The organism is Nonomuraea roseola (genome assembly GCF_039535395.1).
GTDB lineage: Bacteria > Actinomycetota > Actinomycetes > Streptosporangiales > Streptosporangiaceae > Nonomuraea > Nonomuraea roseola.
The window spans coordinates 895,525-951,416 of record NZ_BAAAXC010000014.1; the positions used below are offsets into that span (position 1 = coordinate 895,525).

General features: G+C 70.9%; 53 protein-coding genes, 4 tRNA genes, 2 pseudogenes and 1 riboswitch (2 of these 60 only partly in view). Of the genes and pseudogenes, 30 read left to right on the forward strand and 29 right to left on the reverse strand.

The annotated features are described in order from the left end of the window. Together ABFX55_RS22600 and ABFX55_RS22605 are read right to left on the reverse strand one after the other, a co-directional pair. Positions 1-319, reverse strand: the 5' end (the start) of a protein-coding gene (locus tag ABFX55_RS22600) for an alpha/beta fold hydrolase (protein WP_346123986.1). 1,940 nt of this gene lie to the left of the window's left edge; only the first 319 of its 2,259 coding nucleotides appear in the window; its start codon is at positions 317-319; its stop codon lies off the left edge, out of view. 365 nt (positions 320-684) lie between these two features. Continuing rightward, positions 685-1,434 (reverse strand): annotated as a pseudogene (locus tag ABFX55_RS22605) (ABC transporter ATP-binding protein); the annotation flags it as partial. Between the two features lie 372 nt (positions 1,435-1,806). Between ABFX55_RS22605 and ABFX55_RS49905 the strand changes: the two are divergent. Next, a pseudogene (locus ABFX55_RS49905) lies at positions 1,807-2,139 on the forward strand (helix-turn-helix transcriptional regulator); the annotation flags it as partial. A 24-nt stretch (positions 2,140-2,163) separates the two neighbouring features. Here the strand turns inward: ABFX55_RS49905 and ABFX55_RS22615 are convergent. The 8 genes from ABFX55_RS22615 to ABFX55_RS22650 form a co-directional block, all read right to left on the reverse strand. Beyond that, positions 2,164-2,682, reverse strand: coding sequence for a GNAT family N-acetyltransferase (locus ABFX55_RS22615; RefSeq protein ID WP_346123991.1), 519 nt, complete (start codon positions 2,680-2,682; stop codon positions 2,164-2,166). 68 nt (positions 2,683-2,750) lie between these two features. Beyond that, positions 2,751-3,140, reverse strand: a complete 390-nt coding sequence (gene rbsD / locus ABFX55_RS22620) for a D-ribose pyranase (RefSeq protein WP_346123992.1) — start codon at positions 3,138-3,140, stop codon at positions 2,751-2,753. After that, the gene (locus tag ABFX55_RS22625; protein WP_346123993.1) at positions 3,137-4,126 is read right to left on the reverse strand and encodes a ribokinase; all 990 of its coding nucleotides are present in this window, start codon (positions 4,124-4,126) and stop codon (positions 3,137-3,139) included. The genes rbsD and ABFX55_RS22625 overlap by 4 nt, the downstream gene beginning before the upstream one ends. 2 nt (positions 4,127-4,128) lie before the next feature. Continuing rightward, a complete protein-coding gene (locus ABFX55_RS22630) occupies positions 4,129-5,073 on the reverse strand; it encodes a substrate-binding domain-containing protein (protein WP_346123995.1) in 945 nt (314 codons plus the stop codon). A gap of 15 nt (positions 5,074-5,088) precedes the next feature. Continuing rightward, entirely contained in the window at positions 5,089-6,030 is a 942-nt protein-coding gene (locus tag ABFX55_RS22635) for an ABC transporter permease (RefSeq protein ID WP_312895448.1), read from the reverse strand. Next, entirely contained in the window at positions 6,020-7,522 is a 1,503-nt protein-coding gene (locus tag ABFX55_RS22640) for a sugar ABC transporter ATP-binding protein (RefSeq protein WP_346123997.1), read from the reverse strand. Before ABFX55_RS22640 ends, ABFX55_RS22635 begins: the two co-directional genes overlap by 11 nt. A gap of 1 nt (position 7,523) precedes the next feature. After that, positions 7,524-8,522 (reverse strand): LacI family DNA-binding transcriptional regulator, encoded by a 999-nt coding sequence (locus ABFX55_RS22645; RefSeq protein ID WP_183645668.1) that lies wholly within the window; start codon positions 8,520-8,522, stop codon positions 7,524-7,526. A gap of 96 nt (positions 8,523-8,618) precedes the next feature. Further along, positions 8,619-9,908 carry an MFS transporter gene (locus tag ABFX55_RS22650; RefSeq protein ID WP_346123999.1) on the reverse strand — a complete coding sequence of 430 codons (1,290 nt, stop codon included), beginning with the start codon at positions 9,906-9,908 and terminating at the stop codon, positions 8,619-8,621. A 273-nt stretch (positions 9,909-10,181) separates the two neighbouring features. Here ABFX55_RS22650 and ABFX55_RS22655 point away from each other — a divergent pair, with 273 nt between their 5' ends. From ABFX55_RS22655 to ABFX55_RS22665, 3 genes are all read left to right on the forward strand, one after another. Next, a complete protein-coding gene (locus ABFX55_RS22655) occupies positions 10,182-10,889 on the forward strand; it encodes a sirohydrochlorin chelatase (protein WP_312895449.1) in 708 nt (235 codons plus the stop codon). A gap of 42 nt (positions 10,890-10,931) precedes the next feature. Continuing rightward, complete coding sequence (locus ABFX55_RS22660) at positions 10,932-11,480, forward strand: GNAT family N-acetyltransferase (RefSeq protein WP_346124001.1); 549 nt, start codon at positions 10,932-10,934, stop codon at positions 11,478-11,480. A gap of 173 nt (positions 11,481-11,653) precedes the next feature. After that, complete coding sequence (locus ABFX55_RS22665; protein WP_346124002.1) at positions 11,654-13,207, forward strand: alpha/beta fold hydrolase; 1,554 nt, start codon at positions 11,654-11,656, stop codon at positions 13,205-13,207. 183 nt (positions 13,208-13,390) lie between these two features. On the opposite strand, the gene ABFX55_RS22670 is transcribed toward ABFX55_RS22665, so the two are convergent. Continuing rightward, complete coding sequence (locus ABFX55_RS22670; protein WP_346124004.1) at positions 13,391-13,921, reverse strand: DEAD/DEAH box helicase family protein; 531 nt, start codon at positions 13,919-13,921, stop codon at positions 13,391-13,393. A 107-nt stretch (positions 13,922-14,028) separates the two neighbouring features. Here ABFX55_RS22670 and ABFX55_RS22675 point away from each other — a divergent pair, with 107 nt between their 5' ends. After that, a complete protein-coding gene (locus tag ABFX55_RS22675; RefSeq protein WP_346124005.1) occupies positions 14,029-14,478 on the forward strand; it encodes a hypothetical protein in 450 nt (149 codons plus the stop codon). A gap of 108 nt (positions 14,479-14,586) precedes the next feature. Here the strand turns inward: ABFX55_RS22675 and ABFX55_RS22680 are convergent, their stop codons facing one another. After that, positions 14,587-15,774, reverse strand: coding sequence for an MFS transporter (locus ABFX55_RS22680; protein ID WP_346124007.1), 1,188 nt, complete (start codon positions 15,772-15,774; stop codon positions 14,587-14,589). Positions 15,775-15,965: 191 nt separating this feature from the next. Between ABFX55_RS22680 and ABFX55_RS22685 the strand changes: the two genes are divergently transcribed. After that, positions 15,966-16,370, forward strand: a complete 405-nt coding sequence (locus tag ABFX55_RS22685; protein WP_346124009.1) for a nitroreductase family deazaflavin-dependent oxidoreductase — start codon at positions 15,966-15,968, stop codon at positions 16,368-16,370. Here ABFX55_RS22685 and ABFX55_RS22690 read toward each other — a convergent pair. Both ABFX55_RS22690 and ABFX55_RS22695 read right to left on the reverse strand, forming a co-directional pair. Next, positions 16,363-16,944, reverse strand: a complete 582-nt coding sequence (locus ABFX55_RS22690) for a GNAT family N-acetyltransferase (protein WP_346124011.1) — start codon at positions 16,942-16,944, stop codon at positions 16,363-16,365. The genes ABFX55_RS22685 and ABFX55_RS22690 overlap by 8 nt on opposite strands. Position 16,945: 1 nt before the next feature. Then, positions 16,946-18,439 carry an Nramp family divalent metal transporter gene (locus ABFX55_RS22695; protein ID WP_346124013.1) on the reverse strand — a complete coding sequence of 498 codons (1,494 nt, stop codon included), beginning with the start codon at positions 18,437-18,439 and terminating at the stop codon, positions 16,946-16,948. 85 nt (positions 18,440-18,524) lie between these two features. On the opposite strand from ABFX55_RS22695, the gene ABFX55_RS22700 reads away from it, so the two are divergent. Next, positions 18,525-18,887, forward strand: a complete 363-nt coding sequence (locus ABFX55_RS22700) for a PH domain-containing protein (protein WP_346124015.1) — start codon at positions 18,525-18,527, stop codon at positions 18,885-18,887. A 7-nt stretch (positions 18,888-18,894) separates the two neighbouring features. Here ABFX55_RS22700 and pgeF read toward each other — a convergent pair whose 3' ends face one another. The 3 genes from pgeF to glgA all read right to left on the reverse strand — a co-directional run bounded on the left by pgeF (position 18,895) and on the right by glgA (position 21,205). Beyond that, positions 18,895-19,602: a peptidoglycan editing factor PgeF gene (gene pgeF, locus ABFX55_RS22705; RefSeq protein ID WP_346124017.1), complete on the reverse strand. Its 708-nt coding sequence runs from the start codon at positions 19,600-19,602 to the stop codon at positions 18,895-18,897. 53 nt (positions 19,603-19,655) lie between these two features. Then, the gene (locus tag ABFX55_RS22710; protein WP_346124019.1) at positions 19,656-19,970 is read right to left on the reverse strand and encodes a CU044_2847 family protein; all 315 of its coding nucleotides are present in this window, start codon (positions 19,968-19,970) and stop codon (positions 19,656-19,658) included. A 68-nt stretch (positions 19,971-20,038) separates the two neighbouring features. Then, complete coding sequence (glgA, locus tag ABFX55_RS22715; RefSeq protein WP_346124021.1) at positions 20,039-21,205, reverse strand: glycogen synthase; 1,167 nt, start codon at positions 21,203-21,205, stop codon at positions 20,039-20,041. 73 nt (positions 21,206-21,278) lie between these two features. On the opposite strand from glgA, the gene glgC reads away from it, so the two are divergent. The 5 genes from glgC (at position 21,279) to ABFX55_RS22740 (ending at position 28,143) form a co-directional block, all read left to right on the forward strand. Then, entirely contained in the window at positions 21,279-22,514 is a 1,236-nt protein-coding gene (gene glgC / locus ABFX55_RS22720) for a glucose-1-phosphate adenylyltransferase (protein WP_183645681.1), read from the forward strand. A 266-nt stretch (positions 22,515-22,780) separates the two neighbouring features. Continuing rightward, positions 22,781-24,163, forward strand: coding sequence for a lipopolysaccharide biosynthesis protein (locus tag ABFX55_RS22725; RefSeq protein WP_346124023.1), 1,383 nt, complete (start codon positions 22,781-22,783; stop codon positions 24,161-24,163). 11 nt (positions 24,164-24,174) lie between these two features. Beyond that, positions 24,175-25,287, forward strand: a complete 1,113-nt coding sequence (locus tag ABFX55_RS22730; RefSeq protein WP_346124024.1) for a GNAT family N-acetyltransferase — start codon at positions 24,175-24,177, stop codon at positions 25,285-25,287. Next, on the forward strand, positions 25,287-26,447 hold the full coding sequence (locus ABFX55_RS22735; protein WP_346124026.1) for a DegT/DnrJ/EryC1/StrS family aminotransferase: 1,161 nt from the start codon (positions 25,287-25,289) through the stop codon (positions 26,445-26,447). The genes ABFX55_RS22730 and ABFX55_RS22735 overlap by 1 nt, the downstream gene beginning before the upstream one ends. A 172-nt stretch (positions 26,448-26,619) precedes the next feature. Further along, positions 26,620-28,143, forward strand: coding sequence for a hypothetical protein (locus ABFX55_RS22740; RefSeq protein ID WP_346124028.1), 1,524 nt, complete (start codon positions 26,620-26,622; stop codon positions 28,141-28,143). Here ABFX55_RS22740 and ABFX55_RS22745 read toward each other — a convergent pair. The 5 genes from ABFX55_RS22745 to ABFX55_RS22765 all read right to left on the reverse strand — a co-directional run bounded on the left by ABFX55_RS22745 (position 28,072) and on the right by ABFX55_RS22765 (position 34,218). After that, complete coding sequence (locus tag ABFX55_RS22745; RefSeq protein WP_183645686.1) at positions 28,072-29,184, reverse strand: mechanosensitive ion channel family protein; 1,113 nt, start codon at positions 29,182-29,184, stop codon at positions 28,072-28,074. The two genes, ABFX55_RS22740 and ABFX55_RS22745, sit on opposite strands and share 72 nt — an antisense overlap. A gap of 13 nt (positions 29,185-29,197) precedes the next feature. After that, on the reverse strand, positions 29,198-30,193 hold the full coding sequence (locus tag ABFX55_RS22750; protein WP_346124029.1) for a ribonucleotide-diphosphate reductase subunit beta: 996 nt from the start codon (positions 30,191-30,193) through the stop codon (positions 29,198-29,200). Continuing rightward, positions 30,193-32,361 carry a ribonucleoside-diphosphate reductase subunit alpha gene (locus ABFX55_RS22755; RefSeq protein WP_346124031.1) on the reverse strand — a complete coding sequence of 723 codons (2,169 nt, stop codon included), beginning with the start codon at positions 32,359-32,361 and terminating at the stop codon, positions 30,193-30,195. Before ABFX55_RS22755 ends, ABFX55_RS22750 begins: the two co-directional genes overlap by 1 nt. 87 nt (positions 32,362-32,448) lie before the next feature. Beyond that, a riboswitch (cobalamin riboswitch) is annotated at positions 32,449-32,629 on the reverse strand. 4 nt (positions 32,630-32,633) lie between these two features. Continuing rightward, positions 32,634-33,542: a tripartite tricarboxylate transporter substrate-binding protein gene (locus tag ABFX55_RS22760; RefSeq protein ID WP_346124033.1), complete on the reverse strand. Its 909-nt coding sequence runs from the start codon at positions 33,540-33,542 to the stop codon at positions 32,634-32,636. A gap of 91 nt (positions 33,543-33,633) precedes the next feature. Beyond that, on the reverse strand, positions 33,634-34,218 hold the full coding sequence (locus ABFX55_RS22765) for an ArsR/SmtB family transcription factor (RefSeq protein ID WP_346124035.1): 585 nt from the start codon (positions 34,216-34,218) through the stop codon (positions 33,634-33,636). Between the two features lie 79 nt (positions 34,219-34,297). On the opposite strand from ABFX55_RS22765, the gene ABFX55_RS22770 reads away from it, so the two are divergent. Continuing rightward, positions 34,298-35,704: an alpha/beta hydrolase family protein gene (locus ABFX55_RS22770; protein ID WP_346124037.1), complete on the forward strand. Its 1,407-nt coding sequence runs from the start codon at positions 34,298-34,300 to the stop codon at positions 35,702-35,704. A gap of 20 nt (positions 35,705-35,724) precedes the next feature. Here the strand turns inward: ABFX55_RS22770 and glmS are convergent, their stop codons facing one another. Next, on the reverse strand, positions 35,725-37,545 hold the full coding sequence (gene glmS / locus ABFX55_RS22775) for a glutamine--fructose-6-phosphate transaminase (isomerizing) (RefSeq protein ID WP_183645692.1): 1,821 nt from the start codon (positions 37,543-37,545) through the stop codon (positions 35,725-35,727). Positions 37,546-37,563: 18 nt separating this feature from the next. Beyond that, positions 37,564-37,839: a hypothetical protein gene (locus ABFX55_RS22780; protein ID WP_183645693.1), complete on the reverse strand. Its 276-nt coding sequence runs from the start codon at positions 37,837-37,839 to the stop codon at positions 37,564-37,566. Between the two features lie 216 nt (positions 37,840-38,055). On the opposite strand from ABFX55_RS22780, the gene ABFX55_RS22785 reads away from it, so the two are divergent. The 7 genes from ABFX55_RS22785 to ABFX55_RS22815 all read left to right on the forward strand — a co-directional run bounded on the left by ABFX55_RS22785 (position 38,056) and on the right by ABFX55_RS22815 (position 41,740). Continuing rightward, positions 38,056-39,870, forward strand: a complete 1,815-nt coding sequence (locus ABFX55_RS22785) for an N-acetylmuramoyl-L-alanine amidase (RefSeq protein ID WP_346124039.1) — start codon at positions 38,056-38,058, stop codon at positions 39,868-39,870. 83 nt (positions 39,871-39,953) lie between these two features. After that, positions 39,954-40,025, forward strand: a tRNA-Gly gene (locus ABFX55_RS22790). 15 nt (positions 40,026-40,040) lie between these two features. Then, positions 40,041-40,111 (forward strand) — tRNA-Cys (locus ABFX55_RS22795). A gap of 51 nt (positions 40,112-40,162) precedes the next feature. Next, a tRNA-Gly gene (locus ABFX55_RS22800) sits at positions 40,163-40,234 on the forward strand. Between the two features lie 22 nt (positions 40,235-40,256). Next, a tRNA-Val gene (locus ABFX55_RS22805) sits at positions 40,257-40,331 on the forward strand. 220 nt (positions 40,332-40,551) lie between these two features. After that, the gene (locus ABFX55_RS22810) at positions 40,552-41,175 is read left to right on the forward strand and encodes a restriction endonuclease (RefSeq protein ID WP_346124041.1); all 624 of its coding nucleotides are present in this window, start codon (positions 40,552-40,554) and stop codon (positions 41,173-41,175) included. Positions 41,176-41,260: 85 nt separating this feature from the next. Then, entirely contained in the window at positions 41,261-41,740 is a 480-nt protein-coding gene (locus tag ABFX55_RS22815; protein ID WP_346124043.1) for an NAD(P)-dependent oxidoreductase, read from the forward strand. Here the strand turns inward: ABFX55_RS22815 and ABFX55_RS22820 are convergent. Further along, positions 41,734-42,351: a TetR/AcrR family transcriptional regulator gene (locus ABFX55_RS22820; RefSeq protein ID WP_346124045.1), complete on the reverse strand. Its 618-nt coding sequence runs from the start codon at positions 42,349-42,351 to the stop codon at positions 41,734-41,736. The two genes, ABFX55_RS22815 and ABFX55_RS22820, sit on opposite strands and share 7 nt — an antisense overlap. A gap of 72 nt (positions 42,352-42,423) precedes the next feature. Here ABFX55_RS22820 and ABFX55_RS22825 point away from each other — a divergent pair, with 72 nt between their 5' ends. Next, on the forward strand, positions 42,424-43,401 hold the full coding sequence (locus ABFX55_RS22825; protein ID WP_346124047.1) for an SDR family NAD(P)-dependent oxidoreductase: 978 nt from the start codon (positions 42,424-42,426) through the stop codon (positions 43,399-43,401). Positions 43,402-43,411: 10 nt separating this feature from the next. Here the strand turns inward: ABFX55_RS22825 and ABFX55_RS22830 are convergent, their stop codons facing one another. Further along, the gene (locus ABFX55_RS22830; RefSeq protein ID WP_346124049.1) at positions 43,412-44,461 is read right to left on the reverse strand and encodes a Gfo/Idh/MocA family protein; all 1,050 of its coding nucleotides are present in this window, start codon (positions 44,459-44,461) and stop codon (positions 43,412-43,414) included. Between the two features lie 46 nt (positions 44,462-44,507). Here ABFX55_RS22830 and ABFX55_RS22835 point away from each other — a divergent pair, with 46 nt between their 5' ends. The 5 genes from ABFX55_RS22835 (at position 44,508) to ABFX55_RS22855 (ending at position 51,715) form a co-directional block, all read left to right on the forward strand. After that, entirely contained in the window at positions 44,508-45,320 is an 813-nt protein-coding gene (locus ABFX55_RS22835) for a glycoside hydrolase family protein (RefSeq protein ID WP_346124051.1), read from the forward strand. Positions 45,321-45,439: 119 nt separating this feature from the next. After that, on the forward strand, positions 45,440-49,666 hold the full coding sequence (locus ABFX55_RS22840; protein ID WP_346124053.1) for a rhamnogalacturonan lyase family protein: 4,227 nt from the start codon (positions 45,440-45,442) through the stop codon (positions 49,664-49,666). Between the two features lie 206 nt (positions 49,667-49,872). Continuing rightward, positions 49,873-50,262: an STAS domain-containing protein gene (locus ABFX55_RS22845; protein WP_346124055.1), complete on the forward strand. Its 390-nt coding sequence runs from the start codon at positions 49,873-49,875 to the stop codon at positions 50,260-50,262. Positions 50,263-50,365: 103 nt separating this feature from the next. After that, entirely contained in the window at positions 50,366-50,677 is a 312-nt protein-coding gene (locus tag ABFX55_RS22850) for a UBP-type zinc finger domain-containing protein (protein ID WP_346124056.1), read from the forward strand. A 78-nt stretch (positions 50,678-50,755) separates the two neighbouring features. Beyond that, positions 50,756-51,715, forward strand: a complete 960-nt coding sequence (locus tag ABFX55_RS22855) for a LysR family transcriptional regulator (RefSeq protein ID WP_346124058.1) — start codon at positions 50,756-50,758, stop codon at positions 51,713-51,715. A 322-nt stretch (positions 51,716-52,037) separates the two neighbouring features. On the opposite strand, the gene ABFX55_RS22860 is transcribed toward ABFX55_RS22855, so the two are convergent. Both ABFX55_RS22860 and ABFX55_RS22865 read right to left on the reverse strand, forming a co-directional pair. Then, complete coding sequence (locus tag ABFX55_RS22860) at positions 52,038-52,670, reverse strand: methyltransferase domain-containing protein (protein ID WP_346124060.1); 633 nt, start codon at positions 52,668-52,670, stop codon at positions 52,038-52,040. Positions 52,671-52,816: 146 nt separating this feature from the next. Further along, positions 52,817-53,008, reverse strand: coding sequence for a hypothetical protein (locus ABFX55_RS22865; protein WP_346124061.1), 192 nt, complete (start codon positions 53,006-53,008; stop codon positions 52,817-52,819). A 260-nt stretch (positions 53,009-53,268) separates the two neighbouring features. Between ABFX55_RS22865 and ABFX55_RS22870 the strand changes: the two genes are divergently transcribed. From ABFX55_RS22870 to ABFX55_RS22885, 4 genes are read left to right on the forward strand one after another with little or no spacing between them, the layout of a single operon-like run. Further along, complete coding sequence (locus ABFX55_RS22870; protein ID WP_346124063.1) at positions 53,269-53,766, forward strand: copper chaperone PCu(A)C; 498 nt, start codon at positions 53,269-53,271, stop codon at positions 53,764-53,766. Positions 53,767-53,774: 8 nt separating this feature from the next. Continuing rightward, positions 53,775-54,257, forward strand: coding sequence for a metallophosphoesterase family protein (locus ABFX55_RS22875; protein ID WP_183645705.1), 483 nt, complete (start codon positions 53,775-53,777; stop codon positions 54,255-54,257). A 30-nt stretch (positions 54,258-54,287) separates the two neighbouring features. After that, positions 54,288-54,917, forward strand: coding sequence for a deoxyribonuclease V (nfi, locus tag ABFX55_RS22880; RefSeq protein WP_346124065.1), 630 nt, complete (start codon positions 54,288-54,290; stop codon positions 54,915-54,917). A 41-nt stretch (positions 54,918-54,958) separates the two neighbouring features. Beyond that, on the forward strand, positions 54,959-55,399 hold the full coding sequence (locus ABFX55_RS22885) for a group II truncated hemoglobin (RefSeq protein WP_346124066.1): 441 nt from the start codon (positions 54,959-54,961) through the stop codon (positions 55,397-55,399). Positions 55,400-55,413: 14 nt separating this feature from the next. On the opposite strand, the gene ABFX55_RS22890 is transcribed toward ABFX55_RS22885, so the two are convergent. Further along, positions 55,414-55,892, reverse strand: partial view of a gamma-glutamyltransferase gene (locus ABFX55_RS22890; RefSeq protein WP_346124068.1) — the 3' end only. The gene runs 985 nt beyond the window's last position; the window shows 479 of its 1,464 coding nt (coding positions 986-1,464); its start codon lies beyond the right edge, outside the window; the stop codon is at positions 55,414-55,416.

Consider the following 55,892-nt stretch of genomic DNA (forward strand, 5'->3'; position numbering starts at 1 on the left):
TCTTGGCGAACAGGAACAACTGCCGCCGCGGCACCGCCACCAGGCTCGTGCGGATCATCCCTGTGGCGTACTCGGAGGTGATAGCGAGCGCGCCCAGCGTGCCGAACACGAAGTAGGCGACGGGCAGCCCGGTGCCCAGCCCGTTGCCGTTGCTGGTGAAGCGCAGCCGCTCCTCGATCGTCTGGTGGTCGAACCCCCGGCCCATCAGGTACGCCACCCCGGCGCAGGCGAGTACGGCGAGGAGGGAGACGGCCAGGAGGTAGGCGTTCGAACGCAGTGAGCGGAGCTTTCGCCACTCGGAGGCCATCACGTCCATCATCGGGCCACCTCCGTGACGGCGGCGGCGGGGCGGGCGCCGTACTCGACGCTGTCCTCGGTGAGCTCCATGAACGCCTCCTCCAGGGAGGCGCTGCGCGGCGTCAGCTCCCGCAGCGCGATCCCTGCCCGCAGCGCCAGCTCGCCGATCCCCGCGGCGTCCATGCCCCGCACGGACAGTCCTCGCTCGGACAGGCCTTTTATGGACAGGCCTTGCACGGACAGCTCGTGCTCGGGCAGGCCTTGCACCGACGGGTCGCCGCCCGTGGCCGTCTCGGGCGTCGGCGAGCCCGTGCCGGGCGTGCCGGGGGTGCCAGGTGTGCCGGGGGTGCCAGGCGTGCCGGGGGTGCCGGGGGTCGGCGGGGCCGCCTGCTCGGCGGTCGCGGCGGCAACGGTCGCGCCGTGCGCGCGCAGGATCTGCGCCAGCCGTTCTGGGTGCGCCGCGCGCACCAGCACGTCGCGCTGGAAGCGTGCGGCGAGCGCGTCCATGGTCGTGTCGGCGATCAGCCGGCCGCGTCCGATGACGACGACGTGGTCGGCGGTGATCGCCAGCTCGTTCATCAGATGGCTGGAGAGCAGGACGGTGCGGCCTTCGGCCGCGAGTGAGCGCAGCAGCTCGCGGATCCAGCGGATGCCCTCAGGGTCCAGCCCGTTCAGCGGCTCGTCGAACATCAGCACCGCCGGGTCGCCGAGCAGCGCCGCCGCGATGCCCAGCCGCTGCTTCATGCCGAGGGAGAACCCCCCGATCCGCCGGTCCGCGACGTCCGTCAAGCCGACCTGGCCGAGCACGGCGGCCACCCGCCGGAGGTCGATGCCGTTGCTGCGTGCCAGGCAGCCGAGATGGGCGCGGGCCGTGCGGCCGCCGTGCACCGCCCCGGCATCCAGCAGCGCCCCCATCGTGAGCATGGGCCGCCGCAGCGCCGCGTAGGCCCGCCCGTCCACCAGCGCCTCACCTGCGGCAGGGACCTCCAGCCCGAGTACGATCCGCATGGTCGTGGACTTGCCTGCGCCGTTCGGCCCCAGGAATCCGGTCACCAGCCCCGGTTTCACCGTAAAGGTCAGGTCGTCCACGGCGAGCGTGCGGCCGTACCGCATGGTCAGGCCCCTGACTTCGATCACGTCTCCCCCTCGTTGGCTTGGCCGGGCTCGACCCTCGCTCCGATCGAGCCCGTCCAGCCTCGCGGTCCGCGGCCACGACCTCCATGGGCGCCGGCCCACGACCGGGGTAGGAAATGGCCACCCCAGGGGGTGGGGCCAGCCCCACCGCCTTTCGTGTTCCGGCAGGTCAGGCTTGTATCTGTGAGGGGCGAACGACCGGCCTCCGCCGTCCGGCGTGGAAACCAGCACGGTTGGCCGCGCCCCGGCCGCCGCGGCCTGCCGGGCGAAGGCGGCGATGTCCCGCGCCGCCTGCGGGCCGCCGAGGCCGGCGTGATCAGGTACAGCGCGCTCAGGAGCCGGCCCTGCGGGGCGGTGGCGCGGTCCGCCCAGTCGGCCCTGCGGCTGTTGCACGCCGACCTCGCCCATGCGTGGACGGTCGAGTCACTGGCCGCCGAGACGGGCGCGTCCCGGGCGGCCCTGGCCCGGCGCTTCGCCGCTCTGGTCGGGCAGCCTCCGATGACCTACCTGCGCGAGCAGCGACTGGCCTTGGCCGCCGACCTGCTGCGCGAGGCCGGCACCACGATCGCCACGGCAGCAGGCCGTGTCGGCTTCTCCAGCGCGTTCGCCCTGAGCGCCGCGTTCAAGAAGGCACACGGCATCCGCCCGAGCGAGCATCGGACAGGCACGGGAGAGGGCGGGAGCAAGACAGGCGTTGAAGGGCTCTGATCGAGCCAGGCCCTACGCCGAGGTTCATCTGGTCGACCTGGCCAGCGCGAAGGCCAGCATGGGCCACACCGCACCCTTGACCTCTTGGGATCCATCGCGTCCTGGATCACGCGAGTACCCCGCGCGCAGGGCCACGAGTTGTGAAGCCTGATTGTCGCGGTGGGCGCGCAACCGCAGCTCCGCCAGGCCCACGGTGGAGAAGATCCAGGATGTGAACAAGGTGAGGGCCCGGGTCGCCGCCCCGCGTCCACGGGCCTCAGCCGTCAGCCAGTACGAGACCTCGCCGACCTCCCCGTCGTGCTTCAGGGCGATGTTGCCCAGCCTGGCACCTGAGGCCGCGTCGCAGATCTTGAAGCCCTCTTCGTCGTCCGTGCGGCGCAGTCGGTTGATCGCCGTCAGGACCTGGGCAGCGTCCAAGGTGGGCGGATCGGAGGTGAAGCGCTGGATCAACGGGTCGCGCACAGCTTCGGCGTACCAGGCGGCATCACCATCGCCCCAGGGCTCCAGGCGAACGATCCCGTCATCCAGTTCGACCTCGTTCATGGGCACAGCCTTCCAGCCGCGCCGGTCCTCCTGCTCAGGAGATCAGCGCCGGGGCGAGGGCGCGGTCGTCAGAAGTAGACGCCGCAGTGCAGGATCACGTTGGCGTACGGGCGGGCCTCACCCGTCCGTACCGCCAGCTTCACCTCGCGCGACAGGCGTTTGAGCTCCTCGTGCGGGACATACTCCAGGTCCGGCAGCCGCTCCCCCAGCAGGCCGGCGCAGGCCGGGTTGGCCTCGCCGACCTCGCCGGCCGCGACCGCGCCCTCCACGACCAGTTCGGCCAGCAGGCCGTCCAGCACCTCGGCGAAGGACGGCACGCCCGCCACGAAGGCCAGGTCCACCACCTCCACGCCGGCAGGGATCGGCATCCCGCTGTCGCAGACCAGCACCCGGTCGGTGTGGCCGAGCCTGGCCAGCTGCCCGGCCAGAGCCGCGTTGAGTATCCCCGAGCGCTTCACAGCTCCTCCCCGCGGGGATACGAGCTCTGGGCGCCCTCCTTGCGGACGGCGGCGGCGCCCACCTCGGCCGCGAAGCCCGCCGCCTCGGGCAGGTTGTCGCCGAGGGCCAGGCGCCAGGCCAGCGCGCCGGTGAAGGCGTCGCCCGCGCCCGTGGTGTCCACGGCGTCCACGACGGGGCTCGGCACCATAGTCACGACCGCCCCGGCCGGACGGCCAAGGGCACCGTCCCCCTGAGCCGCGACACGACCCGGCGCAGCCGCCGGAACGCCCGCCGCGGCGTCCGCGAAACCAGGTGACCCGGCGGTCGGGGGCTCGGCCACCACCGCGCCGTCCGCCCCCAAGGTGATCACCACCGATCGCGGTCCCAGCGCGAGCAGCGCGCGCGCCATCCCGGCAGGCTCGGAGACGGGAGCAGCCGAGGCCGCGCCCAGCAGGAACGCCGCCTCGTGCTCGTTGACCACCAGCGGATCGGCCAGCGCCAGCAGCTCGCCGGGCAGCTCGCGGGGCGGTGAGGCGTTGAGCACCGCCCTGCGGGCGGCGCGGGCGGCCGCCATCACGGTATCGAGCGGGATCTCCAGCATGAGTGAGACCACCGCCGCCCCGCTCACCAGGTCGCCGGCGGCGGCCACGTCCGCGGGGGTGAGGCGCGCGTTGGCGCCCGGCGAGACGATGATGCTGTTGTCGCCCTCGGCGTCGACGGTGATGAGCGCGACGCCGCTGGCCCCCTCGGTCTCCATCACGTGCTCCACGCCGACACCCTCGGCGGCGAGCCCCGCGACCAGGCGAGCGCCGTACTGGTCGGTGCCGGTCCTGGCGAGCAGGGCGACGTCCGCGCCGAGCCTGGCGGCGGCGACGGCCTGGTTGGCGCCCTTGCCGCCGGGGAAGGTGTCAAGGTCGGAGCCCATCACGGTCTCGCCGGGCGCGGGCCTGCGCCCGACCCTGACCACGAGGTCGGCGTTGACCGACCCCACGACCACCACGTCCATGGTCAGCTCGCGAACTCGGAGACGTTGTCCTTGGTCGCGACCTTCACCGGCACGGCCACGGTCTGCTGGATGCTCTCACCCTTGGCGGCCTTCACCGCTCCGGCGATGGCCTGCTGGCCGAGGACCTTGGGCTGCTGGGCGACGGTCGCGGCGAGGGTGCCCGCCTGGACTGCCTTGAGCCCGTCGGGGGTGCCGTCGAAGCCGACGACCTTCACCGCCGAGCCGGCCTTGGCGCCGAGAGCCTTGATCGCGCCGAGCGCCATCTCGTCGTTCTCGGCGAAGACGCCGGTGACGTCGGGGTGCGACTGCAGGAGGTTCGTCATGACGTCCAGGCCCTTGGTGCGGTCGAAGTCCGCGGGCTGGGAGGCGACCACCTGGATGTTGGGGTAGGCCTTGATGCCCTCGGTGAAGCCCTGTCCCCTGTCGCGGGAGGCGGAGGTGCCCGCGACGCCCTGGAGCACCACGACCCTGCCCTTCTCCCCCATCTGCTTGGCCAGCTCCTCGGCCGCGAGCTTGCCGCCCTGGACGTTGTCGGAGGCGACGGTCTGCTTGACCTCGGCGCCGTTGACGCCGCGGTCGGCGGCGATGACCGGGATGTTGCTCCGCTCGGCCGCCTTGACGGCCGGCGCGGCCGCGTCGGAGTCGACCGGGTTGATGACGATCGCCTTCATGTTCTGGCTGGTGAAGTTCTGGACCTGGTTCACCTGCTGCGAGGCGTCGTTCTGGGCGTCGGTGACGGTCAGCGAGACGCCGAGCTTCTTGGCCTCCTCCTCCGCGCCAGCGCGCAGCTGGACGAAGTAGGGGTTGTTCAGCGTGGAGACCGACATGCCGATCTTGATATCCCCCGAGCCGCCGCCCGTGGCGGTAGGCCCGGTGGTGTCGGCCGAACCGCAGGCGGTCAGGCCGAGCGCGAGCGCGGCACCGGCCGCGATGATCCTCAGCTTCATGACTGTTCTCTTCCCTTAATTGCTTGACCTGCGACGCAGGGTGTCGACGAGGACCGCGAGCGCGATCACGACGCCGATCACCACCTGCTGCCAGAAGGCGGAGACGGACAGGAGATTCAGGCCGTTGCGCAGGACGGCGAGGATGAGCGCGCCGACGAAGGTGCCGAAGGCGCGTCCCTTGCCTCCGGACAGGCTGGCCCCTCCGATGACGACGGCGGCGATGGCGTCCAGCTCGTAGCCGGCGGCGGCCTGCGGCTGGGCGGAGGCGAGACGGCTGGCCAGCACGATGCCCGCGACGGCGGCGAAGCCGCCCGACAGGGCGTAGGTGACGAGCTTCTGCCTGTTGACCTTGATGCCGGAGAGCCTGGCGGCCTCCTCGTTGCCGCCGATCGCGTACATGGCGCGGCCCGGGTAGGTGCGGTTGAGGATGACGGCGGCGATGAGGCCCATGACGACCATGACGATCACCGGGATGGGCAGGTAGCCGCCGATGGTGTCGCCGACGTGGGAGACCGCGTCGGGCATGGCGATCGGGCTGCCCTGGGAGATGACCAGCGCGAGGCCCCTGGCGATGCCGAGCATGGCCAGGGTCGCGATGAAGGGCGGCAGCTTGCCGTACGCGATGAGGGCGGCGTTGGCCAGCCCGCACACCACGCCGACGGCCAGCGCGATCACCGTGGCCAGCGGCCACGGCAGGCCCGAGGTCGTGGACAGGTAGGCCAGCGTGATGGCCGACAGGGCGGCCACGGAGCCGACCGACAGGTCGATGCCCGCGGTGATGATGACGAACGTGGCGCCGAAGGCGAGGATCGCGGTGACGGCCGCCTGCACGCCGACGTTGAGCAGGTTGCTCACGCTCAGGAAGTCGCTGGACAGCAGCGACAGCGCGACGGCCAGGACCACGAGCGCGACGAGCGCGCCGTTCTCCGAGAACCAGACCTTCGTTCTACTGGACACGAGTTCCCTCCACCTCGGTGACGGCCAGCGCCATCACCGTGTCCTGTGTCGCCTCGCCCGCGGGGAGTTCGCCGACGAGCCTGCCTCTGGCCATGACGAGCACTCTGTCGCTCATGCCGATCACCTCGGGGAGATCGCTGGAGATCATGAGGACGGCGTGGCCCGAGGCCGTCAGAGAGTTGATCAGTTGGTAGATCTCGACCTTGGCGCCGACGTCGATGCCGCGGGTCGGTTCGTCGAGGATGAGGACGCTGACGTCGGCCAGCAGCCACTTGCCGATGACGACCTTCTGCTGGTTGCCGCCCGAGAGCGTGCGGACCTCCTGGCCGAGCCCGCTCATCCTGACCCCGAGCTGGCCGGCGACCTTGGCGGCCGCCTTGCGCTGGCCCGAGCGGTCCACGAAGCCGCCGTGGCTGGCGTCGCCGAGCGTCACCAGGCCGAGGTTCTCGGCGATGTCGGCGCCGAGCACCAGGCCCTGCCCCTTGCGGTCCTCCGGCACCAGGCCGAGGCCCGCGGCCATCGCCGCGTGGATGTCTCCTGCGGGCAGCGGCCTGCCGTCCACCGTGACCTCACCGGTGTCGTAGCGGTCGGCGCCGAAGATCGCTCTGGCCACCTCCGTACGGCCCGCGCCCACCAGCCCCGCCAGCCCGACGACCTCGCCCGCGCGCACCTCGAAGGAGACGTCGTCGAAGGCGCCGCGCCTGCCGAGCCCGCTCACCTTCAGCAGGGCCCTGCCGGGCTGCTCGGGCTCCCTGGGGTACTGCTGGTCGATGGGGCGGCCGACCATGAGCCTGACGAGCTCGTCCTCCGCTGTGTTCGCCGGCACCTCGGCCACCGAGCGCCCGTCGCGCAGGACGGTCACCCTGTCGCCGATCTGGGCGATCTCCTCGAGGTGGTGGGTGATGAAGACGATCGCCACGCCCTCGTCGCGCAGCTGCCTGACGATGGAGAAGAGCTTGTCCACCTCGCTGGTGGTCAGCACCGCGGTCGGCTCGTCCATGATCAGCACACGGGCGTTCAGCGCGAGCGCCTTGGCGATCTCGACCATCTGCATGCGCGCGATGCCGAGCGTTCCGATCCTCCTGCGCGGGTCGAGGTCGAGCCCGACCCTGTCGAGCAGCTCACGGGCCTGGCGGTGCATGGCCTTGACGTCGATGAAGCCGAACCTGCGGGGCGGGCGGCCGAGCGCGAGGTTCTCCCCCACCGTCAGCTCGGGGACCAGGTTGAACTCCTGGTAGATGGTGGCGATGCCGAGGCGCTGGGCGTCGCCTGCCGTACGGACCTCCACGGGCTGCCCGTCGAGCAGGATGCGACCCTCGTCGGGATGGTAGGCGCCGGAGAGCATCTTGATCAGCGTGCTCTTGCCCGCGCCGTTCTCGCCGAGCAGCACGTGGACCTCGCCGGTGCGCAGGGAGAGGTTCACACCGTCCAGCGCGAGGACGCCGGGGAAGCGCTTGCGCAGGCCCTCGACCCTGAGGATCTCCTCGCTCATCTCATGCACCCTTCCTCTCGCAGGACCTGCGGACGACCAGCTCGGCGGGGAGGACCACCGACTGCCCGCTGCGCCCCGCGACACCCTGCAGCAGCAGCCGTACGGCCGTGCGCCCCATCTCGGCGGTGGGCTGGGCGATCGCGGTGATCGGTGGATCGACGTGGACGAACCACGTCACGTCGTCGAACGAGGCGACCGCCACGTCGCCGGGGATGCTCAGCCCCCTGGCCCTGATCTCGTCCAGCCCGCCGAGTGTCATCAGGTTGTCCCCGAAGAAGATCACCTCAGGCGGCTCGGGCAGGTCCAGGAGGCGCGCCGTGATGGCTCTGCCGCTGCCCTCGCGGAAGTCACCCGCGGCCATGTACTCGGCCCTGAGGTCGAGGCCCGCCTCGGCCATGGCGGCGGCGAAGGCCTCGGTCCGCTCGCGGCCCGTCGACAGCGTGGCCGGCCCCGAGGCGAAGGCGATCCTGCGGTGCCCCCGCGACTTGAGGTGCGCCACGAGCTCGGCGATCGCGGTGGCCCCGTCGGCGCGCACGGACGGCACGTCGAGGCCGCTGATCGTGCGGTCCAGGAAGACCAGCGGCCTGCCCGTGCGGACCAGCTCCTCCACCAGCGGGGTGACCTCGGCGGTAGGGCAGATCAGCAGTCCGTCGACGCGCTGCTCCACCAGCGTGCGCACGTAGTGGTCCTGCTCCTCGGCCCGCTCGTCGGCGTTGCCGATGATGACGGTGTAGCCGGCCTGCCTGGCCTCGTCCTCCACGCCCCTGGCCAGCTCGGTGAAGAAGGGGTTGAGGATGTCGCCGATGATCAGGCCGAGCGTCCTGGTGGCCTCGGTGCGCAGCGACCGCGCGACGGCGTTGGGGACGTAGCGGAGCTCCTTCATGGCCGCGTAGACGCGGTCGCGGGTCTCCTCGGTGACCGACGGGTTGTCGTTCAGGACGCGGGAGACCGTGGCGACGGAGACGCCCGCGTGCGCCGCGACGTCCTTGATGCGTGCCATGAGTCCTCCATGTAATCGATTACATCACCATAGGTAATCGATTACATGGATGTAAACAGCGGGAACTGTGATTCAGGTCACAGCGCCCGCCCTGGATCAGACGGTGGCGGAGGCGGGCCTGGCCGTACGCCATCTGCCCCTGAAGGCGAGCATGGAGACCAGGAAGACCACCTGTCCCGCGAGGCCGACCAGCAGCCACGCGCTCCACCCGCCGGCGGCCACGACCTGCGGCGACACCAGGAGCAGGACCACGATCATGATGCGCACCACCATGCCCCAGATGCCGAGCGCGGCGCCCTGCAGGCGGGGCTCCACGTCCTCGGCGTCCTCGGAGAAGTTCGCCATCCACGGCACGTAGGCCACGCCGAGCACCAGGAAGAGTGCGGCGTAGACGGCGACGACCGCAGGACCCGAGGCCCCCGAGCCGATGAGGGCGACGAACACCCCGAGCGTGGCGATGGTCAGCACGGTGCCCGCGAGCGTGAACGGCTTGCGCAGCTGCAACCGGTCCGACACCCGTCCGACGACGATCACCGCTACCGCGTTGAGCACGATGCCGAACGCCACGACGCCGTTGGCCTGGGCGGCGCTCATCGCGAAGGAGTCGACCAGGATGGTCTGGCCGAAGATCGCGAAGGTCCAGTAGAGCACCTGCCAGCCGGTGTTGCCCCACACGTGGGCCCACAGGTGGGGGTGCCTGAGCAGCTCGCGGACCTTGCCAGGGTCGATCTTCCCCTCGGTGGCGACCGCCACCTCCGCCGACATCACCTGGGCCCTCAGCGCGGCCGAGGGCTCGGCGATCTGCCAGATGATGACGGCGCAGAGCACCAGCGAGACGACGCCCATGATGATCGCCTGCGACTGCCACGCGTTGCCGAACATCGGCAGCGTCAGGCTCGCGATGGCCGAGGCCAGGAAGGAGGCGCCCACCGGCCCCCAGGTCCAGAAGCCGAACGCCTGCGCCCTGCCCACGCGAGGGGAGAAGTCCCGCACCAGGCTGGCGGTGATCGTGATGGCCGCGCCCTCGATGAACAGCATGAGGCAGCGCACGAAGAACAGCCCGCCGACGGTGTCGACGGTGGCCAGCAGGAAGTTGCAGGCGGCGGTGACCGTCAGGGTGGGAACCAGGATCGTCACCCTGCCCCACCGGTCGGACAGGATCCCGCCGAATCCGGCCGACAACCCGCCCACCAGCACGGAGAGGGCGGCGATGAGACCGTAGACCTCCAGCGACATGTCGAGGTCCTCGCGCAGCAGCGGGAGGATCGTGGCCAGCGTGGTCTCGAAGTTGGCCACCAGGCTTGCCAGTACGGCCACCGCCAGCAGGCGGATTCGTCGCGTGCCGACGGGATAGACGGTGAGCTCGCGGACGTAGAACGGCTTCACTCCAACCTCCAAGCGGTGGAAGGTTGCTCTAGAACGCGCTTCTAGATTTCTCAAAGTGTCGCGCCGCGAGCCGTGACGTCAACGTTTCACAACGTCACGATGTGATCTCGCTCACAGCCTTTAGCTGTCTTACTGGTGAGACTGGTGAGGTTGTAATGGAATCGCGGCCGATTCCGAGCACGCGGTTTTCCAAATAGTCATAAACTCCGCGCCGTGAGCCTGCCTGTACGTGAACGTTCCCCCCGGCCCGGTGGCGGCCGCCATCGGCGGCCCGTGCCCACGTCCCTGCCGCCGGACGCCCCTGCCCTCGTGCTGGCGTGCCCCGCCGACCCCGGCGGCTACGCCGAGGAGATCGTCGGGCTCGTGCGTGTCGACAACCCGCACATCGAGGTGCGCCTGGCCACGTTCGAGGATCTCGCAGACCAGCTCCCGCAGGACCGCGCCGCGATCGTGGTGCCGCTGACGCTCTGGCCCGACCCTGCGGTCACCGAGGAGATCTCCAAGGTCGTCGCGGCCACCGGCGCCGACGCCACCATCACCGACGCGCTCGGCCCGCACCCGCTGCTGGCCGAGGCGCTGCACATCAAGCTGGCCGAGAAGGAGCTCGCCAGGGCCGACAGGATGCGCCTGCTCAGCGTCTCCAGCCCTGTCGACGCGGTCATCCTCGGCACCGTCGGCGGCGAGCAGGCCGTCCACGCCGCCCAGGCCACCGCCGTGCTGCTAGCCTCGCGCCTCACCCTGCCCGTCGTGGCGGCCTCGCTCGACAGCGAGCCCGGCGTCGACGTGGCCGCCGCACGGCTGCGCGCCGCGGGCGCCGAGCGCCTGGCGATCTCCCCCTGCCTCATCGGGCACGAGGCCGACGCCTCCGTGCTGGAGTCGGCCGCGGCGAGCGTGGGGGCCGGATTCGCCGACCCGCTGGGCGCGCACGGGGCCGTCGCCGAACTTGTCGCGCGAGCTTACGGCAGTCAACTGGCGACTTGACCGCTCTTGTGAAGATCGCGGCCAAGGCGTTACCGTCTGCGCATGCGCAGCGTCCACGTCACCGGCGAGCGGCTGGGCCTGCGTGAGGTGACCGTCGACGACGTCGACGCGCTGCACGCCGTCTACGGGGACCCGGCCGCCACCCATCATCTGCCCTTCGACCCGCGCACCCGCGAGGAGGTCGCCGAGATCGTCGCCGAGGCGATCACGGCGGCCGCCGCGACCCCTCGCCGCCTGTACGTGCTGGCCGTCACCGACAGCGAGACGCGCGCGGTGATCGGCGTGGCCCGCCTGCACGTCGAGGCCGACCACCCGCACAGCGCCGAGATCGGCCTCGGCCTGCGTTCCGACCTGTGGGGCCGCGGCATCGGCACGGACCTGATCCGGTTACTGCTGAAGTTCGGCTTCAAGGACCTGGGGCTGCACCGCCTCTGGGGCGCGCGCTCCCCCGCGAACACGGCCGCGCAGCTGGCGATGCTCGTCGCGGGGATGGTGGAGGAGGGGCGCATCCGCCATCACGTGCCCACTCCTGCGGGCTGGCGCGACTCCATCGTGCACTCCGCCCTGGCCGACGAGTGGCCCGCCCACTGAAGGGCGGCGTCTTCGAACCGCTCGGCTCCGGGCCTGCGTTCTGACCCGTCGCTGTCGGAATTGGTCGTTTTAAGAAATTTCTCATCTTTGCTCCGTCGGTTCCGCCGACCAGGAATGATCTAGATCGGTCGAGTGCCGGCTGATCCGGTCGGCCGGCCGATGATTGGAGCAATGTGCGAAGAAGACTCTCCCTCCTTGCCACCGCCTTCGTCGTGGTGGCGGCGGTGCTGCCCGTTCCCGCGGCCGGTGCGTCGGCAGAAAACGGAAGCCCTGCTCCTCCGGGGAGCGGCGGCATCGCCTGGGCGCCCTGCGAGGAGGAGCCCACCGCCGAGTGCGGCAAGCTGGCCGTCCCGATCGACTGGTCCAAGCCCGACGGGCCCACCATCGACCTGGCCATCGCCCGCCGCAAGGCCACCGACCCCGCGGCCCGCGTCGGCTCTCTCGTGATCAACCCGGGCGGACCCGGCGGCTCCGGCGTGGAAGCCGCCTACGGCGCCCCCGGCTTCTTCACCGAGGAGCTCCAGCGGCGCTTCGACATCGTCGGCTTCGACCCGCGAGGCGTGGGCCGCAGCCACCCGGTCGTCTGCTCGGCGTCGGTGTACAACCAGATGCCGCACGCGGTCATGAAGAGCCAGGCCGACTTCGACAGGTGGACCGCCTACGCCAAGAGGCTGCACCAGGACTGCCGAGCCCGTACCGGCCCCCTGTACGACCACGTCGACTCGACCAACGTCGCGCGCGACATGGACGCCCTCCGCGCCGCCCTCGGCGAGGAGAAGCTCACCTACTACGGCATCTCGTACGGCACGCTGATCGGCCAGATGTACGCCGAGCTGTTCCCGCACCGGATCAGGGCCATGGCCCTGGACAGCAACATGGACCACAGCCTCGGCGTCAAGGCCTTCCTCGACACCGAGGCGGCCGCCGTCGAGGACGCCTTCGACGAGTTCGCCGGCTGGTGCGCGCAGGAGACCAGCTGCGCCCTGCACGGCCAGGATGTCCGGGCGGTGTGGGAGAGGCTGCTGACCAAGGCTCGGAGCGGAAAGCTCTTCTACCCGGGCGTCCCTGACCGCCCGATGACCGAGCTGCAGGTCCTGTGGCAGGGCGTGCTCGGCACCGAAGGCCCCGCCTGGCAGCTGCTGAGCGAGATGCTCCGCGCCCTGGACGGCGGCGGACCGCTGCCGCCGTGGGTGCCGCCGCTGCCCGGCCGCCAGCCGGTGGAGGGTGAGCTCGCCCACCTGCCGACCGTGATCCTCTGTGAGGACTACAACCTGCGGGTGCGCAACTACAAGCAGTACGCCGCGCTGCTGCGCAGCTCCAACCGCCGCGCCCCCGACATGCGCTACAACCCGATGCCGATCGAGGACCTGCCCGTCTGCCTCAACCACCCCACCACCAACCCGCAGCACAGGCTGCGTTACAGGGGCAGCGCTCCGATCATGCTGGGGAGCTCGCTGCACGACCCCTCCACCCCGTACGGCTGGTCGGCCAACGTGGCCCGCCAACTCGGCCCCAAGGCGGTGCTGCTCACCTACGAGGGCTGGGGTCACCGCATCTACGGCAAGGAGGAGTGCGCCACCGTACCCTTCGACCAGTACCTGATCTCGCTGGTCGTGCCCGCGCCAGGCACCCGCTGCCCGGTGGGCGGAGGATCCAGGTCGCTGCTCAAGCAGCGCCAGTCCGAGCTGTGGCGGACGGACAACCTCCACTGGGGCGTCCGGCCGTAACCCCGTTTCACTCCGGCCGGGCCCGGCGCTGTCCGGGCCCGGCCAGGACCACGGGCGGAGCCGACGGGACCCGACCGGTCCCGGCCGCGCCGTGACCACCCGGCGGCATCGGGCCGCGGGAGCCGCTCATGGCCGGCGGCAAGGCCAGGGCGGCGTCCTGCGGTGAGGGCCCCGCCTGGTTCTTCACGGCGCCGGTGGGAGCCAGCCCGACAGACGGAGGGCCTGCTCGGCGGCCTCCGGCGCCGTGAGGTGGGTGGCGTCGAGGGTGAAGTCCTCGGTCCCGGCCTCTTCCAGGATCGCCTCCAGTTCGCCCGAGCGGTCGAGGTGCCAGCGCAGGCCCTGCTCGTCGAGCTCGTGGCGGCGGGTCAGGCGGCGCCGTACCTCGGGCAGGTCGACGCGGAGCCTGCAGACCGTCAGGTCCATCCCCAGCGCCTCCAGGTATCCCGCTCGCTCCTCGCGCGACTCGACCACGCCCGCGAGCACCAGCCGCTCGAAACCCGCCTCGAGGTAGTTGCCCGCGACGGCGCGCAGGTTGCGCAGCGTGAGCCCCGCGTTGAACCTGTCGTGCGGCGGGCTCGGCCAGGCGCGGCGCAGCCAGTCGAGGTCTATGACGGCGTTCGGGACCCCGGCTTCGGCGAGCAGGTCACCGGCTGCGTCGGCCACCGAGGTCTTGCCGGAGCCGACGGTGCCGTTGATCAGGAGGGCGGAGGGCATCCTCGGATCCTAAGGCGACGCGCGGATCGGGCCGACACACGGCGACCGGCCGCGGATTGTCGGTGGGGCGGTCTAGCATGAGCGACCTCACGGAGGGATGTTGACTGATGCTCGACTCGTTGATCGTGCCGCTCCTGGTCACCACCGACCTGCCGCCCGAGGCGGATCTGGCCGAGTTCGGTGAGCTGCTCACCGGCGCCACGCGGATCCTCGATCGCCAGGGCTCGAGCTACGCGGCGTTCCTGGCCGGCAAGGTGTTCTGGCTCGACAGTCCTGGCGCGGCCGAGCCGAAGGGCGGCGATCTGCGGTTCGCGGCGCTGATCGGCTACCTGGCCGCCTCGGGGCCCGCGCACGCGGCGCGGGAGGTCGTGGCCGACGCCCGCAGGGCGATCAGCGCCGCGGTCGACGCGCGCTACGGCGACGTCGGCGCGGCGACGCCTGCGGTGATGGCGATCAGGGTGAAGGACGTGCGGGAGCGCACGCCCTCGCCCGCCCTGTTCGTCGAGACCGCCGACGCCCTCCCCGAGTTGGTGGCCGTCACCAAGCCTTACACCTGAGGCGCGGCGTCCGGCCGCACGTGGCATGATCGCGCCTCGTGCGGCCGGGCGGGCCTGATCGTCAGAGCGCGGTCGCGAGAGCCTCGATGAAGCCGACGCGCGGAACAGTCACGTGATCACTCCTCTACGTTCCGGTTCCTCCTCGCGCAGTCGGAGCCGGCGGCCGCTTCTCGCCAGCACCAGCGCGATCACCAGGTACGGCACGCCGAACAGGGCGAACAGCGCGCTGTGCGGCAGCACGAGCGACGCCGCGCCGTACACGAGGAGGGCGAGGATGGTGCACAGGTCGGTGACCAGGCCCGCCAGTGACGTCACGGTCGCGCGGCTCGGTCCTGTGATGCGCTCCTGCAGCCTGGCGTCGGCCAGCACGCCGCCGAGCTGGAACATCGCGAAGGCCACCGCGATGCCGGCGAACCCCGCAGGATGCCCGGTGACGGCGCCCAGGCTGAGAGCCAGGCCGCCGACGGCGAGGACGGCGGCGAAGCCGCGGGCGCGCATGCGGCTGCCGTACGTGGCCAGCAGTCCACCGGAGGTGGCGCCGACCCAGACCAGCAGCACCAGCAGGGGCACGGCCGTCGTCACCGCCCCGCTCTCCCTGGCCAGCAAGGGGACGTACTCCTCCAGCTCGCCCCAGATCGCGGTGACGGCGGGCACCAGCAGCAGCGCGCTCCGTACCTTGGGCGAGGTGCGCGCCTCGGCGAGGCCGGCGCGCAGGGTGTCGAGGTAGCCGGTGGGGTCGTCGTCGTGTTCGGCGGCGCGCCGCTCGGTGAAGGTCAGGGCGACGAGCGCGCAGGCCAGGCAGGCCAGCACGCTGGCGACGCCCACCACGGTGTAGCCGCCCACGGCGAAGACGGGGCCGGCCACGGCCATCGAGAGCGCGACGGCGACCAGGCCGACGGAGCGAGCCCTGCCCATGACCTTGGCGTACTCCTCGGCCGCGCCGTCGTGGTCGAGGTGGTCGTAGACGAGCGCCTCGAGCGCGCCCGACTCCAGCGCCTCACGGGCGCCCCACAGCACGAACCCGACGGCGAACGCCCAGTAGGCGGGCACGGTGGTCCACAGCGCGAAGCCGGCGGCGCCGAGCAGGGGGGCCGCGACGAGCAGCGCCCTGCGCGACAGCGTGTCGGCCAGCGCGCCGGACGGCACCTCCAGCAGCAGGCCCGACACGGCCCAGATGACGAGCAGCGAGGTGATCTCGGGAACGGTCAGCCCGCTGTCGGAGAACAGCAGGGCATAGACCGGATAGAGCAGGATGAAGTCGCCCAGGAACGCGTAGGCGTAGAGCTTCAGAGGCATGAGGTCTTCCTGACGGAGGGAACGGACGTCGGGCGTGGTGCAGCGCCCGGGGGTCCGCGCTCACGCGCCCCGCGTCGACCTCTGGTGGTGGATCAATGTCGCCAGGTCATGCCCGGGAGTCTAAACCCTGTAGGCAAGGACCATCCAGACCGCTGACTCTGTGTTGACCCGATGCCGGGTAGAGGGTGCACATGCTCTTCGGTAAAGAACACGTGCAGCGCTATCAGGAGACCGACGGCGCCGAGGGTCACGAGTGGAACGGCACCACGACACTGCTCCTGACCACGACAGGACGCAAGTCGGGCAAGAAGTACACCACCCCGCTGATCTACCAGCGGCACGGCGACTCCTTTCTGGTCGTCGCCTCCAAGGGCGGCGATCCCCGCCACCCCGAGTGGTACCTCAACCTGCAGGCCGATCCCGAGGTCGAGGTGCAGGTGAAGGACGAGAAGTTCAGAGCCAGGGCGCACACCGCGCTGCCGGAGGAGAAGCCGGAGATGTGGCGCATGATGACCAGGGTCTGGCCCGACTACGACAACTACCAGACCAAGACCGACCGCGAGATCCCCGTGGTGGTCCTGGAGCGGCTCAGCTGACCGGCTCCCTGATCATGGCCCAGACGGTGGGTCCGGCCTTGGGCAGGCGGATCTCCTCTGTGACCCTGAAGCCGTGCTTCTCGTAGAAGGGGACGTTGCTCTCCTTGCTGCTCTCCAGGTAGGCCGCCGTCCCCTCGCTGTCGCAGTGGGCGAGCCTGCCGGCCAGCATGGCGCTTCCCGCCCCGCGGCCCTGCGCCGCGGGGTCGGTGCCGATCTCCGCCAGGTACCAGTGCGGCACCCGCGGCCTGCGCCGGTGGAACTCCGTCTGCAGGAGCTGTCCGTAGGTGACGCGGCCGCCCATCGCCATCAGGAAGCCGGGCAGCGACCGCAGCGTCTCGAGCGGCGGCTGCCGGTAGCCCGGCGGGTCCCACAGCGCGGCACCGACGAGCTGTTCGCCGTCGATCGCCAGATCGCCGAGGGCGTGGACGTGGCGGGCGAGCGTGACGAACATCCGCTCCCTGCCCTCACCGGAGGGCAGCAGCCAGCGGACGACGGGGTCGTCGTGGAAGGCGCGGCTCAGGACCGCGCCGATGCGGGTGGCGTCCGTCTTCTTGTCGGCCGGGCGAATGATCACCTCAGAACGTTACCAGTGGCTCTCCGAGGAAGTCGGCGATGAAGTTGACGAAGAAGAAGCCGAAGAACAGGAAGTTCAGCACCAGGATCACGTAGTGCCACCAGCGTGGCCTCGCCGCCTTCGGCAGCCTGCTGTTGAGGTACATCAGCAGGAACGGGTAGATCAGCGCGCCGAGGTTGGACATGTTGGCCGACCACTGCACCAGCTCGACGGGGACCGCCAGGTGCAGCACGATGCCGATGATCACCAGCAGCCCGAGCATGAACGGGTAGTAGAAACGCCGGGGGTCGCCCTCGACCAGGCGGCGCAGCCGGGGGCTGGTGGCGTGGGCGGCGTCGGTCGTGACGCGAACCATCGCCTCGAAGATGCCCAGCTGGGTGGAGAAGAGGATCAGCACCCCGATGACCAGCACCAGGATGAACATCGGCCGGCCGTACTCCTCGTTGAGCGCGGTGGCGACGAAGGTCGGCACGTTGGCGGTGGTCGGCCGCTGCCCCGTCATCTCGACGGCACGGGCCATCAGCATGGTGGGAAGCAGCATGCCGAGCATCGCGCCGACGAAGAAGACGCCCCACATGTCGACGAGCAGCAGGCGGTACCACCGCTTCCACATCGCGGTGTTCTTCGCGTCGTCGGGGAAGGTGACGCCGCTGGCCAGCAGCTCGCTGCGGCCGCCACGCATGCCGGAGATGAACCCCGCGCGGTAGCCCATGCCGTAGCCCTTGTCGCGGTAGTGGCCCATCACGTACCAGTTCAGTCCTGAGGCCAGCGCGGTGAACCCGGCCAGGCCGCCCAGCTGGGTGGCGGTGATCCCCGCCGGCGGGGCGGCCGGGGTGACGAAGCCCCTGATGGCCTCCCACCACTGCTCGAAGGGCACCACGAACAGGTCGATGACGAGCAGCGTGATGAGGATGGCGCTGACCATCACCCAGTTGGCCAGCTCCAGCACCCTGCTGATGCGGCGGGCGAGCGCGGTGATGACAAAGACCAGAACGAGCAGGGCGATGGCCCACAGCCTGGGCTCCTCGGCTCCCCGGGGCGGCGCCGTGCCGTGGACGAGCGCGTAGAGACCCTGCCCCGCGGAGGCGGCCCATCCGCCCGCGATGAAGGCGAAGATCACCACGAAGACGGAGAGCGGCACCCAGAACTTGAAGCCGGGCGGCACCCTGCCCCAGCCCACGACCGGCACCTCGCCCGTGGCCAGGACGTAGCGTGAGCACTCGACGTTGTAGAAGGTCTGCAGGAGCGCCGAGACCGTGATGACCCAGCCGACGCCCACGAAGCCGTACTGCCCGACGGCCTGTGGCCCCAGCAGCCATTCGCCGCTGCCGACGGAGATGCCCAGCGCGATGAGCGAGGGACCGACGGCGTACTTGAACAGCTCCTTCGGCCCGATGCGCTGGACGCCGAAGACCTCCTCGGGGCGCGGCAGGTCGGTGACGGTGAGATCGGGGCGGCTGACTCCGAGTGGCCTGGACTGCGTGACGTCGGTCATGCTGCGCCTCCTGGTGTGCTTTCGCACCCCCCTTCCTCCCAGCCTTGTCTGTAACAAAGTGGACGGCAAGACCCATTTCTCAAATATGGACATCGCTTTCGACCGTCAAGAGCAACTGCAGCAGATCCAGAGCGGCTTGCTCCCCGGCGAGCAGGTCATAGCGGTCTACGACGCCATCGGGGCGGGCACGGGCTTCCTCGGTCTCACCGATCGGCGGGTGATCGTGCAGGACAAGTCGTTCGTCGGCAAGAAGATCGCCATCACGAGCATCCCCTACGCCAAGATCTCCGCGGTGAGCGTGGTGAGCAACAAGTCGTTCGCAGGGTCGTTCTTCTCCTCGGGCGCCATCGCCATCCATGTCGGGACGCACACCTACGAGGTGGAGTTCAGGGGCGAGAACAAGGCCCACCACGTGCACAACGTGATCCTGCACTACATCGCCAGATGAGACGGGGTCAGCCGGCCAGCCAGGCGTAGGCGGCGAAGCGTCCCGTGACGTGCTCGCGCCGGTAGGAGTAGAGCTCGGGCGACTCGATCGTGCAGCGGGCGTCGTGCCGTACGGCCCGCAGACCGGCCGCGGCCAGCTGCGCCGACACGCCCGCGCGGACATCGAGCGCAGGGGTGCCGTGGCGCGTCACCGAGCGCATCTCCCCCGGCGCGGCGTCGCGCAGCTCGGCGGAGACCTCGTAGCACGAGCCGCACGCCGAGGGGCCGACGAGCGCCGTCATCCGCTCGGGCCTGGCCCCTTGGCCGGCCATCGCCTCCACGAGCGCGGGGACCACGCCCTTGAACGTGCCCTCGCGACCCGAGTGCGCCACGCCGACCAGGCCGGCGAAGGAGTCGGCGACGACCACGGGCACGCAGTCGGCCACCAGCACCGCCAGCCCGAGCCCCGGCCGGTCGGTGAAGATCGCGTCGAGCTCGGGCGGGTCGTCGCCGAACGGATCGCTCACCTGGGCCACGTTCGCGCTGTGGACCTGGCGCATGAAGACCACCTTGCCGGGATCGAGCCCCAGCTCCATGGCGGTGTCGCGGCGGTTGGCCGCCACGCTGTCGCGGTCGTCGCCCACCGCGCCGCCCAGGTTCCTGCTGTCGTACGGCGGGGCGCTGCCTCCCCCGTTCCTGTCGGTGATGACGGCGTGCACGCCCTCGGCCAGCAGCACGGACTCTCCCTCCGGTCGTCGGCTCGGCGTGAGAAAGCGTACGGCAGCGCGGACTATCCGCCGCTCCGCCAGGCCAGCCGCACCTGGATGTGCCCCTCGCCGCACGTCTTGGCGATCATCGCGCCCGCCTCGGCGTTGAGCTTGACCGAGAACTCCAGCTCCACCTCGTCGGGCGAGGACCGGCGGAAGACGTCGAGCGCCGCGGTGGCCGCCTCGCCGATGGGACGCAGCGCCGCCTGCAGCGACTCGACGGAGGCGTCGATCACCTCGCCGGTGCGGGAGACCCTGCGCGTTCCGGCGCTGCGCTCGGGCACCTCGACGTAGAGCGCGCCCCCGCCGTCCAGGGGCATTCGCATGATCTCGGTCACGGCGGCTCCCGGGGGTGAGGAGGCGGTCAGACTATAGGATCACATACCCGGGTGATCGGGATGTCCAGTCAGCCGCCGAGGGTGGCATACAGCTGCATGGTGCGGTCGGCGATGCGCTCCCACGAGAAGTGCTCGACCGCGCGGGCCCTGCCCGCCAGGCCGAGTCGCCTGGCCCTGGCCGGGTCGCCCAGCAGCGCGTTGACGCGCTCGGCGAGGTCGGCCTCGAACCTCGCCGGATCGTCGGGGGTGCCGTCGCGGCCCTGCTCGATCGGCACCAGCAGCCCCGTCTCGCCGTCGGCCACGACTTCGGGGATGCCGCCCGTCGCGGTGGCGACGACAGCCGTCTCGCAGGCCATCGCCTCCAGGTTGACGATCCCCATGGGCTCGTAGACCGAGGGGCAGACGAACACGGTAGCGTGCGTGAGCAGCTGGATGACCTCGGGCTTGGGCAGCATCTCGGAGATCCAGAACACCCCGTCGCGGCCCAGGCCCTCGACCAGCCCGCGCACCTCCGCGGCGATCTCCGGCGTGTCGGGCGCGCCCGCGCACAGCACGAGCTGCGCCCCCTTGTCGAAGGAGCGGGCTGCGCGCAGCAGGTGGACCAGCCCCTTCTGCCTGGTGATCCGCCCGACGAAGACGACGTACGGCCTGCTCGGGTCGATGCCGTGCTTGTTCAGCACCTCGAGCCCGCGGTCGGGGGCGTACTCGACGGTGTCGATGCCGTTGTGGACGACGCTGACCCTGCCCGGCTCGATCTCTGGGTAGGCCGCGAGCACGTCGCGGCGCATGCCCTCCGACACCGCGACGATCGCGTCGGCCGAGGCCAGCGCGGTACGCTCGGCCCACGACGACAGCGTGTAGCCGCCGCCCAGCTGCTCGGCCTTCCACGGCCGCAGCGGCTCGAGGCTGTGGGTGGTGACGACGTGCGGCGTGCCGTACAGCATCTTGGCGACGTGCCCGGCGAAGTTGGCGTACCAGGTGTGGCTGTGCACCAGGTCGGCGCCCTCGCAGGCGGCGGCCATCTCCAGGTCGACGCCGAGCACCTGCAGCGCGGCGTTGGCGCTCTCGAGGCCGCCGGGCACCCGGTAGGCGGACACGCCCTCCGCTTCCCTGGCCGCGCCGAAGCAGCGCACCCGTACGTCGGCAAGACGTCTGAGCTCCCTGGCGAGGTACTCGACATGCACCCCTGCCCCGCCGTACACCTCGGGCGGGTATTCACGACTCAGCAGATCCACGCGCACACCCGCGACCCTAACGCACCGGTGACCGGACCTGCGTTGACCGCCCATTTCGGGGTAGCGTCACGCCATGACGTCGCCCAGGGTTCTCGCAGTCGTGCTAGCCGGTGGAGAAGGTAAGAGATTGATGCCGCTCACGGCCGACCGGGCAAAACCGGCTGTGCCGTTCGGCGGGATGTACCGGCTGATCGACTTCGTGCTGTCGAACCTCGCCAACGGGCACTACCTCAAGATCGTGGTGCTGACGCAGTACAAGAACCACAGTCTCGACAGGCACGTCTCGCAGACCTGGCGGCTGTCGGCCATGCTGGGCAACTACGTGACACCCGTCCCCGCGCAGCAGCGGCTGGGCCCGCGGTGGTTCTCAGGCTCGGCCGACGCGCTGTTCCAGAACCTGAACCTGATCTACGACGAGATGCCCGAGCATGTCATCGTCTTCGGCGCCGACCACATCTACCGCATGGATCCCCGGCAGATGGTCGACCAGCACGTCGAGTCAGGCTCGGACGTGACGGTGGCGGCGATCAGGCAGCCGCTGTCGCTCGCCGACCAGTTCGGCGTGATCGAGACCGACCCGCAGGGCCGCAGGATCGTGGCGTTCAGGGAGAAGCCGAAGGACGCGGTAGGCCTGCCCGACTCCCCCGACGAGGTCTTCGCCTCGATGGGCAACTACGTCTTCAGGACCCAGGCCATGATCGACGCGCTGCGTGAGGACGCGCTCGACCCGACCAGCAAGCACGACCTCGGGGGGAACATCATCCCGATGCTGGTCAAGTCCGGCGGCGCCGACGTCTACGACTTCGCCGACAACCTCGTGCCAGGCTCCACCGAGCGCGACCGCGGCTACTGGCGCGACGTCGGCACGCTCGACGCCTACTACGAGGCGCACATGGACCTGATCTCCGCGCACCCGGTCTTCAACCTGTACAACGACAGGTGGCCGATCTACACCGGCCACGACCCGCTGCCGCCCGCCAAGTTCGTGCACAACGAGGGCGACCGCGTGGGCCGCGCGATCGACTCGCTGGTCTCGCCGGGCGTCATCATCTCGGGCGGCACCGCCGAGCGCTCGATCCTGTCGCCCCGCGTGGTCCTGCACTCCCACTCCCTGGTGGAGGACTCCGTGCTGATGGAGAACGTGAAGGTGGGCAGGGGCGCCATCGTCCGCAAGGCCATCGTCGACAAGAACGTCGTCATCCCCGACGGCGCGCGCATCGGCTTCGACCTCGACTACGACCGCACCCGCTTCGCCGTCACCAAGGGCGGCGTCGTGGTGATCGGCAAGAACGAGATCGTGGACCGTTAGCCGGCAGGCGGCTGCCGGTCCGCGGGAGCCGGGCGGCAGAAGGCGGTGCACCCCGGTGGCCGGCGACCTCGGCCACCGGGCCAGGCTGAGGGCCACCGGCACCGGCCGCAGCCGGCGGCCGAGTCTTACGGCGCCTGGTCGCGGCCCTGGGCGGCACCGCGGCCCGGCGCCCTAGGAGCGAGGCGGCGAGGGCCGCCGGCTCACGGTGGATAACGAGTAGCTCACGATGCGCTACAGGCCGCCGATCTTCGGACATGATGGTCGGCATGGCGAGCGAGGTCCCCGGCGACGACGACCGGGTGAAAGTGCCGGGCAAGGCCGCCGCAAGCGGCCGGGGCGACGATGGGGCCATGCCGAACGCCGCCGCCTCCCCCACGCTGGCCGACCGGCTGCGCAAGGACCTGCGCAACCCCCTGTTCCTCCAGGCCTACGCGCTCATGATCAACACGGCGATCACCGCCGTGCTGGGCCTCGGCTACTGGGTGCTGGCCACCAGGCTCTACTCCCCCGCCGCCTTCGGCGAGGGGCAGACGATGATCAGCGCGATGCGCCTGTTCTCCTCCCTCACCGGGCTGGCGTTCGTGGGCGCGATGGCGAGGTTCATCCCCGTGGCGGGGCGGCGCACCTCCGAGTTCGTGCTGCGCGGCTACGGCATGGCGGGCGCGACGGGGGTGGTGGCGGCGCTGGGGTTCCTGCTGACGCTGCCGCTGTGGGGCCCGGCCTACGCCCAGCTCGGCGGGTTCGGCCCCGGCCTGTTCTTCCTCGTCTCCGTGCTGGTCTGGACGATCTTCACGTTGCAGGACGTGACGCTGGCGGGGCTGCGCAGGGCGGTCTGGGTCCCGGCCAACAGCCTCGGCTTCGGGCTGGTCAAGATGGTCCTGCTGGCGGCCCTGGCGTTCGCGCTGCCCGAGGGCGGGCTGTTCGGCGGCATCTTCCTGTCGTGGATCATCCCGACCGCGATGGCGCTGATCCCGATCAACTGGTTCATCTTCAGGCATGCCATCCCCCGGCACGTGGAGCGGACCGAGGACGACCCGCCGCGCCTGCGCGAGATCGGCCGCTTCCTGGCCGGAGACTTCCCCGGCGCGCTGTCGTTACTGCTGACGCTCTACCTGGTGCCCGTGCTGATCGCGGCCTGGCTCAACGACGCCACCGTCTTCGGCTACTTCTCCGTCACCCACACGCTGGGCTGCATGATCGGCCTGCTGGCGGCCAACATGGCGGTCTCGCTCACCGTGGAAGGATCGTTCCACCCGGCCGAGCTGGCCCGCAGCGTGCGCAACGCGCTGCGCCGCACCGTGCTGATCGTCGTGCCGATCGTGGCGATCGTGACACTGGCCGCGCCGCTGATCCTGACCGTCTTCAGCGCGGAGCTGGCCGAGGCGACCTCGCCGCTGCTACGGCTGATGGCCCTGGCGGTGCTGCCCGGCATCCTGATCGAGATCCACCTCAGCACGCTGAGGACGCTGCGCCAGGCCAGGCGGCTGGCGATCGTCCAGATCGGGCTCGCCGTCATCATGCTGGGCCTGATCGCGGTCCTCTTCCCCCTCGCGGGGGTCACCGGCGTGGGTTACGCGGTCCTGGCGGCCAACGCCGTGGTGGCCCTCGCCGTCGTGCCACATCTTCGAAGGGTCGCCGTCGTCTCCTAACAAGGTGGGTCATGCAGCAGCTCGACAGGAAACACCACTCCGTATCGGTTGTTCGGCCCGACGAGCTCGGCGAGAACGAGCTCAGCGCCTGGCGCGGCATGCAGGCCGCGCAGCCACATCTGGCCAACCCCTTCCTCAGCCCCGAGTTCACCCTGGCCATGGGCGAGGTCAGCCCGTCCGCGCGGGTCGGGATCCTGAGCGACGAGGAGGGCTTGGCCGGCTTCCTCCCGTTCGAGTTACGCGCGAGAGGAGTGGGGTCGGCGATCGGCGACTGGGTGTCGCTGTGCCAGGGCGTGGTCCATCGGCCGGGCGCCGCCTTCGACGCCGACGCGCTGCTCAAGGGGCTGGGCCTGCACGTGTGGGAGTTCGGCTGCCTGGTCGAGCGGCAGCCGTGGTTCGCGCCGTACGAGACGCTCTCGCAGCAGAGCGTGGTCCTCGACCTTTCGGCGGGTTACGCCGAGTACGCCCGCGCGCTGGCCGGGCGCTCGCCCAAGTTCTACAAGAGCACGCTGTACAAGGAGCGCAAGCTCGGCAGGGACGCCGGCGAGGTCAGCTTCACGTTCGCCTCTCGTGAGCCGGACGACTTCCGCACGCTGCGGGGGTGGAAGTCCGACCAGTACCGCCGCATGGGCCGCGCCGACCGTTTCGGAAAGCCGTGGGTGGTGGAGCTGACCGAGCGGCTGCACGCGATCGACACGCCGTCCTTCGCCGGGCCGCTGTCGATGATGTACGTCGGCGGCAGGCCCGTCGCCGGGCACTTCGGCCTGCGCTCGGACTCCGTCCTCGTGGGCTGGTTCCCCGCCTACGACCCCTCCTTCGCCAAGTACTCCCCCGGCCTCATCCAGCACCTGCGCATGGCCGAGGCGGCAGCGGCGGCGGGGCTGCGCGCCATGGACCTCGGCATCGGCACGGGCTCGGAGTACAAGGAGGCGTTGCGCAGCCACGGCGCGCCCGTCGGCGAGGGTGTCGTGCGCCGCCGCACCCTCGGCGCCGCCGTGCACCGCGCGCGTCACGAACCCGTGAGGCTCGCGCGCAGGTTCGTGCTCGAGACCCCCGTTCTCTACAGGGCCGCCGACAAGGTGCTTCGCGCGTACGGGACACGCGCGTCCGCCAGGGGCCGATGATGCGCGACAGGATCGGGCAGGACTGCCTCCACGTGCCGTCGGCCAGGTTCGGCCTCCTCCTCGCGCTGCGTCACTGGTTCAGGCCCGGCGAGCGGGTGCTGCTCGCCCCGACCAACTGCGAGAGCGTGCTGTTCGTGGTGCTGGCGGCCGGGCTCATCCCGGTGATGGCGCCGGTCTCGTGGCGCGACGGCAACCTCGACGTCGAGTCCGTCGACTGGAGCGGCGTCTCGGGGGTGCTCACCACCCACCTGTACGGCCAGCCCGACCGGATGGACGCGCTCACGGCGGCCTGCTCGCGGCACGCAGTGACGATCATCGACGACGCCGCGCACGCGATGCTGACGACCGTGCGGGGCCGCCCCGCCGGCACGTTCGGGGCGGCGGGGGTCTTCAGCCTCGCCAAGCACGGCAGGGCGATGTCGGGAGGCTTCCTCACCTGCCCCGACCCCGCGGACCTGCAGGCCCTGGCGGCCGCGCGCGACGAGCTGCTGGTTCCCGGCCGCCAGCTGCCCGCGGTCCTGCGTCCTGTGATCAGGGAGACGATCTACAGGACCGGGCTGGTCAGGCCGGTATGGAACGCTCTGCGGCGTCTGGGCCTCGTGCGGTGGACCGGACACCGCCTGCCCGCCCGCGAGCCCGACCTGCGCGCGGCGCTCGACGGCCTCGGCCGCCCCGGTGCGGACGGCGAACACGGCGACATGGAGAAGGCGCTGACCGCGCTCGACTACTGGCTGTCCATCGATCTGGCCGACTGGCGGATGCGGCAGGGCCCGTTCCTGCGCCGATACCAGCGCTCTCGCTTCAGGGTGATCGACCGCGAGCGGGAGCCCCGTCTGGCGGGGGTCAGGCTGCTGCGTGAGACGCCGTGGGCCGCCGAGGGGGTACGGCACGCCGAACCCCAGCCCCTGCTGCGGGTGCCGCTGGTGGTCGAGGACAGGGACACCGTCGTCGCCCAGCTGGAGCGGCGGGGCGTCGTGCCCGGCTTCGTCTACGACCCGCCGCTGGGCGACTATCTCGACCTGGTCGCGCAGGGGCCGGACCCCGAGGTGGCCCGCTGGTGGACGAGCCATGTCCTGCCCGTCGACCCGCTGCGCGCCCGGCGGGTGGCCGGACTGCTCGCCGACCTCAAGGTCCGGCCCGCCGTTCCACCAGACGTCTGACCCCGGGCGCGGCTGGCGTGGGTCCAGGCCCGGGGCTCCAGGAGTTCACATCCAGCCGGGGGGCGCCATTCCCGCCGGTCAGACCTGAGAAAGAAATGGACCTTTCTCTCTCGCGAACACTCACAAAGGTAATAGCGCAATTCGCGAAACCGCCACACATTAAAATTCTGGCGTGCGCAGATTATCTCCCGCAGAACGCCGCCTGTGGCGGGCCTTCCCCACCGGCGCGTGGGTCGATCTGCGGGAGGGCGACAAGGAGCTCGACGATCCCGCGCAGGCCGGCCGATGGGGGCGCGAGCGGGAGGTGCGCGCCGAGGTGATCGCCGCCCTGCTCCTCGGCGCGGTCGAGCGCACCCCCGGGCAGGTGCCGGGGGTACGGCTGGCGGGCGCCCGCGTGACCGGTGTCCTCGACCTGTCCGACGCGGCGATCGACGCCACGCTCTACCTGCTCAACTGCCACCTGGCCGAGACGGTCGACCTGACCGACGCCACGACCAGGGGCGTCCGGCTGCGCGGCTGCGAGCTGGCCAGGTTCAGGGGCTCGCGGATGCGGGTGGACGGCCTGTTCGAGCTCGACGGCTCCACGGTGCACGCGGGCGTGCGCCTCGACAACGCGCGCGTCGAGGGGCAGTGCCGCCTGTCCAGGGCGGTGCTGACGGCGCCGCCGCGCCGCATGACGACCTCCGAGTCGGCCTTCGGCGACGTTCGCGAGCCGGAGGGCGACGCCGGCAACACCATGCACGAGTGGGCGCTGTGGGCGGGAGGGCTGTCGGTGGGCGGCGGCACGTTCCTGCGCGGCCTGCGCGCCGACGGCGCCCTCCGGCTGATCGGCGGAGACTTCCCCGGCGGGCTCTACCTGGAGGGCGCCCACGTCGGCGCGGTCAACGCCGACTTCGTGACGGCGGGCACGGTCGAGCTCAGCCGGGGCTTCACGGCGGAGGGCACGGTCAGGATGCGCGGCGCGCGGATCGACGGGGTGCTCTCCCTGCACCACGCCTCGGTGCGGGCCGAGGGGCGGGCGCTGCACCTGAGCCACATGCAGGCCGACGAGGTGATCATGCGGCCCGACGAGGTCGTGGGCGAGGTCAACCTGGGCTACTCCCGCTTCGGGGTGCTGCTCGACGCGCCCGACGCCTACCCGGGCCAGGTGCAGCTCAACGGGCTGAGCTACGAGACCCTGCGCGGCGAGTGGACCGTGGCCGAGCGGCTCGACTGGTTGCGCCGCGACCCCGACGGGTACCGGCCACAGCCGTACGAGCAGCTGGCCTCGTGGTACCGGCGCATCGGGCACGAGCCCGACGCGCGGCGGGTGCTGCTGGCCAAGCAGCGCGAGCGGCGCGGCACGCTGCGCGCGCCCGGCAGGGCGTGGGGGCGGCTGCTCGACCTCATGGTCGGCTACGGCTACCGCTCATGGCTGGCGGGGTTGTGGGCGGCGCTCCTGCTGGCGGCAGGAACGGCGATCTTCACCAGGGTGCCGCCGGTACAGGTGGACCCCGACGAGGTGCGCACGTTCAACCCCTTCGTCTACTGCCTCGACCTGCTGGTGCCGGTCAGCGTGTTCGAGGTGCGCGGCGCCTACGAGCCGGCGGGGTGGACGGCCTGGGTGGCCTGGACGCTGGTGGTGTCAGGCTGGGTTCTGGCCACCGCGCTGATCGCGGGCGCCACGCGGGTCCTTCGGCCAGCCCCCGGGTCCTGAGTCGGCGAACGCGCCGTAGGAGGAGCTCTCCACCCTGAAACGGGGCAGCGCGTGCGGGTGGTTGGCCCTGAGGTAGGCCACCAGGTGCTCGCGGGCGTCGGCCTTCAGGTCCCAGACCGAGGCCGAGTCGGCCGCGCTCATCAGCGCGCGCAGCTCCACCAGGCCGTTGGGCAGGACGTCGGTCACCTGGAGCGTCCAGTCCTTCTGGTCCCACAGGGGGTGATCCTTGATGAAGCGGTGCAGTTCCTCACGCAGCTCGGGGACCGGCACCGACCAGTCGACCCTGATGTAGACGTGTCCGATGACCCTGCTGCCGTGCCTGGTCCAGTTCTCGAACGGGTTCTGGGTGAAGAAGGAGACGGGGAAGACCAGCCTGCGCTCGTCCCACGAGCGGACCACGACGTAGGTGAGCGTGAGCTCCTCGATCCTGCCCCATTCGCCGTTCACCACGACCACGTCGTCGAGCCGCAGCGCGTCGCTGAAGACGAGCTGCAGCCCGGCGATCATGTTGCCGATCGTGGACTGCGCCGCGATGCCGATGATCGCGCCGAAGATGCCCGCCGAGGCCAGCAGTCCTGCGCCGAGCGCCCGCACCTCGGGGAAGCTGAACAGCGCCGCGCCGAAGGCGATGACGATGATCACCGCGGCGGCGACCCTGCGGACCAGGGCGATCTGGGTCCTGGTCCGCCTGGCCCTGCGGTTGTCCTCCTCGACCCGCTCCAGCTGGTCGAGGACGAGGTCGGTGACCGCGTAGGCGGCCTGGATCACCAGCCACGTGACCACGGCGATGGTGATGACGCCCATGAACCGCTCGACCAGCGGCTCGGCCGACCTGCTGACCATGTTGGGGGTGAAGGCGGCGTTGAAGGCCACCACGGCCGCGACCGCGAACCCGGGCCATGTGCACCTGCGCACGAGGTGTCCGATGAAGTCCCAGGTTCGGCCTGCCTTCAGCAGCAGCCGCCGAACCAGTTCGACTCCCACGACGGCTGCGAAGACGGACCCGATGAGGAGGAGCCAGTCCGTCGGCGACACAGTCATGCCCCCTAATGTCTCAGAATGTCTCGTCGAAGGTCACATTGCCCTCCACCGCCACCTGGTATGCCGAGACCCTGCGTTCGAAGAAGTTCGCCAGCTCCTGCACGTCCTGCAGCTCCATGAACCCGAAGGGGTTGGCGGTGCCGTACCTGATCGGCATGGACAGGCGGCGCAGCCGCTGGTCGGCGACGTACTCAAGGTACTCTCGCATCTGGTCGACGTTCATTCCCGACATGCCGTCGCCGCACAGGTCGCGGGCGAAGGCCAGCTCGGCGGCCACCGCCTCCTCGAGCATCAGGGTGACCTGCTCGCCGAGCTTGTCGTCGAACAGGTCGGGCTCCTCCGCCCTGACGGTGTCGACGACGCTGAAGGCGAACTCCATGTGCATCGACTCGTCGCGGAAGACCCAGTTGGTGCCGGTCGCCAGGCCGCTGAGCAGCCCGCGGGAGCGGAACCAGTAGACGTAGGCGAAGGCGCCGTAGAAGAACAGGCCCTCGATGCAGGCGGCGAAGCAGATGAGGTTGAGCAGGAAGGCCCTGCGGTCCTGCTTGGTCTCCAGGCTGCGCAGGTCGGCGAGGGTGTCGATCCAGCGGAAGCAGAACTCCGCCTTGTCGCGGATGGAGGGGATGTTGTCGACGGCGGCGAAGGCCTTGACGCGCTCGTCGGGGTCGGGCAGGTAGGTGTCGAGCAGCGTCAGGTAGAACTGCACGTGCACCGCCTCCTCGAACAGCTGCCTGGACAGGTACAGGCGGGCCTCGGGCGCGTTGACGTGCTGGTAGAGGTTGAGCACGAGGTTGTTGGCGACGATGGAGTCGCCGGTGGCGAAGAAGGCGACCAGGCGGTTGATCAGGTGGCGCTCCTGCGGCGTCATCTTGGCCAGGTCGGCCAGGTCGCTGTGCAGGTCCACCTCCTCGACCGTCCAGGTGTTGCGGATGGCGGCCCGGTAGCGCTCGTAGAAGTCGGGGTAGCGCATCGGGCGCAGGGTCAGGTCCATGCCGGGGTCGAGCAGCATCACTGGCAAGCCTCGCAGATCTCGGGGTTCTCAAGGGAGCAGGCGACGGCCTCGGCCTCGGCGGGGACCAGGGCCTGCACGGTGGTCTGGGCGATGCGGGTGGCCGGGCGCGAGCGCAGGTAGTACGTCGTCTTCAGCCCCTGCTTCCACGCGTAGGCGTACATCGACGACAGCTTCCCGATCGTGGGGGTCGCCATGAAGAGGTTGAGCGACTGCGACTGGTCGATGTACGGCGTCCGCGCCGCCGCCAGGTCGATGAGCGCCTTCTGCGGCAGCTCCCACGCGGTCCTGTAGAGGGTCTTCAGCTCGGAGGGGATGCCCGCGATGTCCTGGACCGACCCGTCGGCCCGCTTGACGGCGTCGCGCATCTCCTGGGTCCAGAGGCCGAGCCGCTGGAGATCGGTCACCAGATACCTGTTGACCTGCAGGAACTCCCCCGAGAGGGTCTCGCGCTTGAAGACGTTCGACACCTGCGGCTCGATGCACTCGTAGCAGCCCGCGATCGAGGCGATCGTCGCGGTGGGCGCGATGGCGACCATCAGGGAGTTGCGCAGCCCGGTCCTGTCGATCTTCTCGCGCAGGGCCGTCCACGCGGGCGAGGAGCCGAGGCCGTAGTGGTCGGGGTGCAGCACGCCCGCCGCGGCCCGCGTGTCGCCGTAGGAGGGGTGGCGGCCCCGCTCGACCGCCAGGTCGGCGGAGGTGTCGTAGGCGGCCAGCGCGATCTCCTCGGCGATCCTCGTGGACAGCGCGAGGGCCTCGGGAGAGTCGAAGGGCAGGCGCAGCGAGAAGAAGACGTCGGCCAGGCCCATCACGCCCAGCCCGATCGGCCTCCAGCGCAGGTTGGCGGCCTCGGCCTCGGGCGTCGGATAGAAGCCGAGGTCGATCGTCCTGTCCAGGAAGCGCACCGCGGTCCTGACCGTGGCGCGCAGCCGCGTCCAGTCCATCGACTCCCCTGCCAGGTGGGCGGCGAGGTTGATGGAGCCGAGGTTGCACACGGCGGTCTCGCCGTCGCTGGTGACCTCGAGGATCTCGGTGCAGAGGTTGGACAGGTGGATGACGTTCTCGGGGCGGGCGGTCTGGTTGGAGGCGCGGTTGGCGGCGTCCTTGAAGGTCATCCAGCCGTTGCCGGTCTGGGCGAGCGTGCGCATCATGCGGCCGTAGAGGGTGCGCGCGGGGATCTGGCGGGTGTGCAGGCCCTCGGCCTCCGCGGCCCGGTAGGCGGTGTCGAACGCCTCGCCGTACAGGTCGGTGAGGTGCGGCACGCGCTTCGGGTCGAACAGCGACCACATGGCGTCGGCCTCGACGCGGCGCATGAACTCGTCGGGGACCCAGTTGGCCAGGTTGAGGTTGTGGGCGCGCCTGGCCTCCTCGCCCGTGTTGTCGCGCAGCTCCAGGAACTCCTCGATGTCGGCGTGCCAGGTCTCCAGGTAGACGCACGCGGCGCCCTTGCGGCGGCCGCCCTGGTTGACGGCGGCGACGCTGGAGTCGAGGGTGCGCAGCCACGGCACGATGCCGTTGGAGTGGCCGTTCGTGCCCTTGATCAGGGAGCCGCGGGAGCGGACCCTGGTCCAGGAGATGCCGATGCCCCCCGCGTACTTGGAGAGCCTGGCCACCTGGCCGTACCTCTCGTAGATGCCCTCAAGCTCGTCGCGCGGCGAGTCGAGAAGGAAGCAGGACGACAGCTGCGGACGGCGTGAGCCCGAGTTGAACAGGGTGGGCGAGCTCGGCAGGTACGACAGCGTGGACATCAGCGCATACAGCTCGGCGGCCTCGGCGACGGAGGCGGACAGGCCGCACGCGACGCGCAGCATGAAGTGCTGGGGCCGTTCGAGCACCCGCCTGGTCTCGGGGTGGCGCAGCAGGTAGCGGTCGTAGACGGTGCGCAGGCCGAAGTACTCGAACCGGTCGTCGGCGCTCTCGTCGATCAGCGCGTCCAGCTCGGGTGAGTGAGCGCTCACGAACGCGGCCAGGCCGTCCTGCAGCAGGCCCGCCGCGTGGGTGGCGGCGACCGACTCGGAGAAGGTGCGCACGCCGTGCGTGGCGGCCTCGTCGGCGATCTCCTCGGCCAGGAGCCTGGCGGCGACCTTCGAGTTCTCAGGGTCGGCGATCACCCTGGCGGCGGCCTCCTCGATGGCCAGCCTGCGGTCGACCTCAACGATCTGTGTCACGCTCTCTCCTCGCGAGCTCATCCTCGTGAGGGCAGGCGAGAGCACGCGGGCATGCCGCGTCACCCCCGGGCCCTCCCTCGAGGCCCTGGACAGGTCATACCGCTGGCAGGTCTTCGGACTCGCGGGCGCTGATCACATGCCTACTGGCCGTCGCTTCCATGACGGCGGTCGTTCCCGCTCACCGCTGCGGGGCAGTCCTGGTCTCGCACCAGGTTCCCTTTTGCTCCGCCCCTTTGCGAGGGGGCGAACCAGCGACGTCCAGGATCCTACATCTAGTGGCCGCCGACGCAACCACGCCCACAGGTTGTGTCGAGGAGGCCGAGTTCGCCCAGCACCGTGCGCGTCCTCGCGGTCTCGGATTTGAGCCACACGCCGAAGTCGTCGCCGAGCAGGGGGATCGGCGTCCACCCCTTCACGCGGCACGCCTTCAGCCACCGCTCGGACCTGACGACCTCGTCGAGCAGGTCGACCGCCCTGGCCTTCTCGCGCTCGCCCATCCCGTTCGGCCCGAGCACCGCGCTCCAGTCGGTGAAGTCGACGCGGGCCCCCGACTCCAGCAGCGTGGGCGCGTCGATCCCCTCGATCCGCTCGGCCGACGAGACGGCCAGCACGCGCAACCTGCCCTCGCCGATCCGCTCGCGCCACTGGCCCAGCGGGCCCGCCGCCACACCCGCCTTCCCTGCCAGCAGCGCGTCGGCCGCGTCGGCGCAGGTGGGGTAGCCGGCGTAGTCGAGCACTCTCGCGTCGGCGCCGAGCCCTCGCGCGACCAGCCCGAACAGCAGGTGGTCCGACTCCCCCTGTTTCCTGCCCGCCAGGGCCGTCTCTCCCGGAGAGGCCACCAGGTGCGCGGCGAAGGCGTCGAAGTCGCGAAAGCGGGACTTCCCGGGGACCACCAGCACCTCGACGTCCCCGATGAGCCTGGCCAGCGGGGCGCCCCGCTCGCCGACCCTGTTCATCTCGGCGGCGGCCAGGGCGGGCAGTCCCGTGACGGTGAGCCGGGTGCCGTCCTGCGCCAGGTCGGCGGGGTCGAGCAGGCTGGACAGCGTCTCGGCCACAGGCTCCCACGTGGCGCCCCCCGCCACGAAGAAGAACCTGGGCGCGGGACGGCCCGGCTCGGTGCCGCATCCGGTCAGGCACGCCAGCGCCCCCAGTGCCCCCGCCACGAAGTCCCGACGGCGCATGCGCGCCCTCCCCCGCTTCCGGTCCCGACTGCCCCATACAGCACGTTATCGGTACATCACAGCGAGTTAATCGGCAGGGTGGCCGTTCGGCTCATTCCTCCCGTGCGGGCGGGGTGGGCAGGTCCGCGGGCAGGGCCAGCAGACGCAGGTACAGGGGTCTGGCGCCCGGCGGGACGTCGGTGGCCCTGTGGCTGTACTTCTTCATCAGCGCCAGGTACTCCTCGAAGAACGCCTCCAGCTCCTCCAGCCGCATCCTGCCGAGGCCTCTCGAGACCTTCACCCAGGCCGGATCGGCCTCGTAGGCGGCGGGCAGCAGGTCGAGCAGGATTCCCTTGTCCTCCTCGTACCCGATTCTGTGGAACTCGGCCAGCACGGGACGGTCCTCGGGCGCGAGCTCGGCAGGCAGCGGCAGCCGGATGTCACCGGTCTCCACCCGCCGCCACCACCGCTCACGTCCTGCCGAGCGCTCGGCGATCTCCTCGATGAACCCGTACTTCTCCAGCTGGCGCAGGTGGTAGCTGGTGGTGCCGGTCTTGGCGTCCAGCAGCGAGCCGAGCGTGGTGGAGGTCGCAGGCCCGTGCAGCCCCAGGTGGCGCAGCATGGCCCGGCGCATCGGATGGGCAAGCGCCTTCAGTCTGCCCGGATCATCCAGCACCCACGGCTTGTCATCCTTCATGAGGAGGAGCCTAATACTCCAGAAGGATATCTGCAGAGAAGCCTTTGCCGAGAGATCTCTGCAGACTACTGTCGGCGATATGAAGCGATTCCTGGTAACGATCGCGGCGGCGCTGGTCGCGCTGGCAGCGCCCACGACAGCCGCGCAGGCGGCGCCCGTCCCCGACGGGCTGGTCTCGAAGGAGGTGAGCTTCACCGGCGGCGGCGGGCTCGCCCTGCACGGGACGGTCCTGTCCCCAGACCAGAGCTCGGCCGGCAGGCCCGGCCTCGTCCTGGTCCACGGGGCGGGAACCGGCACGCCCAGGACGAAGCTGATGACCGAGGCCACCGAGTTCGCCAGGCGCGGCCTCAGCGTGCTGGTCTACGACAAGCGGTCGGAGGGCTACTCCCTGTTCGAGCGCTCCTACTCGACACTCGCCGACGACGCGCTCGGCGCGGTCAAGGCGCTGCGCGCCCAGCCGGGCGTCGATCCCGCCAAGGTCGGCGTGTGGGGGCTGAGCGAGGGCGGCTGGGTGGCGCCGCTGGCCGCCGGCCGCTCCTCTGACGTCGCCTTCGTCGTGCTGGTCGGCGCCAACGCGCACCAGCCGCTGCGCCAGCAGGCGTGGGCGGTGTCGGCGGGCTTGAAGAAGGCGGGCGTGTCCGGCCCGCTGGCCGACAGGACCGTGCCGACGATGTACAGGGCGATCGCCGACGGCGGCCTGTTCCCCGAGCCGTGGTTCGATCCGCTGCCGACGCTCGGCCGGGTGCGCCAGCCCGTCCTGGCCGTCTGGGGCACGCACGACCTGCTGACCCCGCCCGCCGAGACACCGCCGCTGATGGCGGGGGCGCTGGCGCGCGGCGGCAACGGGCACGTGACCATGCGCATGTTCGCCGGCGCCGACCACGCCGCCCACCAGAGCCCTGACGGCGGCGTCACCAGGCTCCCCGAACTGGCCCCCGGCTACGCCGACCTGGTCGGCTCATGGGTGAAGCAGGTCGCGGAGGGCAGAGCGCCGCGCACCCAGGACACCGTCCAGGGCCCGCGCGCCAGCCAGGCCTCCTTGACCGTCGAGACCCCGCCGCCGGCTTGGTGGGAGTCGGCTCCCGTCCAGACCGCCGCGCTCGTGCTGTTCGTCGTCGCCTTCCTGGCCTACCCGATCACCGCGCTGGTCCGCAGGATCAGGGGCACCTCCGTGCCGTCGGGAAGGGCGCCTCGCGTGCTGGCCTTCTCCGGCCTCGCCGTCAGCCTGGGCGGATTCGGCTATGTGATGTACCTGCTCATGACGGGCGGCAAGCTGGCCGCGCCCGGCCCCGTCCTGGCGGGGCGGCCGGTGCTCTGGCTGCTGCTGCAGGCGCTGGCCTTCACCGCGGCCGTCGCCACCGTCCTCACCGCGCTCGCCTGGCGGCGCGCGTCCGGCCGCTCCGAGCGGGTACGGCTGGGCGTGCTGGCGGCAGGCGGCGCGGTGATGATCCCGTGGGCCTTCTACTGGGGCCTGCTGCTCCCGTGAGGACCGCAGGCCGCGGGGTCCTACTCGACGGTGACGCTCTTGGCGAGGTTCCTGGGCTTGTCGACGTCGCGCTCCAGCGCGACGGCGGCGTGGTAGGCCAGCAGCTGCAACGGGATCGTGAGCAGGATCGGGTCGAGCTCGATCTCGTTCTTGGGGATCACGATCACGTCGTCGGCCAGCTTGGCGTCGGGCTGCCTGTGCCCCACCATCAGCACCCGCCCGCCGCGCGCCCTGATCTCGCCGAGCGTCGTGAGGTTCTTGTCCAGCAGCTCGTCGTCGGGCACGATCGCGACGGTCGGCATGTCGGGGCCGATCAGCGCGAGCGGTCCGTGCTTGAGCTCGCTGGCGGGGTAGGCCTCGGCGTGGACGTAGGAGATCTCCTTGAGCTTCTGCGCCCCCTCGCGCGCCACCGGGTAGCCGCGCACCCTGCCGACGAACATCATGCTCGGGTGGTCGGCGTACTTCTTGGCCAGTTCGGCGATGCGCTCGCCCTGCTTGAGGATCTGCTCGATCTGGTCGGGCAGCTTGCGCAGGCCCTCGACGATGCGCCTGCCGTCGGAGGGCGACAGGTCGTGCACGCGGCCGAAGTGCAGGGCCAGCAGCGCGAAGGCGATCGCGGTCGAGGTGAACGCCTTGGTCGAGGCCACCGAGACCTCGGGCCCCGCGTGCAGGTAGATGCCGCCGTCGACCTCGCGGGCGATGGCGCTGCCCACGGCGTTGACGATGCCGATGACTCTGCCGCCCTTGCGCTTGATCTCCTGAACGGCCGCGAGCGTGTCGTAGGTCTCGCCCGACTGGCTGATCGCGACGTACAGGGTGTCGGGGTCGATGACGGGGTTGCGGTAGCGGTACTCGCTGGCGGGCTCGGCGTCGGCGGGGATGCGGGCCAGCTCCTCGATGAGCTGGGCGCCGATCTGCCCCGAGTAGTAGGCGCTGCCGCAGCCGATGATCTTCACCCGGCGGAAGGAGCGGGTCTCGCGGGCGTCCATGTTGAGGCCGCCCAGGTGGGCGATGTGGAAGCGCTCGTCGAGACGGCCGCGCAGCGTGCGGGCGATCGACTCGGGCTGCTCGGAGATCTCCTTGAGCAGGTAGTGCTCGTAGCCGCCGGTGTCGTAGTGGCCGGCGTCCCAGTCGACGGTCAGCGGCTCCTTGGCGGTCTCGCGGCCGCCGCTGGCGAAGGTGTGGAAGCCGTCGGCGGTCAGGACCGCCAGCTCGCCGTCCTCCAGGTGGACGACCTGGCGGGTGTAGCGGACCAGCGCGGACACGTCGGAGGCGGCGAACATCTCCTTCTCGCCGAGGCCCAGCACGATCGGGCTGCCGTTGCGGGCGACGACGATCTCCTTGGGCCGCTCGGAGTCGACGACCGCGATGCCGTAGGTGCCGACGATGCTCTTGAGCGCCTTCCTGACCGCCTCCTCGAGGGTCTCGGTCTCGGCGACCGTACGGGCGATCAGGTGCGCGAGCACCTCGGTGTCGGTCTCGGAGACGAACTCCACGCCCTCGGCGACGAGCTTGGCGCGCAGCTCGTCGGCGTTCTCGATGATGCCGTTGTGCACGACGGCGATGCGCTCGTCGGTCGACAGGTGCGGGTGGGCGTTCTCGTCGCTCGGCACGCCGTGGGTGGCCCAGCGGGTGTGCCCGATGCCGAGCGTCCCCTTGAACTTGGCGGGTACGGCCTTGGCCAGGTCAGCCACGCGGCCCTTGACCTTGCGCAGCTTGAGGCCTCTGTTGGACACCACCACACCAGCCGAGTCGTAGCCGCGGTACTCCAGACGCTGGAGTCCCTCCAGCAGGATCGGGGCCGCGTCCTTGGGGCCGACATAGGCGACGATTCCGCACATGCAAGTCTCCTCTGTTTGTCATCCGTAGACGATCCGGCGGAGTTGCCGCAGGGACAACTCCGGGGGCGCCATGCGGCGCGCCGGCAGCTCGGCCGCGATTCTCGGGAAGATCTCGTCGTTGGTGAGGCCACGGGACTTCAGCTCCCCGTGGCGTCGCCGTACGAACTCCTCGACGGTCTCGGAGTAGTACGACAGCACCTCCGCCACCACACGCGCGGCCTCTCCAGGACCGAGCGGACTCGTCCTGGTCAGGTGCGCGATGAGGTCCTCGTGTTGAGGCCGGGCCGTGGACACAGAGGAGGACACTACGCAGGGATCATCAGTCACGCCAACATCCTGCCCGAAATCGGGCAGGATTAGTCGTCTTCGCCGCGACACGCCCCGAGCGATCCTGCCGAATCCGCCGGGGAGGCCGTCGATTCCGGCCGAAACGCAGCTTCAATCGGGAGGATCGGACCAGGACGGCACTACTCTACGTAGCTAACTGATATCGCTACGTAGGGGGATGTCATGCTGCTCTGGGCCGCCGCGGTTCTCGCCGCCAGTGCCGCGGGGGGTCTGCAGGACGACGCCCGAGCCGCGGCCGCGGAGTACGGCGTTCCTGAGAGCGTGCTTCTGGGTGTCTCCTACCTGGAGTCGCGATGGGACTCCCACGGCGGCCGGCCGAGCGTGTCGGGCGGCTACGGCCCGATGCACCTGGTGGACGCGGCCGCCGTACCGAAAGGCGGCCATCACCATGTCGGCGACCCGCGAGGTGACGGCGCGCGGCCGATGCGCATGACCGCTCCCCTGCCGCCCGCGCGGCCCGCCGAGCAGACGCTGCAGCGGGCGGCGCGCCTGACCGGGCTGCCGCCCGACGTGCTGCGGCGCGACAGGGCCGCCAACCTCAGGGGCGGCGCCGCGCTCCTGGCCGACGAGCAGCGCAGGCTCGGCGCCCCGCTCAGCTCCAACCCCGTCGCCTGGCACGGCGCCCTCACCCGCTACGCCAACGCCGGCTTCGCCAACGAGGTGTTCGAGGTGCTGCGCGAGGGCGCGGGACGCAGGACCGACGACGGCTCGCTCGTGCGCCTGCCCGCCACCCCGGTGCCCTCCTTCAGGACGGGCAGGTCCACGGCGGCCGAGTGCCCCTCCGAGCTGGCCTGCGAGTGGATGCCCGCAGCCTACGAACGCACCGGCAAGGGCGACTACGGCAACCACGACAGGCTCGGGTCCAAGCGGCGCGTCGACTACATCGTCATCCACGACACCGAGGGCACCTTCCGCGGCATCCCCACGCTGGTCAAGAACCCCAAGTACGTGAGCTGGCACTACACGATCCGCTCGCGCGACGGCCACGTCGCCCAGCACGTCCGCACCAACGACGTGGCCTGGCACGCCGGCAACTGGGACGTCAACTCCCGCTCGATCGGCATCGAGCACGAGGGCTACCTGGCCAAGGGCGGCACCTGGTACACCGAGGCGATGTACCGCTCCTCGGCCGACCTGGTGCGCTACCTGGCCGACAAGTACGGCGTGCCGCTGGACAGGGCGCACGTCATCGGCCACGACAACGTGCCGGGCACCACCGCCAAGACCGTGCCCGGCATGCACGAGGACCCGGGGCCCTACTGGGACTGGGCGCGCTTCTTCGCCCTCATGGACGCTCCCATCCAGGGCGACGGCGAGGGTGGGGGCGAGGGCGAGGGAGAAGGCGAGGGCACGTCGGTGATCATCAATCCCGACTACGCGAACCACCAGCCCACCTTCACCGGCTGCGTGAGCAAGACCTCCGCCAAGCTCTGCAAGCCGCAGGGGGCCGCCAGCGTCTGGCTGCACACCGAGCCCCGCTCCGACGCGGCCCTGGTCGACGACGCGGGCAAGCGCCCCGGTGCCGGCTCCACCTTCAGCGTCTACGACCACAGCGCCCGCGCCACCGCCGGACAGCGCTACGCCCTCGCGGGCACCAGCGGCGAGTGGACGGCCATCTGGTACCTCGGCCAGAAGGCGTGGTTCCAGAACCCGCCCTCCAGCCCCACCGCGGTCCGCGCGAACGGTCCGCTGGTCACGCCCATCAAGGACAAGGTCAAGGTGTACGGCAGGGCCTACCCCGAGAGGTCGGCCTACCCCTCGGGCGTGCGCTACCAGGAGCACGCCCCGCTGCCCTACACCCTGCGCAAGGGCCAGTACTACTCCCTCGCCCAGACGCTGAAGGGCTCCTATCTGGCGGCGGGCTCCTACAACCCGGCCAAGCACGTCACGGTGCGGGGGAAGCTGCGCTACCACCAGATCCAGCTGGGGCACAGGGTCATGTTCGTCAGGGCCGACGACGTCCGGGTGATCTCCTGAGAATCGCGCCTTCCATGCGCACACGCACTCCCGAGAGGCGATATTGTTTTCCCGTGGCCGGTGAGCACCTCGCCGGAACGCACGCGGAAGTGGCTCAGTGGTAGAGCATCACCTTGCCAAGGTGAGGGTCGCGGGTTCGAATCCCGTCTTCCGCTCGGAGACGATCTCCTGGTGGAGTGGCCGAGAGGCGAGGCAGCGGCCTGCAAAGCCGTCTACACGGGTTCAAATCCCGTCTCCACCTCGGTGCGTGACGCGGAACCTTCAGGATCCGCTAAAGTAGTGTGAGCGCCATGCGGAAGTGGCTCAGTGGTAGAGCATCACCTTGCCAAGGTGAGGGTCGCGGGTTCGAATCCCGTCTTCCGCTCTGAGTTTTACCAACTCAATACGGACGATTAGCTCAGCGGGAGAGCGCTTCCCTGACACGGAAGAGGTCACTGGTTCAATCCCAGTATCGTCCACCATCCGCTAACGCGGGTCAGACACGCTCTGGCCCGCGTTTCGTCTTTCCGCGAGAAAACCGATCGCCCCCACCAGCCGGGCGATCTATCGTCGGACGCCTTCGTTCCCGAATCGAGGAGCCCGCCATGGGCGACCGCCCCGCGTAGTCTCTCCGCCCGATTTTGTCGGACCCCTGGCTCACACTCCCATCAACAGCCTTCGGGGAGAGGGGAGCCGGACACGATGGCACGCCGGAAGGGCAGGAGGCGTCAGCGGAAGGGGCGGGAGATCGATCTCGTCCTGTGGGGTGGCGGAGCGGTCGCCGCCGTGGTGGGGGCCAGAGCGCTGTTCGGCTTCGTCGGCGAGCACTGGCCGCTGTTCGCGGCGGCCGGGCTCGTGGCGGCGGTCGCCGCCGTCGCCTTCCCCCTGATCCGTGCCCGCAGGGTCGCCCAGCGGCAGCGGCAGTGGTTCGCCGACCATCTGGAGCTGGCCCGTGTCGACGAGCTGTCGGGTTCCGACTTCGAGACGCTGACCGCCGAACTGCTGCGCAGGGACGGCTTCCGCCACGTCAGGGAGCTGGGCCGGGCCGGCGACATGGGGGTGGACGTCACGGCCGTCGGCCCCGACGGACGGCGGTTCGCCTTCCAGTGCAAGCGCTACGCGGGGACGGTGGGCTCCCCCGAGGTGCGCAACTTCCTCGGCGCGCTCGCCCACACCTTCGCGGGGCACACCGGCGTCCTGGTCACCTCGGGCCGCCTGACCCGGCACGCCATGGCCGAGGCGAGCGCGGCGAAGCTGATCCTCGTCGAACGCGACCGGCTCGCGGGCTGGCTCCGAGGGGACGTCCCGCTGGAGCTGCGGCACTGAGGAGCCCGTCCGCACCGGGAGGGGATGTCACACTTGCGGCGCGGTGTCGCTCTCAGGGTGCAAGCGATCAGGAGGGCGAGATCACATGACAGTCCACATCCCGCAGGAAACGAAGCTCACGATCTTCGGGGCGACCGGCAGAGTCGGCCGGCACGTCCTCGAGCAGGCCGTCGCGGCGGGCCACGACGTCACCGCGGTCGTCAGGAACCCCGGCAAGCTCACCACGCCCGTGCAGACCGTCGTCATGGACATGCGCGCGCCCGAGCCCGTGGCGCTCAAGTCCGCGCTCGACGGGGCCGATGCGGTGCTGTCCTGCCTGGGCCCGCAGGGCAGGGCCGAGCACGGCATCGTCTCGACCGGCACCAGGGCCGTCGTCGAGGCGATGGAGGCGGCAGGCGGACGCCGCCTGGTGGTCATCAGCGGGGTGGGGGTGTCCACGCGGACCGCGTACGGTCGCAACCTCAGGGGCGCCTTCCGCATCTCCCGCGCCGACGCCGCGCACCTCATGCTCGCGCTGGTCGGCCGGCCGGAGGCGGTGCGGCAGACGGTCACCGTCGCCTACTGACCGGTCAAGGCGCGGAAGTCGCCGACGGCCAGGCCGGCGGCGCGCCGCATGGCGGCCACCACGCGTTCGGGCGGGTCCTCCCGGCTCACGCTCACCGCCGCGGCCGCGGTCACGGCGCCCACGACGGAGCCGACCACCGCCGCGGCCGCGACGGGGTCGAGCGCCTCGGGATAGACCCTGCGCAGGGCGTCGGCGATCAGCGCCTGCGCCTCCGCGAGACGTCGCAGCATCCGCGCCTGCAGGTCGGGCACCGACACGATGAGCTGGACGCGGCTGTAGGCGACGCCGCTGACCAGGTCGGTGTCACCTGTGTGGGTGATCATCTGGTTGACCGCGCGCAGCAGCAGGTCCGTGAGGTGTTCGCCGGGCAGCGGCTGCTCGAAGACGCGCACGCCGAGCGCCATCCGTTCGGAGACCTCGGCCATGACCAGGTCCTCCTTGGCGGGGAAGTGGAGGAAGAAGGTCCTGACCGACACCTCGGCGGCGGCGGCGATCTGCGCGACGGTGGTCTGCTCGTAGCCCTGGCTCCTGAACAGCCCCATGGCCGCGGTGATCAACGCCTCGCGCGTGCGCCGCTTCTTGCGTTCGCGCAGTCCCATGTCCTGACTCACGAGAAGCAGGTTACTGCATCACGTGAATAGCTACATTGACTGCATTAATACATTGAGTGTAGTCATAGAGGCATGGGAACTCTCGAAGGGCGTGTCGCCCTCATCACCGGAGCCGGGCGTGGGATCGGCAGAGAAGAAGCGCTGTTCTTCGCGAAGGAGGGCGCGAAGGTCGTGGTCAACGACCCGGGCGTGGAGATCGACGGGACGGGCGGAGACGGCGCGGTCGCCCACTCCGTGGTCGAGGAGATCGTCGCCGCGGGCGGGCAGGCCGTCGCCAACCTCGACGACGTCACCGACTGGCACGGCGCGGAGCGCATGGTCGCCACGGCGGTGGAGACCTTCGGCGACCTGCACGTCGTGGTCAACAACGCGGGCATCGAACGGGTGCGCAGCCTGGTCGCCACCTCGGAGGAGGAGTTCGACGCGGTCATCGCGGTCCATCTGAAGGGCAGCTTCGCCGTCAGCAGGTTCGCCGCCCGCCACTGGCGTGAGCAGTACGACCTCGGTGTCCGCGTCGACCGCTCCCTCGTCAACACCGCCTCGGGCTCGGGCCTGCTCAACCCGCTGCCGCTGCACACCTCGTACGCCGCAGCCAAGGCGGGCATCGCGGCCATGACCACCGTCCACGCGCTCGAACTGGGCGGCTACGGCGTCCGGGTCAACTGCCTGTCCCCCTCCATGGCGCGCACCCGGCTGACGATGGAGGTCCCCGGCATGAGCCAGAGGCCGGCGCCAGGCGCGTTCGACCCGTTCCACCCCGCCGCCAGTGCGCCGGTGGCGGCCTATCTCGCCGCGGCGGGCTGCCCGCTCACCGGGCAGGTGCTGACCGTCAGAGGCGGCAACGTGTTGGTCAACAAGGGCTGGTCACCGGGCCCGCACGTGGAAAAGGAGGGACTGTGGACGGTCGAGGAACTCGCCGCGGAGTTGGAGCGACTGCCGTACGACGATCCCTTCGACAAGCTGGCACAGGCGCTCGGCGGGGCGCTCGGCGGCGAGGGGCGTGAGCGGATCCGCGCCATGATCGACGCCGCCCTCGCCGAGCACGGCTGACCGCGCCGGGCTACCTGGCCTCCCACGGCGGGCCGATCTCCGAGAACAGGGCCAGCCTGTCGGCGCTCGAGGCCACCAGCTCGTCGACCCCCTGCACGACGCGACGCTCACCGACCAGCACGGAGGGGATGGGCAGCGGGTCGCGATCGGTCAGGATCGCGGCCATCACCTGGGTGAAGGCGCCGGTGCGGGCGAGCGGCACGAGCGGCTGCCCGCCCGAGACGAGGTTTTCCAGCAGGTCGTCGCGACCGTAGGAGACGACAGGGCCCTCACCCACGCGCACCTCGTCGCGGGTGTACCACAGCGTGATCCGGCCCCTGTCGCCGTGGACCCTGACGTACGGGTCGGACTCACGCTCGGCGCAGAGTGTCACCGCGACCGTGATGACCGTGCCACCCGTGGTGCGGACCCGCAGGCTGGAGGTGTCGTCGGCGTCGATGGGGTGGGCGCGGAACAGCTCGGCCTCGACCTCGGCCACCTCGCCCAGCCGCTCGGAGCCCGCCAGGCACAGCGCGGTCGCGATGCCGTGCGCGAACGGGTTCGTGAGCGCTCCGTCGCCCGCCTCACGCCGCCCCGCCCACGCGGCCCGCTCGTAGTAGCCGGGCTCGCGCGACCAGGTTCCCGTCACGCTGATGCCCCTGACCTGGCCGACGGCGCCGTCGGCGACGAGGCGGGCGACGGCGCTCACCGCGTGCGAGCCGAGGCTCTGGAAGGCGACCTGACAGGTCAGGCCGCTCTCGGCGACCGCGTCGGAGAGGCTCTCGAACTCCTCGACCGTGCGCACCGGCGGCTTCTCCAGCAGGACGTGGGAGCCGCGCGCCAGAGCGGTGCGGGCGAGGTCCGCGTGGGTGTGGATCGGGGTGGCGATGATCGTGACCTCCGCTCCGGTACGGCGCAGCAGCCAGTCGAGGTCGCTCGACTGCGGCACGCCGTCGAGATCGCCGTCGGCGTCCTCGAGAGGGACCAGGTCGCACACGCCCGCGAGCCGCAGGCCGAGACGGCGGATGTTCTGCAGGTGCCAGCGGCCGAACCCATGTGCCCCTGCGAGGACGACGTTCATGGGCCGATCGTAAACCTCCCGGCGTTTTCACGTTTTAATCATCGGCATGAGATATGTCGATCCGGTCCACGAGGGCCCCACCGATCCCACCGTCGTATGGAACCCGCGGGTCAGGGCGTGGTGGATGTTCTACACCAGCCGCCGGGCCAACGTCCCCGGCCTGCCAGGGGTGTCATGGGTGCACGGCACCCCCGTCGGCATCGCCACCTCCGCCGACGGGTTCGCCTGGGATCACCTGGGCCACGCGGTGATCGACGTGCCCGAGCCGACGCTCTGGGCGCCGGAGGTGATCGTGCACGAGGGGCTGGGCCACATGTTCCTGACCGTGGTGCCGGGCGTCTTCACCGACTGGGAGGCCGACCGCTCGATCGTCCACCTGGTCAGCGACGACCTGCGCCACTGGCGCGAGCCCCGGAGGCTGGAGCTGTCCAGCTCCAGGGTGCTCGACGCCTGCGTCCACCGGCTCGAGGACGGCACGTGGCGGCTCTGGTACAACGACGAGCCCTCGGGCAAGCAGACCTTCTTCGCCGACAGCCCCGATCTGCGCTCGTGGGCCGACCGCGGTCAGGCCGTCGGCGACCAGCCGGGCGAGGGCCCCAACGTCTTCAGGTGGCGCGGCTGCTACTGGATGGTCGTCGACGTCTGGGACGGCCTGGCCGTCTACCGCTCAGACGACGCGCTGACCTGGGCCAGGCAGCCGGGGACGATCCTGCGCGACGATCCGCGCGGCCACCACGCCGACGTGCTCGTCCGCGACGACCGCGCCCTCCTCTACTACTTCACCCCGACGGGCGAGCGGACCAGCGCGGTCGGGGTCGCGGAGCTGCGTCTGCGCGACGGGCGCCTCACCGCCCCTTGACAGGGTTGTGATCAAGCCGGAGGATCTGCTAAATCGTTTTAAAGAACGGGACCCCCCCAATGCGCCGAATCCGGGCAGTGACCACCGCTCTCGCCCTATTGTTGTTAACGCTAACACCGTTGCGGGCGGCCGCCGCGCCGTCCGCCTACTCCTTCGACTTCGGCACCGCGGGCAGCGCCGAACAGGCCGGTTACACGCGCGTCACCGACACGACCGCCTACAGCAGCGCGCAGGGCTACGGCTTCGCCGACCCCTCGGGGCTGTCCTCCACCGACCGGGGCACCGGCGACGCGCTGCGCTCCGACTTCGTGACCGCCACCGGCGCCACCTTCAGCGTGGACCTGCCCAACGGCGACTACACGGTCTCGCTCGTCGCGGGCGACGCGACCGAGGCGACCACCATCGCGATCGCCGCCGAGTCCATGGAGAAGGTCCAGGCGACGGCCAAGGCGGCGGGCGAGTACCTGGAGATGTCGTTCGGCATCGCCCTGGTGGACGGCAGGCTCGACCTGGTCTTCTCCGGCGCCGCACCGAAGATCAACGCACTGGTCGTGACCCGCCAGGCCGAACGCGGCCCGGGCACCATCCCGACCGCCTACCTCGCCGGTGACTCCACCGTCCAGACCTACGACCCCTACTGGGCGCCCGAGGCGGGCTGGGGCCAGATGGTCGAGCGCTTCTTCGGCACCGGCGTCGGATTCGACAACCACGCCATCGGCGGCCGGAGTTCCAGGAACTTCATCACCCAGGGCAGGCTGGACACGATCCTGCGCCAGATCAGGCCTGGCGACTACTTCCTGGTGCAGTTCGGCCACAACGACGCGACCGTCAGCGTCCCCGACCGGTACGCCTCTCCCGCCGACTACAAGGAGTACCTGCGGGTCTACGTCAACGGCGCGCGGCAGCGCGGCGCGACGCCGATCCTGGTGACGCCCGTCTCCCGGCTGGACCACAACCCGGTGACCGGCGCGTTCAACGTCTCCTTCCCCGAGTACGTGGCGAAGATGAAGGAGCTCGCCGCCGAGGAGAACGTCGCCCTGGTCGACCTGTCGGCGCTCAGCCGTGCCTACCTCGACTCCATCGGGCCTGAGGCGGCCAGGTCGGTGTTCCTGTACACCCCCGCGGGGGTGTACACCGCGTGGCCGAACGGCTCGGCCGACAACACGCACTTCCAGGAGTACGGCGCCATCCAGATGGCGCGCCTGGTCGCCGGCGCGGTCAAGGGCCTCGGGCTGCCGCTGTCCGCCCTGGTGAAGGAGGTCGAGCCGCCCGCCGCCGTACCCGCCAAGCCGACCGGCCTGGTCGCGGGCGGCATCTCCAACTCCGGCGCCGTGCTGAAGTGGGACGCCGTGGTGACCGCCGACATCTACCAGGTCTTCCGTAAGGGGACCGACGGCGCCTGGACGCTCGCCACGACGGCGACGATCCCCCAGGCCGCGCTCTCGGGCCTGGCCGAGGGCCGCTCCTACGACTTCCGCGTGGTGGCCGTGAACGGACGCGGCGACTCCGAGCCGTCCGACCCCGTGACGGTCACCACGCGTCAGGCGAAGTACCGCTACGACTTCGGCCCTGCCGCCTCGCCGGTCGCTGCCGGGTACACGCAGGTCACCCGCGCCACCCTCTACACGGCCGAGCTCGGCCACGGTCTCACCGACGCCACCGGAATGATCGACAGGGACAGGGGCGCGGGCCTTGACGACCTGGGCAGGGACTTCCTCGCCTACTTCAACGGCCGCTACGAGTTCAAGGTGGACCTGCCCAACGGGCTGTACGGGCTGAACGTGCACGTCGGCGACCTGCTGGGCTCGGCGCGCACCAACGTCTCGGCCGAGGGAGGCACGGCCGTCGCGCTCTCTGCCAACAGGAACGTCACGACCAGGGCCGTCACCGGTGTGAAGGTCACCGACGGCCAGCTGAACGTGGTGATCACCGGCGCGACGGGCCATCTCAACGGCCTGGAGATCACGCCGGTCCTGACCGCGCCCACCGCGTTGGCGGCCGGAGCCGTCACCTTCGAGGCGACCTCCGCCAGCGTCCCGCTGACCTGGCAGGAGGTCGACGGCGCGGCCGCCTACAACGTGTACAGGGCCGAGGAGGGCGACGCCTCCCCCACCCTGCTGAAGAAGGTGCGGGACGCCTCCCACACCGACGCCACCGCGCGGATCGGCGGCGTCTACACCTACACGGTGACCGCGCTCGACCCGACAGGCGAGGAGTCCGTGCCCTCCGCGACGGCGAGCGTCGCGACCGTGGACGGCACGACGCCGCCGCCCGGCACGCCGCAGGGGCTGCGGACGGGCAGGATCGCCAAGAACAGCGTGGCGCTGCGCTGGCGAGCGGTGCCTGACGCGCTGCTGTACCGGGTCTACCGGGCGGAGAAGGAGGCGGGCCCCTACACCGGGATCGGGACGACCGAGCGGGCCTCCTTCGACGACGACGGCGTGCTGACGACGATCCCCTTCCACTACCAGGTCGCGGCGGTGAACAGGGGCGGCGTGTCCGAGCGGTCGGCGGTCGTCGCCTCGCGGGCGGTCACCAGGCTGAAGCGGCAGATGGAGCGCCTGGACCGGGCTCCGGTCGCCGTGGCGACCGGAGCCGGTGTCTACATCGGCTGGCGGCTGCTCGGGCTGGACGAGGACGACCAGGTCTTCGACGTCTGGCGCGACGGCAGGAAGATCAGCAGGGTCAGGGGCGCCACCAACGTCCTCGACCCGCAGGGCAGTGCGCGCTCGCGCTACCGGGTGACGGCGGGGGACGGCGACTCCGCCGCCGAGTTCGGCGTGTGGAGCGCGCAGTACAGGGACCTCCCGCTGGACAAGCCCGCCGACGACTACACCAAGGACGGCCAGCCTCACTCCTACACCGCGGGCGACGCCTCCGTCGGCGACCTCGACGGGGACGGCCGCCACGAGGTGGTCCTGGTCTGGAACCCGACCAACGCCAAGGACAACTCGCAGTCCGGCTACACGGGCCTGGTGTACGTCGACGCCTACACCCTCGAAGGCAGGAGGCTGTGGCGCGTCTCGCTCGGCAGGAACATCCGCGCGGGCGCCCACTACACCCAACTCGTGGTCTACGACCTGGACGGCGACGGCAGGGCCGAGGTGCTCATGAAGACCGCCGACGGCACGGTCGACGCCTCGGGCAAGGCCGTCGGCAACCCCGGCAAGGACCACCGCAACTCCAGCGGCTACGTGCTGTCGGGCCCCGAGTACCTCACGGCCTTCGAGGGCGCGACGGGCAGGGCCGTCGACACGATCGACTACGTCCCCGCCCGCGGTGACGTGGCCTCATGGGGCGACGGCTACGGCAACAGGGTCGACCGCTTCCTCGCCGCCGTCGCCTACCTGGACGGCGAGCGCCCCTCCGCCGTCTTCACCCGCGGCTACTACACCAGGAGCGTCCTGGCCGCCTTCGACTTCGACGGCGAGAAGCTGAAGCGGCGCTGGGTGTTCGACTCGGCCGCGGCGGGTCCGCAGTGGGCGGGCCAGGGCAACCACAACCTGTCCGTGGCCGACGTGGACGGCGACCAGAAGGACGAGATCGTCTTCGGCTCCATGACGGTCGACGACGACGGCGAGGGCCTCTACAGCACCCGCCTCGGCCACGGCGACGCCCTCCACGTCAGCGACCTCGATCCGGGCAGGCCGGGACTCGAGGCGTTCGCCGCGCACGAGGACATGGGCAGCAGCGGCGGTCGCGGCGCGACCTTCAGGGACGCGGCCACGGGCCAGGTGCTGTGGGGGATGCCCGCCACGAGGGACACCGGCCGCGCCGCCGCCGGCGACATCGACCCTCGTCATCCGGGCGCGGAGGGCTGGGCGGTCACCACGACAGGCGAGTGGAACGCCCGCGAGGGCGAGCTGCGCTCCTCGGCGGGTGAGCTGATCGGGCAGGCCATCCCGCCGGCGAACTTCCTCGCCTGGTGGGACGGCGACCCGCTGCGCGAGATCGTCGACCACGACTACGACCCGGCCAGGGGCGTGGGCGTCGGCACGATCAGCAAGTGGGACTGGACGAGCGGCACGCCGAAACCGCTGCTCAAGGTGGAGGGCACCGCCTCGAACAACTCCACCAAGGGCACCCCCGCCCTCCAGGCGGACCTGTACGGAGACTGGCGGGAGGAGATCGTCTGGCGCACCCAGGACAGCTCAGCGCTGCGCATCCACACCACGGTCGATCTGACCGACGTGCGGCTGCGCACGCTGATGCACGACCCGGTCTACCGGCTCGGGGTGGCCTGGCAGAACATCGGCTACAACCAGCCGCCGCACCCCGGCTTCTTCATCGGGGCGGGCATGACCACACCTGCGGCGCCGCGCATCCGCTACACGCGAGCGCGCTGACCCGACCGGAGGAGACGGCTTCCGCACAGGGAGCCGTCCCCTCCAGCGCGGTTGGCCGCTCCAGAGATGAGCTCATCTGTTAGTGGCTGTTGCCGCGGGAGCGGCGCTGTTGCACGATCAGGTCACCGCCATGATCAGGCCGACAGCCTCCACGCGCTGCCTGGTCGTCGTGGTCACCTGCCCGGCGTGCTCCTGGAGGAGTCGGCATGGACCTCACGGACGACGCTCGCCCTCCTCACGCCTCCGTCCTCGACGCCGACGTGCCCGGCCGCGGGAACCTGCGGATCACCCGCCTGGGCGAACCGCAGGGACTCAGGATCGAGGGCGACCTCGACCACATCACCCTGCCCGCCCTGAGGCGGGCGCTGACGTCGCTCGGCCCCGGCGACATCGCCATCGATCTGAAGGGCCTGGCCTTCATCGACGTCGGAGGGCTGCGCGCCCTGATCACCGCCGCCGCCCTGCTCGACGACGGGCACGTGATGACCCTGTGGTCGGCGCCGCCCCAGGTGGAGCGCCTGCTCCTGCTCACCCGCTGGCACGAGAGCTCCCAGCCGCGGCTGGTCCTCCGATCCCCCGCCCATCGCCCCAGGTGATGGGGCTTGCTGGGATCGGCTGTTTCCCTCTCCCCGCCCATCGCGTTGACTGAGCGGTGATCAGGGACGCAGCTCGCGTCGCTGTCATGGTGAGGGGGCCGCGATGACCCTGGACGCGGCAGACGCGAACGTCACCGCCCGCGCCGGCCAGAACGGCCGGGCGCCGCGCTGCGATCACCTCGACCGGCTCTCCGCCGTGCGGCGTGGACTGCCCGAATGCAGGGAGTGCCTGGCACTCGGCTGGGCCTGGACGCGGCTGGTGGCCTGCCTGACCTGTGGGTGGGTGGCCTGCTCCGACGACTCGCCCGGCTGCCACGCACGGGCGCACTACCACGAGACCGACCATCCGGTGGTCGCGGCTCTCGAATCCGAACTGGCCTGGCGATGGTGCTACGTGCACGAAAGAATCGTGTGAGAGCACTCTCCCGATACGACCTACAGTGAGGGAAGGCAATCCACATCGGCGCTGCCCGGCTGGAGAGGGGTAGCGAACATGGAGTTACGCCAGCTCCGCTACTTCGTGACATTGGCCGAGGAGCTCCATTTCGGCCGGGCCTCGGCGCGCGAGCACATCGTGCAGTCGGCCCTGAGCCAGCAGATCCAGCGGCTCGAGCGCGAGCTGGGCGTGCGCCTGCTGAACCGCAGCACCCACCACGTCGAGCTCACCCCCTCGGGCGCCGCCCTGCTCGTCGAGGCCCGCCAGATTCTCGACCATGTCGCCAGAGCCGCGCACGCCGCGCGCAGCGCCTCCGTCTCCTCTCCCGCGCTGCGGGTCGGCATCATCGACGCCGGCTACGACTCCATGCCGCAGATCCTGCGCGACGTCCAGCGGCGCCATCCCGGCCTGACGATCCATCAGGTGGAGGCCAGCACGCCCGACCAGTACCGCCAGCTGGCCGACGGCCGCCTGGACATCGGGATCGGAAGAGCCTCCCAGACCCCGCCCCACGTCACCTCCGAGCTGATCCGCCTCGATCCGCTCGGCGTGCTGGTCCCCGACGACCATCCCTTCGCCGAGACGGACGGCGTGAGCGTGGCCCGCCTGGCCGACGAACCCCTCCTGCTCGGCGAGGACACCCAGACACCCGAGCTCAACCAGTTCGTCATCGAGCTGTGCCGCGCCGCCGGATTCACGCCCACGGTCTACGAGGGGACCGTCCAGAGCACCCGCGCGGCGGCCGACCTCGTCCTGCAGCACCGCTGCGTGCTCTGCGTCCCTTCCTCCTTCCGCAGCTCGAGCCGGCCGGGCACCGTGTGGCGGCCGCTGGTCGAACCCGCGACGCGCTTTCCGTGGTCGCTGCTCTGGCGCGCCGGCGAGCCGTCCGCTCAGGTCGCCGCCGTCATCGACAGCGCCAGACGGCTGGTCCGCAGGCTGGGCTGGCTGGCGGCCGGCGAGCGGCCGCCGGCGCGAGAGGAGCCGACGGCCGTCGGCTCCGGTGATGAGCCCGCCTGATGGGCTTTTCTGCTTTCACCGGTTTCCGCGCGGGCGCGCCCGGGATTGACTGGGGAACGGACGGCGACCTTCCTGGGAGGGGGACCGCCGGGGCACTCCGGCTGGAGAGACAGATCGACCGGATGATCCGATCTGCCGCCTCCGCCGAGTGTCCTGGCCGTGGACGCGCTGCGCCGGCGAACCGCGCCAGAGCCGGATCGTCTGCGTCTACGCCTCCTCTCCTCGGTGCCGCGATCCCGCCGGCGGAGCCACCTTCCCGTCGCCCGGCAGGTCGAGCGGGACGGAGATGGACAGGGCGTCGTCCACCCTGGCGACGAGGTCCTCAGCGGACCGCCCGGACGTAGTGGAGCAGGGGGCGCAGCTCTCCCGTCCCCTCGACGCGGAAGCCCGCCGCGGGGACGAGTTCGGCGAGCAGGTCGGGCATGCTCGGCCGTAGGGCGTGCCCGGCCACCACGCCGGCGAGGCGGGCCGCGAGCCGGTTGGCCGGTGGTCTCAACTCGACGATCAGCAGCCGTCCTCCGGGCCTCAGCACCCTGAACATCTCCCGCAGGGCGGTGCCGCGCGCCGCGGCCGGCAGGTGGTGGACGGCGAGGCAGGAGACGAGGACGTCGAAGCGGGCGTCGGGGAACGGCAGCGCCTGCGCCTCCCCCAGTACGTACGCGCACGTGCCGGGGGCGCGGGCCCTGGCGTGCTCGATCATGGGCTGGGCGACATCCAGGCCCGTGACGTGCCCCTCGGGACCGACCCTCCTGGCCAGCAGCCTGGTCAGGTAGCCGGTGCCGCATCCGACGTCCAGGACGTGATCGCCGCGGCGGGCTCCCGACAGGGCGACCAGCCGGATGGAGACCAGGCGGCGCCGTCCCGCGAAGCCGATCTCGGACACCATCTCGTACAGCCTCGGTCGGAGGATGGGACCGGCGCCGTCGGCGTGATCCGTGTGGTGATGGAGCTTCATGGCCCCACCTCTTCCCCTTTTCCCGACAAGGTCCCGGTTCTTGCGAGGAGGTCCGGGCGGCTCGCGTCGAGCCGATGAAGAGGAAGCCTCCTTACGGCGGGTTCGCCGTCAGTGGCGTCAGGCTCCCCTGGCGACGCCGCGGGCGCTCACCACTGGTCCTGCGGTAGCTCCACTCCCCCGACAGGGTCGTAGATGACGGTGTCGTCGGCCAGCCTGACGACCGCGACCCGCGTCGCGAGCCCCGCGTTCTCCAGCGCCCTCGCCGACTCCATCGCGTACTGCGCGAAGTGGTACTGGTCCCTGGTGCCGCTGAACGGCGCCAGGCGCTGACACAGCACCTCGTAGCGATCACCGGGCCAAGGGGGAGGTACATCCGCGGCACGCTGGTGCCGGGAGCCAACCGTCATCTCTCTCACCCCTGATGGTCTGTCTGTCGATGTCCTACCTTTGCAGATGATGTGGCTGTCCGGATAGGCGGGTGTCCCCTTCAGGCTCGCCGATCCCGGCTGACACCGCCCCGACCTGGCGAAACGCTGGTTACATGTGGCCGTGCCCGGGTAGCGCGGGTGGTCCGGCCCCGCGTGAATGGAGGTCTGCCGTGCAGACGCTGCGCGCCATCACGACCACCGTGCTGTGCCTCGCCCTCGCCACCGGCGCGTGTACGGGGGTGAGCAACGACTACGACGACGTGACCAGGTTCCATCACCCGCAGAACGAGGGGGCCAACGCCAGCGTGCACGGCCTGCATCTGCGCAACGCCTACCTGGTCGGCGGCGCGCCTGGCCAGCAGGCCCCCGCCGAGCTGCCCCTGTACGCGGTGCTGATCAGCAACCGCGCAGCGGCTGACAGGCTCGAGCGGATCACCGTCCAGGGCGGGTCCGTACAGCTGGCGGCCCCCGTCGAGCTGCCGCCGAACCAGCCCGTCGGCGTGGACAAGCCGATCGCCACCGTCTCGGGGCTGAGTACTCAGAGCTCGGTCCCGATGACGTTCACCTTCAGCGGGGCGGGTGACGTGCGGGTGCAGGTGCCGGTGAAGGAGCGGGTGGGACAGTTCTCCAGCGTCGCTCCGTCGGCGAGCCCTTCCCCGACGCCCTGAGGGCTTCGATGCGCGTCACCGTCCTGTCCGACACGCACGCGCCGCGCCGGTGGCGGTCGTGCCCGCCGAGGGTGGCCGCGCACCTGCGCGGGGCCGACCTGATCCTGCACGCGGGGGACGTGTGCGTGCCCTCCGTACTGGACGAGCTGGCGGCCTTCGCGCCCGTACACGTCGTCAAGGGCAACAACGACGGGCCCGACGTGGTGGCGCCGGAGACTCTCCAGCTGGAGCTGGACGGGCTGCGCGTGGCGATGATCCACGACAGCGGACCCTTGGCGGGCAGGGGCGTCAGGATGCGCCACCGCTTCCCCTGGGCCGAGCTGGTGGTCTTCGGGCACTCCCACATCCCGATGGACGAGCAGGCCGAGGGCGTGCGGCTGTTCAACCCCGGCTCGCCCACCGACCGCCGCCGCCAGCCGCACGGGACGGTGGGGCTGCTCACCATCGAGCGGGGCGCGCTCGTGGAGGCGCGGATCGTGCCGGTCACCTGAGCGCGGCCCGTCCTGTTGGATAGAGGTGTGATGTCCATCGAGGAGGCAGAGGCCGAGCAGGAGCGGCTGCGCCCGCTGGTCGACCTGGACGATCCGGGGCCCGAGCGGGTGGAGTTCGTGGCCGGGCTCGACGTCGGCTACGGCGGCGACGACGAGGTGACGGGGGCCGTGGTCGTGCTGAGGTCCGGCACGCTGGAGATCGTCGACCAGGTGGCCGTCCGTCAGCGCGCCGGCTTCCCCTACGTGCCCGGCCTGTTCGCCTTCAGGGAGCTGCCGCCGCTGCTGGCCGCCATGGAGAGGCTGAGCGTGCCGCCCGACCTGCTGGTCTGCGACGGGTACGGCCTGGCCCACCCCCGCCGCTTCGGCCTGGCCTGCCACCTCGGGGTGCTGACGGGGCTGCCGACGATCGGCGTCGCGAAGACCGCCTTCGTCGGACGGCACGACGACCCGCCCGCCGCACGCGGGTCGTGGAGCCCGATCCTGCTCGACGGCGACGTGGTCGGCCGCGCGCTGCGCACCCGCGAAGGGGTGAAGCCCGTCTTCGTCTCGCAGGGCCACCGCGTCAGCCTCGACAACGCCTGCTCACACGTGCTGCGACTGTCGCCGGACTTCAGGCTGCCCGAGCCGATCAGAGCGGCGGACCGGCTGTCGCGCTCGTGACCCCACTGGACAGCCGCGCTGACGGCAGTGATGGTGGTTCCATGACGAGTCTCTACTCGCACGCGGGCGGCCACGAGGCGTTGCACCGGCTCGAGGAGATCTTCTACGAGAAGGTGCTCGCCGACCCTCTGCTCAAGACGCTGTTCCCCGAGCGCAGGGCGACCCACGTCGACCATCTGACCTGGTTCACGGCCGAGTCCTTCGGCGGGCCCGACCGCTTCACGCGCGAGCTGGGCTTCCGGCACCTCATCGGCGTGCACCGGCATCTCGACATCACCGAGGAGCAGCGGCAGCGCTTCGTGGAGCTCTACATGGACTCCTTCGACGAGGCGGGGATGCCGGGCGACGAGCCGTTCCGCGAGGCCGTACGCGAGCATCTGGAGTTCGGTTCCAGGGTCGCGCAGCAGAACTCCCGCGCGGCCACCGACGACGAGCTCCACCCACTGCGCGAGGTGCCGCTCTGGACGTGGCAGGACTCCTAGCCCGCCCCGGTGCGTCACCGGTGGACCACGCTCGCCCTTCCGTCGCTGCGCGGGTCGCTGCCCGCGGCGAAGGGGTCGGCCGCGACCACCTGGGCGTGTCCCACCCACTCCGAGCGAGGCGGAAGGGTCACCGTCGGCGCCCCCGAGGCGGCCAGCGCGGCCAGCTCCGTGTGGTCGGCCTCGGCGCTGACGGTGTCCTCCCGCTGCCCGACCTCGAGACCGCCGACCACGAAGCGCGGAGCGGCCACCGCGGCGGCGGGGTCGGCCCCTTCGAGCAGGCGCAGCAGCACCTGGGTGAGGATCTGCGGCTGGGCCTTGCCGCCCATCGTGCCCGCGACCCAGACCAGCCGTCCGTGCCTGGTGACCATGACGGGCATGAGGGTGTGGGCCGGCCGCTTGCCGGGGGCGATGACGTTGGGCGAGGCGGGGTCGAGGGAGAAGAACGAGCCCCTGTTGTGCAGCAGGACGCCGGTGGAGGGGTCGAGCACGCCCG

Bases quoted from the DNA above. Each gene is read 5' to 3' on its own strand.
- ABFX55_RS22725 (WP_346124023.1), top strand. From the start codon at position 22,781: ATGGCGAGCGAGGTCCCCGGCGACGACGACCGGGTGAAAGTGCCGGGC.
- ABFX55_RS22850 (WP_346124056.1), top strand. From the start codon at position 50,366: ATGACCCTGGACGCGGCAGACGCGAACGTCACCGCCCGCGCCGGCCAG.
- ABFX55_RS22770 (WP_346124037.1), top strand. From the start codon at position 34,298: ATGAAGCGATTCCTGGTAACGATCGCGGCGGCGCTGGTCGCGCTGGCA.
- ABFX55_RS22695 (WP_346124013.1), bottom strand. From the start codon at position 18,439: ATGACCGACGTCACGCAGTCCAGGCCACTCGGAGTCAGCCGCCCCGAT.
- nfi (WP_346124065.1), top strand. From the start codon at position 54,288: ATGTCCATCGAGGAGGCAGAGGCCGAGCAGGAGCGGCTGCGCCCGCTG.
- ABFX55_RS22875 (WP_183645705.1), top strand. From the start codon at position 53,775: ATGCGCGTCACCGTCCTGTCCGACACGCACGCGCCGCGCCGGTGGCGG.
- ABFX55_RS22810 (WP_346124041.1), top strand. From the start codon at position 40,552: ATGGCACGCCGGAAGGGCAGGAGGCGTCAGCGGAAGGGGCGGGAGATC.
- glmS (WP_183645692.1), bottom strand. From the start codon at position 37,545: ATGTGCGGAATCGTCGCCTATGTCGGCCCCAAGGACGCGGCCCCGATC.
- glgC (WP_183645681.1), top strand. From the start codon at position 21,279: ATGACGTCGCCCAGGGTTCTCGCAGTCGTGCTAGCCGGTGGAGAAGGT.
- ABFX55_RS22815 (WP_346124043.1), top strand. From the start codon at position 41,261: ATGACAGTCCACATCCCGCAGGAAACGAAGCTCACGATCTTCGGGGCG.
- ABFX55_RS22750 (WP_346124029.1), bottom strand. From the start codon at position 30,193: ATGCTGCTCGACCCCGGCATGGACCTGACCCTGCGCCCGATGCGCTAC.
- ABFX55_RS22825 (WP_346124047.1), top strand. From the start codon at position 42,424: ATGGGAACTCTCGAAGGGCGTGTCGCCCTCATCACCGGAGCCGGGCGT.
- ABFX55_RS22860 (WP_346124060.1), bottom strand. From the start codon at position 52,670: ATGAAGCTCCATCACCACACGGATCACGCCGACGGCGCCGGTCCCATC.
- ABFX55_RS22680 (WP_346124007.1), bottom strand. From the start codon at position 15,774: ATGCCTCTGAAGCTCTACGCCTACGCGTTCCTGGGCGACTTCATCCTG.
- ABFX55_RS22685 (WP_346124009.1), top strand. From the start codon at position 15,966: ATGCTCTTCGGTAAAGAACACGTGCAGCGCTATCAGGAGACCGACGGC.
- ABFX55_RS22670 (WP_346124004.1), bottom strand. From the start codon at position 13,921: ATGCCCTCCGCCCTCCTGATCAACGGCACCGTCGGCTCCGGCAAGACC.
- ABFX55_RS22660 (WP_346124001.1), top strand. From the start codon at position 10,932: ATGCGCAGCGTCCACGTCACCGGCGAGCGGCTGGGCCTGCGTGAGGTG.
- ABFX55_RS22645 (WP_183645668.1), bottom strand. From the start codon at position 8,522: ATGGCACGCATCAAGGACGTCGCGGCGCACGCGGGCGTCTCCGTCGCC.
- ABFX55_RS22730 (WP_346124024.1), top strand. From the start codon at position 24,175: ATGCAGCAGCTCGACAGGAAACACCACTCCGTATCGGTTGTTCGGCCC.
- ABFX55_RS22885 (WP_346124066.1), top strand. From the start codon at position 54,959: ATGACGAGTCTCTACTCGCACGCGGGCGGCCACGAGGCGTTGCACCGG.
- ABFX55_RS22735 (WP_346124026.1), top strand. From the start codon at position 25,287: ATGCGCGACAGGATCGGGCAGGACTGCCTCCACGTGCCGTCGGCCAGG.
- ABFX55_RS22855 (WP_346124058.1), top strand. From the start codon at position 50,756: ATGGAGTTACGCCAGCTCCGCTACTTCGTGACATTGGCCGAGGAGCTC.
- ABFX55_RS22675 (WP_346124005.1), top strand. From the start codon at position 14,029: ATGCTCGACTCGTTGATCGTGCCGCTCCTGGTCACCACCGACCTGCCG.
- ABFX55_RS22835 (WP_346124051.1), top strand. From the start codon at position 44,508: ATGAGATATGTCGATCCGGTCCACGAGGGCCCCACCGATCCCACCGTC.
- ABFX55_RS22630 (WP_346123995.1), bottom strand. From the start codon at position 5,073: ATGAAGCTGAGGATCATCGCGGCCGGTGCCGCGCTCGCGCTCGGCCTG.
- ABFX55_RS22785 (WP_346124039.1), top strand. From the start codon at position 38,056: ATGCTGCTCTGGGCCGCCGCGGTTCTCGCCGCCAGTGCCGCGGGGGGT.
- ABFX55_RS22830 (WP_346124049.1), bottom strand. From the start codon at position 44,461: ATGAACGTCGTCCTCGCAGGGGCACATGGGTTCGGCCGCTGGCACCTG.
- ABFX55_RS22700 (WP_346124015.1), top strand. From the start codon at position 18,525: ATGGACATCGCTTTCGACCGTCAAGAGCAACTGCAGCAGATCCAGAGC.
- ABFX55_RS22745 (WP_183645686.1), bottom strand. From the start codon at position 29,184: ATGACTGTGTCGCCGACGGACTGGCTCCTCCTCATCGGGTCCGTCTTC.
- ABFX55_RS22640 (WP_346123997.1), bottom strand. From the start codon at position 7,522: ATGAGCGAGGAGATCCTCAGGGTCGAGGGCCTGCGCAAGCGCTTCCCC.
- ABFX55_RS22845 (WP_346124055.1), top strand. From the start codon at position 49,873: ATGGACCTCACGGACGACGCTCGCCCTCCTCACGCCTCCGTCCTCGAC.
- ABFX55_RS22760 (WP_346124033.1), bottom strand. From the start codon at position 33,542: ATGCGCCGTCGGGACTTCGTGGCGGGGGCACTGGGGGCGCTGGCGTGC.
- ABFX55_RS22625 (WP_346123993.1), bottom strand. From the start codon at position 4,126: ATGGACGTGGTGGTCGTGGGGTCGGTCAACGCCGACCTCGTGGTCAGG.
- ABFX55_RS22615 (WP_346123991.1), bottom strand. From the start codon at position 2,682: ATGAACGAGGTCGAACTGGATGACGGGATCGTTCGCCTGGAGCCCTGG.
- ABFX55_RS22765 (WP_346124035.1), bottom strand. From the start codon at position 34,218: ATGAAGGATGACAAGCCGTGGGTGCTGGATGATCCGGGCAGACTGAAG.